At 59.9% G+C, this 57,671-nt stretch carries 36 protein-coding genes and 1 tRNA gene (1 of these 37 running past the window's edge); 6 read left to right on the top strand and 31 right to left on the bottom strand.

The genetic code is table 11. The annotated features are described in order from the left end of the window. From tilS to murJ, 3 genes are all read right to left on the bottom strand, one after another. Window positions 1–137 carry the start of a tRNA lysidine(34) synthetase TilS gene (gene tilS, locus SMC7_RS00185; RefSeq protein ID WP_119088372.1) on the bottom strand. The gene continues 1,261 nt to the left of window position 1, outside the view, so the window shows 137 of its 1,398 coding nt (coding positions 1–137); its start codon is at window positions 135–137; the stop codon falls past the left edge of the window. A gap of 8 nt (window positions 138–145) precedes the next feature. Then, the gene (locus SMC7_RS00180; protein WP_119088371.1) at window positions 146–874 is read right to left on the bottom strand and encodes a tetratricopeptide repeat protein; all 729 of its coding nucleotides are present in this window, start codon (window positions 872–874) and stop codon (window positions 146–148) included. A 252-nt stretch (window positions 875–1,126) separates the two neighbouring features. Then, window positions 1,127–2,689, bottom strand: a complete 1,563-nt coding sequence (murJ, locus tag SMC7_RS00175; protein WP_165845012.1) for a murein biosynthesis integral membrane protein MurJ — start codon at window positions 2,687–2,689, stop codon at window positions 1,127–1,129. Window positions 2,690–3,063: 374 nt separating this feature from the next. Here murJ and SMC7_RS00170 point away from each other — a divergent pair, with 374 nt between their 5' ends. Then, window positions 3,064–4,869, top strand: coding sequence for a M3 family oligoendopeptidase (locus SMC7_RS00170; RefSeq protein ID WP_119088369.1), 1,806 nt, complete (start codon window positions 3,064–3,066; stop codon window positions 4,867–4,869). Window positions 4,870–5,206: 337 nt separating this feature from the next. Here the strand turns inward: SMC7_RS00170 and SMC7_RS00165 are convergent, their stop codons facing one another. Further along, a complete protein-coding gene (locus SMC7_RS00165; protein ID WP_165845011.1) occupies window positions 5,207–7,600 on the bottom strand; it encodes a copper amine oxidase N-terminal domain-containing protein in 2,394 nt (797 codons plus the stop codon). Window positions 7,601–8,688: 1,088 nt separating this feature from the next. Between SMC7_RS00165 and SMC7_RS07570 the strand changes: the two genes are divergently transcribed. Further along, on the top strand, window positions 8,689–9,615 hold the full coding sequence (locus tag SMC7_RS07570) for a recombinase family protein (protein WP_119088418.1): 927 nt from the start codon (window positions 8,689–8,691) through the stop codon (window positions 9,613–9,615). On the opposite strand, the gene SMC7_RS00150 is transcribed toward SMC7_RS07570, so the two are convergent. The 22 genes from SMC7_RS00150 to ftcD all read right to left on the bottom strand — a co-directional run bounded on the left by SMC7_RS00150 (window position 9,572) and on the right by ftcD (window position 37,315). Then, window positions 9,572–9,648: transfer RNA gene (locus SMC7_RS00150), tRNA-Met, on the bottom strand. The two genes, SMC7_RS07570 and SMC7_RS00150, sit on opposite strands and share 44 nt — an antisense overlap. Window positions 9,649–9,718: 70 nt before the next feature. Then, complete coding sequence (locus SMC7_RS00145; RefSeq protein ID WP_119088366.1) at window positions 9,719–10,180, bottom strand: S1 RNA-binding domain-containing protein; 462 nt, start codon at window positions 10,178–10,180, stop codon at window positions 9,719–9,721. Window positions 10,181–10,271: 91 nt separating this feature from the next. Further along, window positions 10,272–10,622: an FtsB family cell division protein gene (locus SMC7_RS00140; RefSeq protein WP_119088365.1), complete on the bottom strand. Its 351-nt coding sequence runs from the start codon at window positions 10,620–10,622 to the stop codon at window positions 10,272–10,274. A 41-nt stretch (window positions 10,623–10,663) separates the two neighbouring features. Then, the gene (locus tag SMC7_RS00135) at window positions 10,664–10,867 is read right to left on the bottom strand and encodes a hypothetical protein (protein WP_119088364.1); all 204 of its coding nucleotides are present in this window, start codon (window positions 10,865–10,867) and stop codon (window positions 10,664–10,666) included. 35 nt (window positions 10,868–10,902) lie between these two features. Continuing rightward, window positions 10,903–11,868: a hypothetical protein gene (locus tag SMC7_RS00130; protein ID WP_119088363.1), complete on the bottom strand. Its 966-nt coding sequence runs from the start codon at window positions 11,866–11,868 to the stop codon at window positions 10,903–10,905. A gap of 327 nt (window positions 11,869–12,195) precedes the next feature. Continuing rightward, window positions 12,196–12,588, bottom strand: a complete 393-nt coding sequence (locus tag SMC7_RS00125) for a bactofilin family protein (protein ID WP_119088362.1) — start codon at window positions 12,586–12,588, stop codon at window positions 12,196–12,198. 17 nt (window positions 12,589–12,605) lie between these two features. Then, window positions 12,606–13,556 (bottom strand): M23 family metallopeptidase, encoded by a 951-nt coding sequence (locus SMC7_RS00120; protein WP_119088361.1) that lies wholly within the window; start codon window positions 13,554–13,556, stop codon window positions 12,606–12,608. A 106-nt stretch (window positions 13,557–13,662) separates the two neighbouring features. After that, window positions 13,663–14,154, bottom strand: a complete 492-nt coding sequence (locus SMC7_RS00115; RefSeq protein ID WP_119088360.1) for a DUF4446 family protein — start codon at window positions 14,152–14,154, stop codon at window positions 13,663–13,665. A 12-nt stretch (window positions 14,155–14,166) separates the two neighbouring features. Beyond that, window positions 14,167–16,260 carry a stalk domain-containing protein gene (locus SMC7_RS00110; protein WP_165845010.1) on the bottom strand — a complete coding sequence of 698 codons (2,094 nt, stop codon included), beginning with the start codon at window positions 16,258–16,260 and terminating at the stop codon, window positions 14,167–14,169. A 14-nt stretch (window positions 16,261–16,274) separates the two neighbouring features. Then, window positions 16,275–19,091, bottom strand: coding sequence for a stalk domain-containing protein (locus SMC7_RS00105; protein ID WP_119088358.1), 2,817 nt, complete (start codon window positions 19,089–19,091; stop codon window positions 16,275–16,277). 27 nt (window positions 19,092–19,118) lie between these two features. Then, complete coding sequence (locus tag SMC7_RS00100) at window positions 19,119–21,947, bottom strand: stalk domain-containing protein (protein WP_119088357.1); 2,829 nt, start codon at window positions 21,945–21,947, stop codon at window positions 19,119–19,121. Between the two features lie 179 nt (window positions 21,948–22,126). Beyond that, window positions 22,127–26,059, bottom strand: a complete 3,933-nt coding sequence (locus SMC7_RS00095; protein WP_165845009.1) for a stalk domain-containing protein — start codon at window positions 26,057–26,059, stop codon at window positions 22,127–22,129. Window positions 26,060–26,302: 243 nt separating this feature from the next. Then, on the bottom strand, window positions 26,303–26,440 hold the full coding sequence (locus SMC7_RS07295) for a hypothetical protein (protein ID WP_165845008.1): 138 nt from the start codon (window positions 26,438–26,440) through the stop codon (window positions 26,303–26,305). 385 nt (window positions 26,441–26,825) lie between these two features. Next, window positions 26,826–28,496 carry a copper amine oxidase N-terminal domain-containing protein gene (locus SMC7_RS00090; protein WP_119088355.1) on the bottom strand — a complete coding sequence of 557 codons (1,671 nt, stop codon included), beginning with the start codon at window positions 28,494–28,496 and terminating at the stop codon, window positions 26,826–26,828. Continuing rightward, window positions 28,493–29,707, bottom strand: coding sequence for a hypothetical protein (locus SMC7_RS00085; RefSeq protein WP_119088354.1), 1,215 nt, complete (start codon window positions 29,705–29,707; stop codon window positions 28,493–28,495). Before SMC7_RS00085 ends, SMC7_RS00090 begins: the two co-directional genes overlap by 4 nt. Next, window positions 29,704–30,753 carry a TlpA family protein disulfide reductase gene (locus SMC7_RS00080; protein ID WP_119088353.1) on the bottom strand — a complete coding sequence of 350 codons (1,050 nt, stop codon included), beginning with the start codon at window positions 30,751–30,753 and terminating at the stop codon, window positions 29,704–29,706. Before SMC7_RS00080 ends, SMC7_RS00085 begins: the two co-directional genes overlap by 4 nt. A gap of 105 nt (window positions 30,754–30,858) precedes the next feature. Next, window positions 30,859–31,833 (bottom strand): transketolase family protein, encoded by a 975-nt coding sequence (locus tag SMC7_RS00075; protein WP_119088352.1) that lies wholly within the window; start codon window positions 31,831–31,833, stop codon window positions 30,859–30,861. A gap of 1 nt (window position 31,834) precedes the next feature. Continuing rightward, on the bottom strand, window positions 31,835–32,665 hold the full coding sequence (locus SMC7_RS00070) for a transketolase (RefSeq protein WP_119088351.1): 831 nt from the start codon (window positions 32,663–32,665) through the stop codon (window positions 31,835–31,837). Between the two features lie 16 nt (window positions 32,666–32,681). Beyond that, entirely contained in the window at window positions 32,682–33,851 is a 1,170-nt protein-coding gene (locus tag SMC7_RS00065) for a pyridoxal phosphate-dependent aminotransferase (RefSeq protein ID WP_165845007.1), read from the bottom strand. Window positions 33,852–33,904: 53 nt separating this feature from the next. Beyond that, window positions 33,905–35,026 (bottom strand): glycine cleavage system aminomethyltransferase GcvT, encoded by a 1,122-nt coding sequence (gcvT, locus tag SMC7_RS00060; RefSeq protein ID WP_119088350.1) that lies wholly within the window; start codon window positions 35,024–35,026, stop codon window positions 33,905–33,907. A 70-nt stretch (window positions 35,027–35,096) separates the two neighbouring features. Further along, on the bottom strand, window positions 35,097–36,395 hold the full coding sequence (gene hutI, locus SMC7_RS00055; RefSeq protein WP_119088349.1) for an imidazolonepropionase: 1,299 nt from the start codon (window positions 36,393–36,395) through the stop codon (window positions 35,097–35,099). 26 nt (window positions 36,396–36,421) lie between these two features. Further along, window positions 36,422–37,315, bottom strand: a complete 894-nt coding sequence (ftcD, locus tag SMC7_RS00050; protein WP_119088348.1) for a glutamate formimidoyltransferase — start codon at window positions 37,313–37,315, stop codon at window positions 36,422–36,424. Between the two features lie 187 nt (window positions 37,316–37,502). On the opposite strand from ftcD, the gene SMC7_RS00045 reads away from it, so the two are divergent. After that, complete coding sequence (locus SMC7_RS00045) at window positions 37,503–40,097, top strand: stalk domain-containing protein (protein ID WP_119088347.1); 2,595 nt, start codon at window positions 37,503–37,505, stop codon at window positions 40,095–40,097. A 134-nt stretch (window positions 40,098–40,231) separates the two neighbouring features. Here SMC7_RS00045 and SMC7_RS00040 read toward each other — a convergent pair whose 3' ends face one another. The 3 genes from SMC7_RS00040 to clpB all read right to left on the bottom strand — a co-directional run bounded on the left by SMC7_RS00040 (window position 40,232) and on the right by clpB (window position 49,389). Beyond that, window positions 40,232–43,690 carry a stalk domain-containing protein gene (locus SMC7_RS00040; protein ID WP_165845006.1) on the bottom strand — a complete coding sequence of 1,153 codons (3,459 nt, stop codon included), beginning with the start codon at window positions 43,688–43,690 and terminating at the stop codon, window positions 40,232–40,234. 170 nt (window positions 43,691–43,860) lie between these two features. Next, window positions 43,861–46,707, bottom strand: a complete 2,847-nt coding sequence (gene uvrA, locus SMC7_RS00035; RefSeq protein WP_119088345.1) for an excinuclease ABC subunit UvrA — start codon at window positions 46,705–46,707, stop codon at window positions 43,861–43,863. A 69-nt stretch (window positions 46,708–46,776) separates the two neighbouring features. Then, complete coding sequence (gene clpB / locus SMC7_RS00030; protein WP_119088344.1) at window positions 46,777–49,389, bottom strand: ATP-dependent chaperone ClpB; 2,613 nt, start codon at window positions 49,387–49,389, stop codon at window positions 46,777–46,779. A gap of 204 nt (window positions 49,390–49,593) precedes the next feature. Here clpB and SMC7_RS00025 point away from each other — a divergent pair, with 204 nt between their 5' ends. From SMC7_RS00025 to SMC7_RS00015, 3 genes are read left to right on the top strand one after another with little or no spacing between them, the layout of a single operon-like run. Then, the gene (locus SMC7_RS00025) at window positions 49,594–50,229 is read left to right on the top strand and encodes an HD-GYP domain-containing protein (RefSeq protein WP_119088343.1); all 636 of its coding nucleotides are present in this window, start codon (window positions 49,594–49,596) and stop codon (window positions 50,227–50,229) included. Continuing rightward, a complete protein-coding gene (locus tag SMC7_RS00020) occupies window positions 50,198–51,211 on the top strand; it encodes a pseudouridine-5'-phosphate glycosidase (RefSeq protein ID WP_119088342.1) in 1,014 nt (337 codons plus the stop codon). Before SMC7_RS00025 ends, SMC7_RS00020 begins: the two co-directional genes overlap by 32 nt. Before the next feature lie 11 nt (window positions 51,212–51,222). Continuing rightward, window positions 51,223–52,128 (top strand): carbohydrate kinase family protein, encoded by a 906-nt coding sequence (locus tag SMC7_RS00015; protein ID WP_119088341.1) that lies wholly within the window; start codon window positions 51,223–51,225, stop codon window positions 52,126–52,128. Here SMC7_RS00015 and SMC7_RS00010 read toward each other — a convergent pair. Then, the gene (locus tag SMC7_RS00010; protein ID WP_165845005.1) at window positions 52,116–53,135 is read right to left on the bottom strand and encodes a DMT family transporter; all 1,020 of its coding nucleotides are present in this window, start codon (window positions 53,133–53,135) and stop codon (window positions 52,116–52,118) included. The two genes, SMC7_RS00015 and SMC7_RS00010, sit on opposite strands and share 13 nt — an antisense overlap. Window positions 53,136–53,333: 198 nt before the next feature. After that, entirely contained in the window at window positions 53,334–57,452 is a 4,119-nt protein-coding gene (locus SMC7_RS00005; protein WP_119088339.1) for a tandem-95 repeat protein, read from the bottom strand. Between the last annotated feature and the right edge of the window lie 219 nt (window positions 57,453–57,671).

The raw sequence follows: 57,671 nt of genomic DNA, 5'->3' as shown, positions 1-57,671 counted from the left end.
CAGTTTTCCCGAAGTGAGCAGAGGAGGCGTAGCAGCGCGACCGAGTCCGACCCGCCCGAAACGGCGACGACCACCCGGGTACCGGGAACCAGCAGCTCAAGGGAGCTGCAGTATGACCAGATGTCGTCCTGGAGCATGAGCCTGATCAGCTGTCAGCAAGCAGTTCGCTGAGCAGCACCTCGACGTCGTGACTTCGCCTGCCCGAACGGGCGAACGCCCGCAAGCATTCGGTGGCCGTGACACGTCTCCCCCAGCCGTTCATGATGCTCACTGAGCGCACAAGGAGTCCAGGATCATCCGGTCGCAGCGCAATCGCCTTCTGCAAGAACATCGTGGCACGTTCCGTCTCGCCAGCCGCACCCAGAGCCATGGCCAAATTGTAGTAGCAGACAGGGGCGGCACCTGGGAGAGCGATGGCACGGGCCAGCGCCGCGATCGCGGCAGACGTCTTGTTCTGGGCAAGAGCATTCGTCCCCTTGTGGTGCCAGTACATGTACTCAGCTGGGGCAAGCTCGGCTGCCTGGGCAAACTCGATCCCGGCCTGCTCGAGGCGACCGGCATGGTGCAGCACCAAGCCGTAACTGTTGTGGAGGGATGCGTCGTTCGGGAGCTTCGCAGTCAGATCGGCAAAGATCTCGATGGCCTCATCGTTCAAGCCACATGCACTCGAGGCAACCGCAAGGTTCTTGCGCGTCACGTCGTCGTCGGGCAGGATCTTCGAGGCTTTGACGAAGACAGCACGTGCTTCTTCCCATCTGCCCTGGCCGTAGAGGTAACTGCCGTACGCGTTCAACGAAGCACAGTGACGGGCATCCTCGTTCTCCCTGGGCTCGTCGATCACCTCTGGTTCAGCAGCTCGTGGTCTTCGTGCCATTTCAACCTCCCTCTCCCTCTCCGCCGTTCCTCTGACGAGAGTGCGTCAGTCTCTGAAGCGCCCGCAGGATCAGATTGCGGTAGCCGACCGCTTCGCTATCACTTAGTAGTGTAGCGAAAAAACATAACTCACAAAGGCCGCCACAATGGCAGTCAGCACGCCGACCTGCAGGCGTCTCGGCAGGAACGCGACCCCTGCGTGCCTGCCACAGGGGCTGGCATGTGCATCCATACGGTGTTCATGACAAACACATCAGCTCTTTCTGGAGACTCGAGACAGAAGCCTGCGGCCAATCCTCAGGTATCCCATGGCCTCGTCTTCCCGAAGCAGCGCCGTGGCGATCATGTACGAAGCGAACCCCACCGCGATGAGTGGCAGGATGTGGACCCGGGCCTGCAGGCCGACAATGACCACAGCCATGACCAGTGTGCCTCCGCCGATCTTCAGGACGTCCCGGAAAATCAGGACATAGTCGACTGCCCCGTACATGCGCCGGTACACAAGGTACATGAGCGTCATGCTCACGAAGGCGGCGACAGACGAGGCGATCGCAAGCCCGAAGGCGCCAAGATGGAACACGAAGCCAAACAGGTAGTTGAGGGCGACGTTCATCCCCAGACCGGCGACACAGACGAACATGGGAGTCATGGTATTGCGCCTTGCGTAGAAGAGCCTGGTCTCGATGTACTGGACCGAGCTGAACAGCAGCAAACCCATGTACCCCTGAAGGACACGCGCCACCAGAGTCGTGTTGGCCTCGGTGAAGGCTCCCCGCTGGTAGATGATGCGGACAATGGACGGAGCAAGCAGCAGCAGGCCGGCCGCCGCGGGCACGATGAAGAACAGGATACGCTGGATGGCGCCACGAGCCAGTCGATACCCTTTCCCGATGTCGCTCGTGGCAAACGCGGAGACGATGTAGGGATAGGACGACTCCGAGATCTGGACCGCCCAGACGCCAAGTGGCAGCCCGAAGATTTTCTGAGCATACGCCAGTGAAGCTATCGACCCTTCCGGGAGGAAAGAAGCCATGGTCCGGTCGATCAGTATCAGCAGCATGTCCGTCGCCGAGCCGATGAACAGAGGGCCAGCTTGTTTGAGCAGCGACTTCACCCGGGGGTCCCAGTGACCGTACCGCGGCAAGATGAACCACTTCTCGCGAATCGCAAAGTACACCCACAGCGCAAGTGCCGATACAAGCTGCGCTCCGGTCTTGAGGATGGGCAGTTCCATCTGGCGTGCCCCAAACAACAGTCCACTGATGACGACGAGGTTCATGAGGAGGTCGCTGAACGACAGAAGGATGAAGTCCTTCTTGACGGCCAGTGCCGTCTTGATGGTCGCCGAAATGACAATAATCACGGACAGAGCGGCCATCCACCGGTACGTGTATTCGGCGTACGCGAGGGCGGCACCCTTGAACCCGCCACTGAACAGCGTCACGAATGTGCGCGGGAAGACGGCGACTGCCGTGAAGAGGACCAGGCCGACAATCGAAAACAGGCCGAACACGGAGCTCAGGAGACCACGGTAGTCGCGTTCACTCTCCAATCGAGCGCGCGTCAGCTCGGGGACGAGTGGAATCGAGATAGGAGACGTGACGAAGCTGACGATGTTCAGGAGGACACTCTCGACGAGCTGGGCAACGTCCACGATGTACGTGGCGCCAAAGATCTTCGCCATAAGGACGTCCCGTACAAACCCCAGCAGCTTCGAGAGGAATGAGCCCGACACTTTCCAGAATGCAGCCTGACGCGGGGTATTCTCGGGCCGCCTCAGGGCGACCCTTGCGATTGTTTCAGCTTCCTTTTCCACAGTCAACACTTCCTTTGGTTGAGGCCTGCGCCCAGTCTGCGTGCGTTGTACCAGTATAGCCGCGTTGTGCCCCACCGCCACCGATACGGGGTCAACTGGTAAATTGGTAACCAGTGGTACATGCGTCGAGTCAGGTTGATCTGGTACCCCCATCCGCGGGGGAGTGTAACACTCTCGGGACGGTTCCAAATCTGTAACACTCTCGAGGGGGCGCGCGGAGAAGCGCCCCTCAGAAGCACCCCTCGCATGGGAGTAAAGTGCTCGGGGGCCTTGGACAAAAGGGCTCGGAGGGATGACCGATTGCCGCAGTTGAGACCCCGGTGTTGTGTGGTATCATAAGGTGTCCGAACAACCATGCTCTTGAGGAGGAATCGATGAAAGCAGCAAAACTGGGGTCAGAAAATGTCATATGGGATCTGAGCGCCCTGTATGCAAGCCTTGACGATCCGCGCATCGCACGCGACATGAAAGCGGTGCGACGGGACGCCGCCGCTCTCGCTGCAGAGTACCGCGGCAGGGTTGCAGCCGGCAAGATTTCCCCCGCCGAGCTCAGGAAGTTCATGGTCGAAGAAGAACGCATCAGCTCCGCGACCGGCCGCCTCGGTGAGTATGCAGAGCTCATGCTCACGACAGACAACCTGGACGAGGGCGCCAAGAGCCTGGTGATGAAAATGCAGGAACTGGGCAGTGACATCTCCAACACACTCGTCTTCTTCCCCATCGAACTGGGTCAGATGGACGAGGCCCTCTTTACGCGCCTGGTCGCCGACAAGGCACTGGACAACTACCGCCACTACCTGCTGTTCCTGCGCAAGCAGAGAGAACATCTCCTCAGTGAGAAAGAAGAGATGCTGCTCAGCAAGCGTGACCTGACGGGCAAGCTAGCCATACAGCGTATCTACCAGGAGCTCACGAGTTCGTTCAAGTTCACAGTCACCGTCAAGGGCGAGCGCAAGGTCATGAACGGTGCGCAGATACGCTCGCTGCGGGAAAGCACCGACTCGCGTCTGCGCGCACGTGCCATGAAACAGTACTTTGGCAAGTACGCCGAGAACACCCTCGTCATTACCAACGTCTTCGACACCTTGCTCAAGGACCACCAGATCGAATGCGAGCTGCGCCACGTCGACGAACCGATGGGCATGCGAAACCTGGAGAACGAACTGGACGCGGAGATCGTCAACACGCTGTCCGACGTCACCAGGGACAACACTGACATCGTCGAGCGCTACTACACCCTCAAGGCGCGCCTGCTGAACAGCAAGAAGCTGTCGCTGGCGGACATCTATGCTCCCATCTGCGCCAAGCCCCACAGATACACGTGGAACGACTCCAAAACCATCGTCCTGGACGCGTACGCCAAGTTCGATCAGCGCGCGCACGACATCATCCAGCAGTTCTTCGACAAGAACTGGATCGACGGCCGCACCCTGCCCAACAAGACGGGTGGAGCCTTCTGCACCTTCAATCTCCCCGGCGCACATCCGTGGGTCATGCTCAACTTCACCGGGACCAGCCGCGACGTGGAGACGATGGCGCACGAACTGGGACACGGCATGCACGGTATCCTGTCCGCCAAGCAGACTGCGGTCAACCGCGACGCCATCCTGCCCCTCGCCGAAGTGGCCTCTGTCTTTGGGGAAATGCTTGTCACCGACTACCTGCTGGGCCGCATGAAGGACCCTGAGGAAAAGATCGCGCTCTACTGCTCCAAGCTGGAGTCGGCCTTTGCCACGACATTCCGTCAAAACATGTTCCACCGCTTCGAGACCCGTACCCACAGCCTCATCGCCGACCATCAGCTGTCCACCGATGAGCTCCGCTCCATCTATCACGAGGAGCTGGTCAACATGTTTGGTGATTCCGTCACCATCCCCGCACACTACGACATGGAATGGGCGATTGTCCAGCACATGTTCTTGTGGCCCTTCTACGTCTACGCCTACAACTTCGCGCAACTCGTCGTCCTGTCGCTGTACCAGAAATACCTGGAGGAGGGCGAGAAGTTCAAGCCCGTCTACTACCGCATCCTTGAGACAGGCAGCGCCATGACTCCCGCCGAGATCCTCGGTCTCGCAGGCATTGACCCGCGCGACAAAACTTTCTGGCAGAAGGGTTTCGACTTCATGCGCACCCGCTGGGTCGAACCTCTCGAAAAGCTCGCGGCCGACCGCAAGTAGTACGACAACCACCCCGGTGTCGATGACGATGACGCCGGGGTGTAACATTCTCGGGACGGTTCCAAACTGTAACACTGTTACACTTCGGGACGGTTCCATTAGTGTAACAGTCTCCAATAACGGCTGAGCTAGCCCTTGCTCCTGGTGCCCGGCCACAAATCGGTGAGTGAGTGTTCCGGCAGCAGATTCCATGCACTCGATGTTGCCGACGGTGTTGGCGGCAAAGCGCAAAAGGCCGATGGCGTACAGAAGGCATTGGCACGGAAATGCAAAAGGCCCCCAGTCTCCCGGGGGCCTTCGTTACTGATTGGCTTCTACAGTCTGAGTAGTCGCGAGACTACGGGAGCATGTAGGAGATGGTGATGGTGCCGACAGTAGCATCCCAGACCACATCGCCGCCGAATGACTCGGAGATGACGCGGAGAGGAACCATCGTGCGACTGTTCTTGATGTACGGAGCAGCCTCCAGAGCGATGGTGTTGCCATTGATGACTACGGTTGCCTTGCCGATCTGAAGGCCAATGGTGGGGTGGCCAAGGGTGATGCCCCGGCTCTCAGGGAGCCACTCAACCGTAGAGCCAAAGGTCTCAGCGATGAAGCGAATCGGAACGAAGGTGCTGCCGTTGACGATTTCAGGAGCAGCATCAATAGAGGTAGCCTTGCCGTCAACGGTCACAATGTTGATACGAATGGTCAGGACGATGACTATCTTGACCGCAGCTGCAGCTGCCGTTGTCGTGAAGGTCAGGACGCTGCCAAAAGTGTCCACGCCTGCAACCGTGTTCGCTGCCCTGACGTAGTAAGGCTGACCAGCCGTAAGGCCGGTGAGTGTAGCAGTGAATGCAGTATTGGCAGTGATAACAGCTGGACTTGCTGTAACTTTGGTCCAGGGGCCGACAGACGTCGTTCCATACTGGAAGAAACTCTCCGTAGGAGCGGGAGTGCCAGTCGTACCATTCAGTGTCGCACCAGTCGATGTCACACTCGTGACAGCTCCGGTGGTCGGGGAAACAGAGCCTGCCGTTGTCGTGAAGGTCAGGACGCTGCCAAAAGTGTCCACGCCTGCAACCGTGTTCGCTGCCCTGAAGTAGTAAAGCTGACCAGCCGTAAGGCCGGTGAGTGTAGCAGTAAATGCAGTATTGGCAGTGGCGACAGCTGGATCCGCTGTAGCTAGAGTCCAGGGGCCGACAGACGTCGTCCCATACTGGAAGAAGCTAGCTGTAGGAGCGGAAGTGCCAGTCGTACCATGCAGTGTCGCACCGGTCGACGTCACACTCGTGACAGCTCCGGTGGTGGGGGAAACAGAGCCTGCCGTACCGATGGTGACGGTGGCCATGCCAAAGAAACCACTAGGGATAAAAAGAGCATAAACGTGGCCAGATTCAGCCGATGAGTATGTCAGAAGACCCTGCGTAGGTGCAGCGTTAGAAACACTAGCAACACCAAGGTCGTCTAACCAGGTTACCTGCGTTGTATAATCCAACGCACTGTACGCTGCACTCACAGCAATAGCACTGAACTGCTGCATTCCAGAAGAAGACACGGCCAGGTTGGCAGTGGCTGGAGTAACCGCAAGGCTGGTGATTGTCCCTGCAGGAATGACATTCACCACAAACTGAGCACTGATACCACTAAGTGTGGCAGCGACCACAGAGGGACCTGTGGCGGCGGCATGCGCTGTCACCAGTCCACCAGCAACGCCCGTGACTGACGAGCCGCTAAACGTCCATACAGGACTGACAACCGCACCAGTCCGATCGACTGCGACCAGCTGAATAGTCTTGCTGTTTTCAACATAGGCTGGTGAAGTCAGTCCACCAAGCGTATGAATCGTCAGGGCAGTAGTGACACCCTCTGCGACGGTCGCAGCAAGAGTGGTCGCATTGCCGGCAACGCCAGGCGTTGTCACTGTGATAGTGGTCACAGAGCCAGTCGCTGTCGCGCCATAGGTAGTGCCGTTAATCAAAGCCGCAAGCGCGGAGGCAATGGTAGCTGTCGTAGACGTGCTGAGAGCCGTATAGGGGTATGCTGTTGCCCCGACGGTAACCGTGACTACATTGCCAGCAGTGACGGTGCCTCCAATGGCAACAGAAGCGGTAGCCGAGACGGCGGGTGTATTAACCATCGTAACCTTCACCTGATCGCCCACATGAAGATTTCCAGTGGGAGAGCTCAACGTGACGGTCTGGCTGCCTGTAGCCTTGAAGTTAGGATCAGCAGTGGTAGCCGCGTAATTAGGCTCAGTCGCATCCAGAAAGATTCCAGTAATTGTGCCAACAGCATGATGAGTAATGGCAATACTCATCGTTGTCGCATCGATAATACTGGCGACTGTAAACAACCCGTTGGTGGCGGCGTCTGTCCTAATGACATCGCCAACGAACACGTTGGCAGTGCTGCTAACGATCACAACTGCTGTCGAGCCATCTGTACCCGCGAATCCAGTATCAGTTGTCGCCGCGAGTGCCGCAGCCGTACGTGTCTGGATACTTACGTTCATCCCAGAAAAGGTTTCCACGGCAGGTGTGTCGATGGTCACCGTGAGAGGTGAGAGAAGAGTTACTGTAGCGAGACCGTGAACACCAGTGACAATATCTGCGCCACCCGTGAACGTCGCACCGGAGGGTGTGGCCGTCAGGGTTGCAGCTGCCTTCGCCGTACGGGTGCCGACGCCTGCGAACAGGCTAAGCACCATGGCAAGGGCTACAAACAAAGATAGGAATTTCTTCATTGTTTGATCTCCTTTCGAGATTGGTTGGATGAAGGTTGTGGAATACGACCGATTGGCACACAGACCGTGCCCCGGAGGAGCCGCTAGAGCGGGCCGTCTCTCGGATGTGTCCGAGCTGCCTCTGCCCGATGAGTCTAGATAGCGCCACAGCGAATGCATTTTCATCACCTCCTACCCATTAGACAAAGATCCCCGATATTGTTCACGGCAGTTGTTCATAGTCTATTCTTACTATGGAGAGACTTCGCTGTAAGTTCCAACGTTCAGGCACATGCAAAGAATAGGTGAGGGGATTGCACCCAGAATGGTCAGAATCGGGAGAACTGTTGAAACAATCGGAATAACATTCTTCACTCTGGAGTATTGGGCATCGTTCGGCAGAAGAACGATGCACCCCAAGAAACAGAACCCCCTCCCGTTCCATTGCTTTCCTCCCCCACTTCACTACGCATCCCATTCTGATCAACGTTTCAGATTGGTTCGACACCCGCGACCTGCACTTGCGGTGCCTTTTGGCGCATGAAATGTGCCAGCCCGATGAGCGTACCGCTCGTTCCCATGCAGGCTACAACATGAGTCACATCGGGAACGTCTCTGAGAATCCCGGGGCTGCTGTCTCGTCGTGCGAGCTGGGGTTGGCAACATTTTCAGACTAATCGACGCTAACTGCAGAAGCATCCTCATGTAGCATCTGTCGCATGATCTGATGACATAGTCCGTGCCTTTGGTCGCATCCGTGAGGATACTGTCTGCACCGTACAGGACAAACTCTCAGCGTTTCCTGGTCCGCTCACGTCACCGGCGTTGTCCTGTCACCCTCGCAGGGAGTCTACATCATCGGGAAGCAGGAACTCAACCGGACGAACAACGACCCCGACTACCTGATCGGGGCTTGGTGATGTCCCATAGTACCGCACGACGGCACACCAACGAATCTCGCCGGGTGATTCCTCCGTTCCATGCCGTCTGACCGGCTGGGAGAATGCAATGTGGTGCGGAACGCACACGGTTCCGTCGTCCCTCAAACGCGGCAACCCGGGGTCAGACAGAACTGGATTCCCGCATGCGCCGGAGTAACGGAGTAGAGGATGGGAATTCTTGCCATGCAGGTGCCCCCGTTTGCGTGCGTACTAGTTCGGCTCCAGGACAAGGATATCTCTCGACACCTGGTTGCCACCGAAGCTCAATGCGACAACGAGAAGCGCATCGACAACTGCACGGAGGGCATGATTGCGACCGTGGAAGCGGGTCGCTACATCTGGCTAGCTTCCCTGCGATATGTGAATGGCAGAGTGAAGGGCATTCGGAGCCTTGAATTGGACGAGTCACGTACTGTTTCGCTGATTCAGAGATCGTTTGGGTTGATCGACGCCGGGCTCACGGTCACCAAAGCACTCCAGCAGATCAGGAGTGAGGGCCTTACGTGTCGTACCGGGCACGAACTGAGCCGCAACACCTTCCGGTCGATGCTGATGAACAAGGTCTATGTCGACTACGTCGTGTCGTTCGCACGAGCCGTACGAGGTGATTTCGATCCGATCGTCTCTGACGACGTCTTCTACCGAGTCCAGTCCAAGCTGCACCGGAAATGGGTTAGAGACGAGAGAAACAGGGTGAAAAGCAGGATCGTGTTTTTGAAGCAGGAGAATGAAACAATCATCCAGAAGAGCATCCATCACGTAATTCCAGACGCGATGGTGAAAGAATGGCTTGAGAAGGCTTCAGCGGAGGAAGAAGTCCTCAAATGCCAGCTTGCTCTGGTGGCAGATTCAGCTCTCGATACACCTGAGGTTCTCAAGCGAGGTTTCGAAATCCTGGGAGACTTGGGATCGTTCTGGGAAGAATCGAACCTGACTACTAGACAGTACTTGCAAGAGTTCGTCTTCCCCAGAGGGGTCACGGCAGGGAAGTCGAAGTTTGGAACCGTCCCGAGAGTGTTACAGTTATGGAACCGTCCCGAGAGTGTTACAGTGGTGGCGGCGGGGGGATTCGAACCCTCGACACTCCGGGTATGAGCCGAATGCTCTAACCAACTGAGCTACGCCGCCACAGGGCGCTGGAAAACTGGAACATAGTAGCAGAGGCGACAGCCTCTGTCAAGTCAGGAAAAGCGAGACGCTATCCGCGCTTGCGCTCTGTCCGCTTCTTTTTGTCGACCTGCCACTCCTGTGAGTCCTGCAGATACCGCTTCATCATCATGTCGAAGGGGCTCAGCAGGGGCTTTTCGCGGAACGGGCGCGCGCTGTACGAGGGACGGGCAGGCGGCGCACCTGGCCCAGAAACCTGGATGGGGGGACTGCCTTCCGTGGCGGGAGCGGCAGGCGTTGCCTCGGCACCACCGGCAGCCTTTGCAGCCTTGATGGAGAGGTTCAGTTTCCCGTCCTTGTTGCGGCCAATGACGCGAACGATGACCTTGTCCCCTTCCTTGAGGAACTGGTTGACGTCCTTGACATAGGTGTCGCTGATTTCTGAGATATGGACCAGACCTACTTCATTGGTGTCTGTCTTGACAAACGCTCCGAACGGAACGATTTTGATGACGATGCCTTCGGTCAGCTTGATGCGGTGCTCTTCAGCCATTAAAGTAATCACTCACCTCTGTGGGGGATAGCTCTGCCGACGTGGCAGGCTCCAATAAAACAGCATACAGTGCCCAAGCCAAAATGCAACCCTAGAACCATCCCTTGACCCATGTAATGAGTTGACTCAGCACGCGAGGGAGAAGTGTGGGCGCAGGAGGAACCGGCTCTAGGACTGTGCGGCTCATAGGGAAGAGGATGACAGTGTCACCCTTGTCGCTCATGAGCATGTCCTCGCGCGCGACCTTCTCGATGTAGGCTTTCGTCGCATGATACTCCATGGCCTTCTGCTGTTCGAGCGTCTGCGCGCTGACCCGTTGCAGTTCGGCAAACGTGCGTGTCGTCTCCCTGTCCGCCTTGCCCAGATAGACGAGCGCGGCGACCGTACTCCAGATGAGATAGCCGATGACGAAACAGGCCACGAGTGCCAGAGCCTTGCGCATATTTAATCTATGTCCACGCTTCCGTTGTCTCAACACAAGTCTCACCCCTCAGGCGCCGAACCCCCGGTGCTCAACTGGTCGATTCTCAACCGTCTCGCCGTTTCGATCGTCGGAATGCCCAGACGATCCCCCAAGTCCCTGAGGTCATGGTACTCATTCGACACGCTCGCGTCAAGCACCTCGTCACATGACGTTCCCTCTTCCAGATCGACAACAAGGGCGCGATTCCAGTATCCTCCGCTCATTTCACGTACCTCCCCAAACGAACTAATGTCTCCACCTATAGAAACACGTCTAGAGACTGCAGGACGAACTCGCGCTCCATTGGGGTCGTGAAGTGGACGGACTGCGACACGCGACGCACCCATCTCCGTCGCCTGGAACCCCAGAAGAACATGGACATCGTCGGGTTGAGAGCATGCAATTCCGCAAGATACTTCTCCTCATCGGAGGGCAGATCCGACAGGAGGAAGAAGAGAACCTCAGCAAGCCGGACCATGTCTTTCATCGTGTCGTCCAGCACCTGCATGATGAACACCGTCGACAGGTCGTACGCAGGATGGGAGACAGTCCGCCGGTAGAGCAGCTCACGGCTGTCCCACTGCAGCGGCATCTCCCCGCCACAAACCTTCTGCCAGAAAGCATTGGCCAACAGTGCGTCGCGTGAGGCCACGACACATCGGTACGTCCCCTGACGTGGCGGGCGGACGAACGGCACGATCTCAAAGGACTCCTGACGCGTCATCCGGCTCAGCGTCTTGGCGACGTCAAGCACATCCTGTCCCAGGACTGACGCCAGCGAATCGATCGTCTGCGCGCGGTCTCTGGTCAGTTGCGCAATCTCATATTCCGGCGCGGCCAGCTGCTGCACGTCCTTGCTGAGCTTGCTGCGCCACCAATATAGGCGTCCGGGATCCAGGAATCGGAGATCGGAACCGGTCAAGCGTTTCTTCCACGCTGCGAACCTGGCATCGACGTCGCTCAGACTCTGGAAAACGCAGTTGGATGCATAGTCCGAGGTGGCGGGGCCCAGCGCGAATGTGCCCTCGATCTCCATCAGCAGCAGGAATACGGCGGTCTCGCCGCTCAGCTGCCCCCGGCTCGCGTAGCGAATACCACTGTGGCCAACGACAACGTCGTACCGGGCAGCCTTCGTCGTGACAGACAGAAGTGCGCTCGGATCCTTGGTGAACAGCACTTCGAGAATCGTACGAGCTGGAAACTCGGCCAGTTTGCCTTCGCCCATCCTCTCCCTCCAGCAGACTCCTCTCAGGTCACCGTCACTCGAGCCAGACCACCTCGCGATTCAAAGTATAGCACGGGAAAATCCGGTGCAAGAGGATCATGGTGTGTCGCCTCTGGTTTGTCATTCCCGCACATGCGATAATCCAGCTTTGCGTGAAGCGATGGGTTCCCGCCTTCGCAGGAACGACAAAGAAGGAAAGACATCGGCAAACAGTCGACTCGGAGCATGTACCACCAAGTGGGCAATTACCAGCTGACCCCATATCGATATGGCAAACCGGCGCCATCAATAAAGCGCCGGTGTGGTCACCCTCTCAGAATGCGCAGTCTATCCCTTGGGCAGTTTCATCTCGCCTACAGGCGCGGCCTCTCGGGGAGTCGTGTCAAACTTGCCGGACACTGATGCACCCTCCTCGACGGAGATGCGCGCACTCGTGACGTCACCCTTGACGGTCGACTTCTCCAGGACCTCAACCTTCTCCGTGCCCTTGACGTTCCCTTCAACACGTCCCATCACGACGACCTGACGCCCTTCGACATTGCCATGGACCTCGCCCTGTTCGGCGATCGTGATCGTCCCATGGCCGGCAACATTGCCATGCAGCTGACCCTCGATACGCAGATCCCCCTGATTCTCGACGTCACCCTTCACTGCGAGGTCGTGGGCAAACACAGATGCCGTCTTGCTCTCTGTGGAAGTCTTGGATGGACCAAATGCCATGTCTGTCTCCTCCGCACCTAGTTGAGATATGTCATCGGGTTGACCGCGTCACCGTTGATCATGACTTCATAATGGCAATGCGCACCAGTAGCGCGACCAGTCGACCCCTCAAAGCCGATGACCTGGCCCTTCTTGACGGTCTGGCCTGCGGACACGGCTGTGCGGCTCATGTGGCCGTACAGAGTCTCGATGCCGTCCCGATGGTACAGCGTCACCGAAATGCCGTAGCTCCCGTTCCACCCGGACTGCTCCACCTTGCCGTCAGCCGTCGCGCGGATCGCTGTGCCATACGGAGCTGCAATGTCGACACCGTCATGGTATTCGCCGCTGCTGCCACCGAACGGGTTGGAGCGCCAGCCATACTCTGACGTAATAAGACCGTAGAGCGGCCAGATGGAAGGAGTCTGCGCAAGTAAGCTGTTGTACTTGGAGGCCGCGTCCTGCAGGACGATAAGGTTCTTCTCACGAGCTTCGGCTTCTTGTTGCACGACAGCAGTCGACGTCGACAGCTGTGTCGCGCCTGCGGCCAGGCCACGGCTGACAGAAAGAGTCGGCGTGGCCGTCGATTTGAGGATGGACGCCAGAGAGACGTTATTCGCGGCGAAGCCAAGTGTCTTGCGGACCTTGGCATCAAGGGTACCCAGATATACGACATACGTCTTGAGTGCATCCAGTTCCGTGTTGCTCTTGCTGATGGCCTCGTTGGCGGCATCAAGTTGAGTCGCCTGCAGGCGAATCACCTGGTCCAGGCCCATGCCGTTGTACTGGGCGACGGTGTTCTTGAGGCGCGTGTTCTGCACGAACACATAGACGAAGCTTGAGACAAAGAGGACGAATGCGGTGATGACACTGTAGATGGCGAAGCGGGAGATCTTGAACTGACGCGCACATCCTTCGTACAGTGGAACGATAACGACTGAGTAGCCGGTGCGCTTGCTCTTGTTCTCGACTGATGCCTTTTTCGCCATCTATCGCCTCACTTCCCCAGAATTGCGCCCCAGCGGGTAAAGTTTGCCCACGGGTGACGCACATAAGTACACAGTATAGGAACGTGGTACAAAATGCAACCCCATGTCAAGCCCGTGCGTGTCTACTCAGCAAATCCTGCTCTTCGCGACTCAGCGCCGTATCATTCTTCCCGTTCTCGATCCGCTTCACGTACACCTTGCTGCCCTGGGTATTAGTGAGTGACGTCAGGATGATTCCTGATTCATTGCGATTGAGCATGAGCAGCGAAAAGCTGAACTTGCCCGCCTGTCCCTGAAACGCGTCATAATGCTCAATGTCCACGGTGTCGAAGAAGCTGTGGCTCGTTTGCTCCAAGCTAGTCAGGGACTCCCGCAGCTCGCGCTCCATCGCCGTATGGTCCTCGAAGGTCCGCAGGATTGCGGCGAGGCGTTCGTGAAACTGCTGTCCCTGTGCCTCCCCAAAGATGCGCCTCAGCAGACGCCGGTTGCCGGCAGCAGTAGCCAGGCCTGCCATGCCGACGCCAAACGCAATAAGAACGGCGGCGGCAATACCGATACGACCGCCGTCCGTCATGTACAGCTGTTGCAGGAATTCCATCAACGTGTTCGGCTAGGATACGTTGAAGTGCAGGACGACCGTCCTCGTGGCCGCGTTCCACTGCACGGTGCCTCCCAACTGCTCCGCGACAAAGCGGAATGGAAGCATAGTACGGTCGTTGACGATGACTGGCGTCACCTTGGTATCCGTGTCGATGGGCGTGGACTTGCCGTTCACATATGCAGTCGGTCCACCGATGGCGAGTACAAGCTCGGTATCGCCCAGCGTAACGGTCGCAGTCCGCGCTGAGGCTGCCCAGGTCACCTTGCCGCCCAATGCCTCGATGATGGCAGCGATCGGAACGAGCGTGCGGCCATTCTGAATGACCGGCACCGTGCTGCGCCCCGGGTCAATCTCCCGTTTGGTACCATTGATGGTCATGTACTTGTTACCGATCGTCAGGACGATCGTTGATTCGTTCGCCGGAACGCGGGTCACCAGAACAGCCACCTTGCGGACATTCCCTGCCGCATCCTGGGCTGTCACGCTGATCGTGTTCGTACCGATTGTCAGCGCGACTTCGTGCGCAAACGATCCGTCAGGCATGGCATTTGGCACGGTCGTGCCGTTGACCTGAAGCACCGCCCCGGACTCGACGTTCCCGCGCACCATGACCTTCTCGGCATGGATCTCCTGCCAGTTGACCGGCGCAGAAACCGTCATCCTCGGCGGTACGGTGTCGACTGTCACACTCACCGTGGCAGAGGTCGTGCGGCCGCTCTCGTCTGTCGCCGTGACACGTAGTTCATTAGCCCCCTCGAAGAGGGTCAACGGCTCAGAGAAGGTCCCCCCCGCAATGATATGTGTCTCCCTGCCCAGTATATCCACGGTCGTAACAGGCGCCGGAGACGGCGCGACCGATCCCGTCAGCGTGAAGGAGGAGGAAGTGACGAGGCGCTGCTCGGTGCCATCGATGGTGAGGACAGGGCCTGTCGTGGCCACACGGAACTCAGCGGTCTTGACCGATTCCTCGTCGATGTCGGCATCCACGTTGCGGGCGCGGTACTTCAGCGTATGCACGCCAGATGGAATCTGGAACGGAACTGTGTAGAGTGTCGTCGGTTCGCTGTCGATGCCGTAGTGCAGTTCAAGCCGTCCCTCGACGTTTGAGGCGGCGGCCAGCGTCACCATGGGCTCACTGACGTACCATCCGTTCTGCCCGTCAGGTGTGCCAGGACCCACGTAGATGGTCGTGGAAACCATGGGCAAATCCTTGATCTGAAACGGCTCGGAAGCGACGTCTCCCGGCTCGGCCGACGTGTGCACGTACAGCACGTAGTTGCCCGCCTTGACAGGGTTTGTCAGTCCGTAGCCTGCTCCGATGGCAATCGTCACCGCAGACCGCGTATCTACGGTAAGTGGCGACAAGATCTCCATCGTGTGCTTGACCGGGTTGGTCAGGATGCGCTCCGAAGCCAGGCCGTTCACCGTGACCGCGCCGTTGACGGGCGCCGCGGGAAACCCGCCTGCTGCGTAGGTTATTGTAATCACGCTGCTGCCCTGGACAAGCTGTCCAGTCACGCCAGTGACAAAAGTGATACTGTAGCCCGATCCAACGTTTGCGATGGTGGACTCCAGGTGAACCGTGGGTGCCATGATCTGGCTGGTGCCAATGGTGTACGGTGCCGATTCTACCGAGGGCTCGTGGTCAGTGGACACACGAATGCGATAGGTCCCGATGTCCGGGTTGCCCACGCGCGGTACCAGTGTGCTGATAACGATACGCACCGCACCGCCGGCAGCGATGGCCTCAGGCACGAACACCTTCAACGTGCCAGCGCTCGGATTGCCAAAGGCCGGCTGCTTTGGGTGGAGATCGTTGACTGTCACTTCGTCAGCGTATACGAGCGGGTTACAAGGGGAACACGGAAGCGTCGTCCCCTGCGGGAACTGCAACAATACCGCATCACCAGCAGCAAGCCCTACACCAGTAACAAACGAGACCGTGTAGCGCGCGGACACCTTGGCCACGTTGGGCACAACTTGCACTTCGACAGTGCTGATGGCTGCACGTGCCTCTGGGGCACTATATCCAGTCAACAACGCACACGCAATCAGAACGCCAATGAGCCGTTTGAACCGTGAGCAACCGATCGTCCGTTTCATCTCTTCCATCCTTTCTATGTTGCGTCCGCAAGGGACACGGTGACTGCCTTCGTTGCCTGGTCCCAGGTGACGTCGGCTCCAAATGCTTCGCTGATGAACCGCAGGGGGACCATGGTGCGTCCGTTCTGGATGCGTGGCGCCTCCAGCAGCTGTGTGATCCTCCCGTCGATGATGGCGAGCTTGGATCCCACGCTCAGCTGGACCCGAGAGCTGCTTTTGACAAGGAAGACGACCTGGAGAGCTGGACTCCATGTCACTTCGGCGCCCAGAGCCTCGCCGATGAACCGCAAGGGGACGAATGTGACACCGTTCACGATAATGGGCGGAGCATCCAGCGAGCGCTGTTCGTTGCCCACCATAGCTGTCGTTGTGTTCGCCGTCAGGCTAATCGTCAGCGTGTCGGTCCATGTAATGCTCCAAGACAGCAGGCCCTCGTTACCTGCAGCGTCGACTGCCCGCACTGTCACCTCGTTGACACCCTTCTGCAGCGCAATGGTGGCAACGTACTCGGGGCTCGCCTGTGTCATCGGCTGTCCATTGACGGTGACCGTGGATGCCTCGTTGACGGTCACGCGTACCTCATACTGCTCAGCATGCACTGTCGACGAGGTCATGGATGGCCCGGCCTTCGTGATGACGGGCGGGACGCTGTCGAGGCGCACCGTGCGAACGAAGTTGGTGACGTTGCCGGCAAGGTCGCGGGTGTAGCACACAAGCGCCTGGCCGTCACCCACAGAAACGGTGACGCTGAACCTGTTGTCCTGGGCGACCGATGCTGGAACGCCGTTGACCTGCACGAGCTCGACTGGCTCAGAGACGGTACCCGTGAGCGTTACCTGAGGGGACCGGACCAGGATGTCGCCCGTGTAGCCGTCGAGGCTCATCGTCGGCCGTGTCAGGTCGACCACAAAGGACCGCATCACCGGTTCGCCCTCAGTGCCGTCGGATGCCACGGCATAGGCTGCAAGAGTGTGTGAGCCCTCAGGAATGCTTACCTGTATGCCTGACTCGTAACGCAGGTAGCTTGTATCATCGATGCGGTAGAAGATGGACGCGTTGTCGCTGACCAACTGGACAACAGGCTTGTTAACAATATACCGTCCGCTGAGCCCGTTCGGCACATCCGGCGTCACGATCATCGTGACGACAGGCATTGCCTTGAACGCAAGTTCATTCGTAGAAGCTGGAGTGCTGTCACGGGTCGTCGCAACGCGAGCGCTCGCGGATATCGGCACTGCCGGCGTTCGGATACCTGCCTGCTCGCTCATCTTGACCGTGACGATCCCGGTAGAAGCAACCCCCGCCGGCATAGTCACCACAACGGCCGTCCCCTGAGCTGCCGCACCAGCTGGCACATCGTTGATCATCACGCTGCCGGCTCCCAGTTGCGCAGGTACGAGAATGGCCTCGTCGAACGTGATCGTGACAACCTCTCCCGCACTCGGGAATGTCGACGGCGAACTGGGAGTAAATGTGACCGTCCACGCAGCATCACGCCCAATGGCACGCGTCGATGACGCAAAAGCGGCCCCAGATGCAGACGGTGCCTGTACTAGTGCCATGGACACTATCGGCGCCGTGTCACTGTCGGTCCAGACCGTCCAGGCATACCCTGTCGGCACCACTGGGTTCACAATTCCGAAGTCGACGGGGAACACCAGATCCACGGCGGCCCTATCCGGCAGGTATGTTGGCACGACGGCATCAATGACTCCCGCCGTAGTGATCGCTGAGGTAGCCGTTCCGTTGACTGTCGCAGACGCCATGCCTGACAAGACTGGAGCTGCATAGCCGATCGGCAGGCGGACGTGAACGAGCTGGCCCTGTGTCAGGCGACCAACGGCCGATAGTCCAAAGTGCAGCTCCAAGCCCGTCCGCGAACCGGCGACCGGGACCGTCAACTGAACCGTCAGCCCGCTCACCTCACGTCCGCGTATCTGCACAGCAGGAGCATCGACAGGAGTGACCTCGGTAGTTGTGTGGACAGTCAGGATGACGGGGCCCGCGACGGCCGGGCTCTTGAAGCCAACCTTGGCGGGGATGCGAACGACAACGAGCGACCCCGCCGGAATGTCGACCGGCACATATACCAAGACGGTGTTTGTGCTGGTATTGTCGCGGAACACTCCGCCCTCACACGACACGCCGTTCAGCGTCACGCCACCCAAGTTGAGCGCTTGCGGAATGCTGAAGCCCGAAGGAAAAGCAATATTGACGCTGTCCTGACCCGTCTTCAGCCGTCCGTTGGAGCCCGTCTGGAAGCTCACCTGGACGTCAGCCGCTGCCCCTGCCACCGCCGGGTCAATCGCAGCATTGACATTCGAGATCGCCGAGGGCGTAATCGCATAGAGGTCGGATTCGACCCAGTTGATCTCGCTGCCGTCGCGGAAGAAACTGACGATGAGCCGGTAACACGAGCGCGGTGACAGTGGGTTCAGGATGCCGGCTTCGCGAGCGATGACGATGGTCAGCGGAGTACCCGCAGACAGGCGTTCCGACAACAGAATGTCCATCTGAATCCAGTTGGTCGTGGCAACCTTCTGAATCTGACCTCCACGGCTCTGGACACCGTTGACGACGACCATCGGTGGGGCGAAACTCCCCGCCGTAAACTCGGTATCGAAGGGGAACTTGATGCGCAGCTGATCGACGCGATCATATGGGTTGGTCGAGACGCGCAGGGTGTATGCGGCTGGGGTGCTCGCGGTAGCGGGCGCAGGGGTCACCGAGCACAGGACACTCACTGCTCGGGCAGACGCCGTACCGGCAAGCACAAACGCGGCAATCAGCACTATACATACCATTTGGCGCAACCAGTAGGGTCTGTTCATCGGGACTCCTTGTCAGCGCATCTCACACTACGATGCCCTCGGATAGACGATAATGATCGTTCGCGTGGCGGCTTCCCACTGTGTGTCGGCTCCCAGCGTGTCAGCGATAAACCGCAGGGGGACCATCGTAACTCCATTCAGGATGACCGGGGCGACATCCAGACTCACCCGCTTTCCATCGACCGCCGCAAACCGCTGGCCCACCTGCAGGCGGACCGTGCGCGTGCCAAGGGGCAGGTCGACAATCTGGAATACGCCATCCCATATGGGAGTAATGCCAAATGTCTCAGCGACGAAGCGCAGGGGCACCAGCGTTGCCCCATTCCTGATGACAGGCGCGCTCTGAAGGGAGACGGCCTGCCCGTTGACTAGCGCGGACTTGGCGCCCACCTGCATCTGGATCAGCTTGGTGCTCAGGACGCTCACGGCAACCGCGCGCGTCGTCGTGTTCCCGGCCGCATCGCTCGCCACGACCGTGATCGTCAGCGGGCCATCAGTGGCACTGGCGATCGAATACTCGAACGATCCGTCCGCCAGCACTGTCGCCACGGCACCCTGAACTGTCAGGTTGGCGCCGACCTCAGTCTTGCCTGCAACGACAATCGGCAAGCGCTGGATCTTCTGGAAGTTGACCGGCTGGGATACAGTCAGAGCCGGCGGCTTCCTGTCGACACTGACCGACACCGTCTTGTGTGCGATGTTGCCCGCAATGTCAGTCGCATCAACGACCACCGTTGCCGACGTCCCCTGAATGGTCACAGGAGCTAAGAACGCACCTGTCGCATCGACGGTGGCGTTCTGGCCGTTGACCTGGACCGTGCTCCCCACATCTGCAGTCCCCTGCACGACAAGAGACGTGCTGTTCAACGTCTCTCCATCCTTGGGTGAAGTCAGAGAGATGATCGGCGCAATCGAATCGACCGCGACAACCAGCGTGCCTATCTCGGAACGATTGCCAAAGCGGTCCGTCGCGTAGAAGCTGAGCGTATGTGTCCCCTCCAGTGCTACGAGCGGCTGCCCGCCGTACACGCTGTCAGGGTTGCTGTCGAAGTGATATGAGATGACTGGCTGCGCGTCAGCGGCACTCTGCGCAGTGAGCGTGATGCTGGGCTTGGTGCGGTAGTAGCCGTGCTGACCGTCTGGCGCCGAGGGGGCCACAATAGCCCGCACGAGGGGCAAGGATGAGACAGTGTATCCTGTGCTGGTCACGGCAATCGTCTCTCGACTCGTACTGACCCGAAGGGTGTACGTGCCACCCGTGACTGGGTTCATGACGCCCGCCGTCTCGGCGACGACAAGGCTGACGGACGTGTTCGCTCCGATCGAAGCAGGAACCGTGGCGCTCAGGATCATACCCGCCGTGGTGACCAGCATGGACGGGGACCCGTTCACAGTGACTGATGAAGTCGCGAGTGAGGCCGGAATCGTCGTCCCGGCGGGGAACTCCACATTGATGCGGTCGATGCCTGCGGCCAAGGCACCGCCCGGGCCTGTCGTCAACGATATGCTGTAGGCGGCCACCTGCCCCGCTGACCCGTTGCTGACCTGGGTACTCACGGAGCCGATTTCAGAAGAACTGACGCTGTACGAGACGGCGACGGGTGTTGCATCGCCGGACGTGTTGATGCCCAGCTGATACGTCCCGACGACTGACGGGTTTCGAATGCCCAGTTCGATGCCAAAGGTGACACGAATAGTCGACCCGCCTGTGATGGCCGTGGGCACGGTGACGGCGACCTTGTTTGCCCCGACAGCCTGCACACCCAGGGCGGCTACGTCGTTGACGCGGATGCTGTTGGCAGGCAATGACGAGGGGATCGTCGTTCCGGAAGGGAACTCGACGGTGATGCGTCCCGTGCCCGCGCTGAGAACACCTGACGTAGACGACGTGAAGGTCAGCTGGTACTGCGCCGCCATGCCCTGGCGAGCGGGACTTACCACTATCGACGGATTGAGGATGGCCGTGCCAACGACGAGGTAACCGTTGGACGACGAGTAGTTGGACTGCTTGCTGGTCGCCACCTGAACAACGTAGGTGCCCGGCAGTTCAGGCTGCAGGATACCGGCAGACTGGGGGATGATGATGGTGCACGGTGCACCGCCGGCTATGAATCGGGACTCGGGGACCCCCAGCCGAAGACGCGTTCCCGACACCTGGATACTTGTGACAGAGGCAAGGTTCAGCAGGATGGAATTCGCGGGGATCGCTGCTGGTACCGTCGTTCCCGCGGGAAACTGCACGTCAACGTAGTCGGTCGGTCCGATAAGCGTACCGTCCGATCCTGTCTGAAAGCTTACCGTGCCGCTCAGCGCTTTGCCGGCATTGGATGTGTCGATGATGACTGACACGCCCGTGACCCCACCCGTGCCGGTCTGTCCACCCGAGCCATTCCCCGCACCGATCGTGACCGACGCAGAACCACTATCGAGAGGGCTCGACACTGACAGCGAGTAAACACTCGGAATCGCGGGGTTGGTGATCAGACCAACCGTGATGATGACCGGTCCACCCGGGGCGAATCCGACTGAAGGGCTAATAATCACTTTCTGCCCGTCGATCCTGAAGCTGTCGACACTCCCGCCATCAATATAAGCATAGGTAACGGCGCTCTGCGTTACGTGACTGACGTCGAAGCCAGAGGCAAACGTCAGAGCCACTTCCTGGTTGGCTGCGAGACCACCCGGGAGAGTGAAACTGAACGTGTACTGAACGTTCGCGGCTCCAGCCGCAGTATTGGATGAGTTGATCGTGATATTCGAGACTGTCCCTGCGCGCACAGGCGCAACGATGACAGTACTATACAAGGCAACGGCCACGAGAAGGCCGACAAGTTTTCGTGCGGTACGGTGATTCACTATTGTACCTCCCAAACGTTCGATTCGAACAAAGACGACACGTTGTGTCAGCAGTCAGTATACAGGCAGGAATGTGATTTTCAACTATGGTGACAGGCTCAAACAACAGGTCCAGAAATGCAAAAGGCCCCTGCTTGCGCAGGGGCCTCGTCGTACGGGTGTTGCTCAGCTACGATCCGTTACGGAGTGTAGGTGATCGTGATGGTACGAGCGGCTGGATCCCAGACAACGTCGCCACCGAAGGACTCGGAGATGACTCTCAGGGGAACCATGGTGCGGCCGTTCTTGATGTACGGAGCAGCAGGCAGGGAGATGATGGAACCATCGATGACTGCCGTGGAGTTCCCAATCTGGAGACCGATGGTATGGTCGCCCAGCGTGATGGTGATGCCCTGGGTCTCGGGCAGCCACTCGACGGTGGCACCAAAAGCCTCAGAGATGAAGCGGATCGGGACGAACGTGCGGCTGGCGACGATTTCAGGGGCGGCGTCGATGGACGTAGCCTTGCCGTTGACAGACACGATGTCCGCGCCGATGGTCAGGACGAGGACTGTACTGGTGTTGACGGCTGGCGTGTAGGTGACCTTGGCGGTCGTCGTACCCTTGTTGCCGGCTGCGTCATAAGCGACGACGGTGATGGTGTTCTCGCCCTCGACGAGCTTGAGAGCAACCATGAAGGAACCGTCGGGAAGGACATCAACCTTGTTGAAGCCGACAAAGAGTTGAGTCACGCCGACATTGTCGGTGACCTTGCCGGTGAGGTTGAGCGTTGAGGAGGAAACCGTGGAACCGTCAAGACCGGTGGCGAGGGTCACCACAGGAGCGGTGGTGTCCACGACAGGAGCCTGGTACTTGGCACTGATGGTCTTGCTGGCACCGAACCCAGCCCAGCCGCACGGAAGAACGAAGCAGGTCGGAGGATTCATGGAAATGCCGACTGAATAGTCTCCGCTGTACGGAGGAACAAACGCCCAGTCAGCTTCGCCGTTCTTGTCAGTGGTAGCGCTGCCGGCAGTGTAGGAGTAACCGGATGCGCCCGCGCCGATAAGGTTGGTGGTACCGAAGATCGTGACCGTGACGCCAGGGGCGCCATGAGCATGAGCATCCTTGACCGTGAAGACGAGGTGCGTGGCCGAGGCGGGAATCGTGAACGGAATCTCGGTGGGCGACACGGTGACGGTCGGCTCAACGAGCGAGAAGGTGTCAATGGTAACCATGTTGGAGCAGGTACCATACGACATGTAAAGCATGAACTGAGGCGTGTCCTCGATGTGCGGGTTGTCACGGCCGTAGACGCTGATGGGCGAGGGGGTCGTGCAGCCGGAAGGAGTGCTGCCGCAAACCTTGGAGGTAGGCAGACCGCAAGCATTCTTGACGGCTACTACCGCGAGGTTCCAGTTCGGGTCAGTGGTGAAGTCGTGATGTCCGTCAGCGCGCGGGTCGGTCGGGACGACGTAGATGTCCTCGACGAGCCCTTCGGTGATGATGTGGTCGTTGTCGATGATGGAGCCGTCGGCAAGACCGATCTTGACGTCGAAGGCGGGCAGGACGACTTTCTCCGTGACGGTGACGATCTGCTTGATGTCACAGCCAGTGGAGGTCTTGTAGCTCGTACCGGTGATGACCAGATCGCCGGCTTTCCACATCGGGCAGCTGAAGATGAACCGATACCCGGTGTCGATCTTGGTGGCCGTGAAGGAAATGCCATAGGCGGTAATGTCGGAGCCACCAAGCGTGATCGTCCAGTCAATGGCGGACCAGCTGGAGCTGGGGGTGTCGACGGTGAAGCTCGGGCTGGTGATCTCGACGAGAGCAGGGACGCCGGCGAGGATGTCGGTGGGGTCGATGCCGGCTTCGATGATGGTAGCCGTGGAGCTCAGGGTAGTGACAGTCGGGTTGATGCTGATGTCGTTCAGCGTCTCGCTAATGAACGGGTAGCTGACGAACATGTTGCCACAGGCGTCAAACGACCGGTCAAGGCCGAAGACTTCGACGACGAGCTGGTAGCCGCATGGAGCATCCTGATCGTTGCCATAGTTGAAGGTAACGCCCTTGAAGGTCAGCTTCTCGCAGTTGTCGATAACGATAGCGCCCGGGGTCGTCACTTGGAGCTGGACAGTACCATCGTCCGGCGGATTGATGTTCAGGCCGGTGGTATCATACTTGTCGGGGCTCCATGTCGCGTCAGGAGTGTACTTGAGCGCAGAGCCGGCGATGCCGTTGTACCAGAGGTCGGTGACGTCCGTCGTGCCGCCACCATAGGTGTCGAGCGTGAAGGCGTCGTCGAGCTTGGCCGCAGCAACCTGGCCCGAGCACTGCTTGACCATGTAGATGTGAACGAGCTTCGTATTGCAGCCGCAGGACAGGCCGGCGGGAGCATTGGCGCCGCTCACGTTGACCACGAGGTCGGCCTTGCTGCCCACGGTGATGTTGGTGGGGTCGATCTGTGCGCCGTTCTCCAGCGTGACGCTGGTGAGCGTGCAGGACTTGACCTCGCAAATGTCGAACGTCTTCTCATACGTGTGGCAGCAGGCGTTCGTAGCCATGTCGGCTGAAGCGATGTAACCCTCACCATACCATCCGCCGGCGGGGCATGTGTGGTCGATACGCTCCCAGATGGTGGCAGTCACGGAGACGGTGATCTTGCCGGACTGCTCGATGATGTACTGCGCGGCCTTGAGCTTGGTGGCCGTGTACTCAGGAGTGTAGGTTCCAATCTGGCGGACGGGGCCGTTGGGAGCCCAGATGTCAGAAGAGTCGATGTTGGTATTGTAGATGTACCAGTTGTCCGTGTCAGCAACCTGCCACATGCCGGCGGCGATTTCCAGGCCGTTGCCGATGGTGCAGGGCAGCTTGTCGTAGACATAGCGGCCGGTTTCACAGTCAAGGACTGGTGTATGGCTGGCCGTCGCGTTCACGTCCACGAAGGGGTTGAATGGGCCGAGGTCGCGCAGGTTGATGACGACCATGTTGGAGGTCTCAGGGGACCCATAGATGGTCTTGGTGAACGTAAACCGGGCGTCGACCGCGGTGGCCGAAGTGTGGAGAATGAACCGATAGAAGCCAGGGGCAACCTCAAGGAAGCTGGTGACGACGTTTGTTCCAGTGTTGTCCACACCGGTCGGAAGGGCGCCGGTAACGTACGCGCCGTTCTGGTCGACGAGCTGCAGGGTGAGCGGCTGGTTGGCGAGGTTCTTGTACAGCAGCACGGGGCTGTAGTACGTTGAGGCCGTCAGCGAGATGTCAGGCGCGTTCGTCAGGTAGTCATAGATCATCGCGTCGTTGTCAGGATCCATAGCGGTGTCGTTTGTGACGTCAGGAGCTATGGCCGCAGGGACGACATATGGATTGGTCGGATAGGAGTCGCGAACAAAAAGAGCGAAGTCGCCGATCTGGGTCGTTCCGTCGACCGGGAAGGTCAACGAGAACTGGCCAGAGGAGTTCTTGGCTACCGTGTAGTAGGCAGCGATCGTGCTATTCGGATACGTGATGCCGACGATAACGGGAGACAGAACCGTCTGGCCGTTGCCGCGGGTGATCCAACCCTCGATGGTGTTGAACTGGGCGCAGCTCTTGATGGTGCTGGTCTTCCAGGTCAGGTTGTACTGAATGAAAACAGGGGCAAGGAGGGTAATGACTTCGGCATCCCCGCCGGTCTCTGTTACTCTCAGAACGTAGGGGCCGTCGAACGAGACGTTGCCCGTGCCGATCTGCACTGGATACGTCTTCAGGGCTTCAGCGGCACCAGCCAACTGAACTGTGGTCTGGAACGCCGTAACGGAGTCAACGATAGTAGCATAGGCTGCTCCGTTCCAGGCAAGCAGGTCAAGCTGGTACTGCCCTCCCACTGTCGTCGTGTCGAACACGACGTTGGCGTGGATGGTGTCGCCCATCTTGTAGACATACGTGCCTGCCAGCATGTCAGCTGAGACAAGTGGCGACGGGAAACTCGTGAAGTACGACTGGATGTTGGTCGAGGTCGTAATCTTGGCTACGTCCTTCGTTGCGTCGATCGTCAGACCGACAGCGGCGGACGCGCGCGGCGCAAAGGTCCCCGCGAAGAGCGAGAAGACCATTGCGAGCGCTACGAAAATAGACAGGAACTTCTTCATTGTCTCTCCTTTAGAGTGTGAGATGTCGTGTGAAGGAAGTTGTTGGTTGTGTACGACCATTTGGCGCGTGTGCGCGCCGCGGGAGTCCCGCCATCGTGCGACCGGTTTGAGTGAAACAGTAAACGGGCATATCCCTTCCCCGACTGGGTTGCCCTGGAACGCTTCACGACCGGAACGCCGCGACATGCCACGTCGTGTGGCAGTCATCTGCGAATAGACTGCTCAGGAGCCCGCGTTGTGTAGCTAAGAAGCTGCCACATCCTGTGGTGTCTCATCCTTTGATCCATGCGCGACTTCGGTGGTCCAGCTGACGAATCCCAGAACGCTCTCCTGGAAGGAAACGGCGCGCTCCAGCTTGACGACGCTCGGTGGACGCTTCATGAATCACGAGCGCCTGGTACAGACTGCAAGCTTCCTATCGACCCAGACTGGGACGGCAGGTCGTGTGGAACAACGATAGTAGAAGTAGATCTTGCGTGCGATTCAGTTGTCAAGGCGCTGGTGGTGCCACTTCTGGCTCACCGTCGGCTGCCCTTGCGGGCTGCCGGAAGAAGAGAAGACACAACGAAGACAGACTTCTTCCGTCTTGGTGGATGCACAATGTATGCCAAGTGATGACGGACGAGCGACGAAGGATTTTCAACAGTGCGTTCCAACGACTGCGAGAATCATCCAGGAGGAAGGTCGGACCCCTGACCGGGCCGTCCGACCCCACGCTAGTGTGCCGTATGTACACACAGGTGTACCCACACGGCACACTGGCCAGCTATGGCATGTACTCGATGCTCACCGCGCGCGTGTCCGCATGCCAGGTAACAGCCGCGCCCAACGCCTCGGAGATGACCCGCAGAGGGACGAAGGTTCGACCAGCGACAATCGCAGGGGCGACATCCAGGGTCATTGCCTTGCCGTTCACCGTTGCTTTCTTCGAACTGATGGTCATGATCATAAGCAGGGGCTTGTGGTTCAGCGACCCCTTCGTCTCGACAAACACGCGGCGCGATGGTGCGTCCCACGTGACCGTGGCGCCAAACGCCTCACCGATGAACCTCATCGGCACCATAGTACGGCCGCTGGCCTTGTCGATGTAGGGCGCAGCATCCAGCGTAACCGCCCCGTCACCCACCGTTGCCGTCGCCTTCCCGACCGTCAGCCCGATATGCACCGAGGCGGCATCGGCAACGCTAAAACGTAGTGTCAGCGCCTGGTCACCGCCGTTCGTCACGACTTTGAGCAAGCTCTGGTACGGCCCCTTGCCCAAGCTGTCGCCTTCGATGCGGACGATCACGGTCGCGTTGCCCTTGCCTGTCTGAGGCGTCACCGTGACATAGCCGGGAACGTTCTCGATGCGCCAGTCCAGGGCGCCTACACTCAAGTTGGTGATAGCGAACGTCACCGAGCGTGCCTGGTTGACCGGGATGCTGCCAAGGTCCAGCGCTGACGGCGCTAGCGCTGCGACAGGCGTGCTGAGGTCGGCACGTACAAGAGCGCCCGTGGACCCACCTATCAGCAGAGTCGTCGTAGTACAGGTCATGACTAATGCCGACGTGACGCCGGCACCCTGGGCAACGTCGCGCCATCCCTTGGCCGTGGCGTCCCAGCGAAGCACTCCACGCTGGGCAGTACCAGCTAGAACAGCACCCAATGGCAGAGCCGCCAGCGACGTCACTGTGCCGGGACTGGGCAGGCTCGTCCAGTGAGCCCCCGCGTCCGTGGTCATCGCGATAAACGTTCCTCCTGCTGCGAACAACGTCCTGGTGGTGGCACCCCAGGCAAGCGACGACACATTCTTGATAGGACAGAGCGTCTTGGTATACGAGGTCCCGTTGTCGGCGGACACAAACACACCTGCGTCCTGGGTGGCGACGGCGATGCGATCGCCGTCCAGACGCACGACGTCAGTCACGAGAAACGACGTAATTCCCTTGCCTACCGTCTCCCACGTCACACCACGGTCCGTCGAGTAATGCAGGCCCGTACAAAGCGACGGGATGAACAGCGCATCAGGATCGCGGGGGTCCGGCACGATACGCGCAACGCGCGTGCAATCCAGGGTCGTGACGCGGTCAAACGACATCCCTTCGCCTTTCACGAGCCACAGGCCCTCACCATCGGTGCCGACGAGCCACTGGTCTGGATCGAGAACGGCGATGCTGGTGATTCTCATCAGGTCCAGCTGGGCAGGCAGTTTGCGGAAGACCGTCGACGTGCCCGACATGCTGTAGATGCCGGCGTTTTGCGTCGCCACGACGATCGTCGGCGTCGCCCCGCCCAGCGTGCCGATGGCGGTCACGGCAGCAGGAAAGGTCTTGAGCGTGACGAACCCGGCGCTGGACTGCGCGCTCGCTGCAGGCGCAGCAATACCGGCCGCAATCATGGTGCAGGTGGTCAGAAAAACAACAAGGCGCAGGATACCACAGGAGTAGCTTCTTCTCATCGTATCACCCCAAACAATGTCAGTGCCCGCACGATGAGGAACGCCGCGAGGGCAACAAAGAGGACGGCCGTAGCCGCCTTGACCGGCGCCGCATTCCTCTTGAGCCACGTGACCAGATGGTCACTGGTGACGCCAAGATATGCAATGACGGTGATGAGGACAAGCGGCAGAATGAACAACAAGTTGTAGATGACCAGGAACAGCGCGGCTCTCTGCTTGAGGACGTTCTGGCTGAAGATGAGCACGATGGTCGGCAGGTACGTCTGCCCGGTACACATGAACTCGAACAGCGAGACAGGGAACGCGACAAGGAAGGCGCTGATGGCAACGAACCCGGTGCGTGCCTGACTGCGGATGAGTCTGTGGATCATCCCCTTGTTCCGTTCCGGCAGTTGCAGCGTCATGTCGCCCAGGTCGCCATGCCGGGCGCGCCATGCGTCGCGCACCGACAGCACGGCAATCACAGCGGCGAAGATGCCGATGACGAGGTAGAACCATTTGCTGAGGGCGAAGAACCACGGCACACGGGAGACGACCTGGTACAGCCCCATGCCCGCGGCAAGATATGCCAGGAAGACGCCTGCCGCAAACGCCATCCCAACGAACAGGATGTCGCGCCTGGATTTGGACCGCATGATGAGGTAGCTGATGAAGAAGATGAGGGTTGCGAACGCACAGGGGTTGATGCCATCCAGGAGTCCTGCGCCGATGACGGTCAGGACACTGAACGTCTTGAACAGATCCGTGGGCTCGCTGCCACCACCTTTCTCAGCCGCTGCTTCAGCATCCAGCAAGTGCTGACGAAGTGCAGGCGTGGACGACTTCAGCGCCTGTTCCAGTCCAGTCTTGATGGCGGGCTCCCTGAGGAACACCTTGTCGCCAACAAAGATCGTCGGCGCGATCCCCCGCTGCGCGTCAGGCACGCCATAGGAGGTATCGAGCGCTGAGCGTACCTTGGCGCCCGCGGCATCCAGTGAATCCACCTCCTTGTACACGTAGAAGTCATATTTCGCAGAGAGCGTGTCCAGATACTGCTCGACTGCCTGGCACTCGCTGCACCCTTCGGTGTAGTAGTAGATGACTGGGGTACTGTCCACGTGCAGGGGTGTGGCAGGCACGGCAGCATGCGCAAAGGGTGCTCCCCACACGCCGCATACCAGCACCACGAGCATGGCACCGGTCAGACCCTTCAGGAAGCGGGACCGATTCATTGGGCACCTGCGAGCTGTTCCAGGTACTGGTACACCATGCTGCCCTCGTCGGAACTGCCGCTGTAGCGAATGATGTGCTGCTCGTCCAGGATCACAGCATACGGTGCCAGCGTCTGATGGACAGACCGGGCCAGATCCAGGTTGGGATCAGAGATGAGGATGGTACCCGCCGGAGCATCTTTCGCAAACCGCTGAACCGGCTCCAACTGGGGGTCACCAAAAATGAAGACAACCGGCGTGACGTCGAACTTGCGCACGACAAGCGTGTTCAACAGGGTCATGGTCGCTTCGAAACACGAGCCACAGGTTGGCTGAGTGAAGGCTACCAGCACCTTCTTGCCGTTCAGCTGGCCCAGGTTGAAGGCATCTCCCTGCCACGTTGTCGCCGCAAAGTACGGAAACGGGAAATCGAGACGCAGCCCCGGGGAGTTGACCTGGGCCATGAAGCGGTCGAAGCCCTCTTTCCCCATATCACGCAGGTACGCAGACGTCGCAAGGTCCTTGACCAGCGCCGACACTGGAGCGGTCAGTGCCCCTCCACCCGCCGGGGCAAACCCATCGGCCGCGGTCAGAACCTGAAAGAAGGACATCCCCTTGAACCCCTCCAGAAACGAAGCCAAGGTGCCGGGGGCGCCAACCAGGATCCGAGGGTCAAGGATGCGCACTTCCTGGATAGTCGTGCTTTCATCAACTACTATGCCGACCGACACCGAGGACGGCGCAAGCAAGACGCGTGCCAGACCGGATGACTGAACCGGATTGGGGATGCGTGCAGTGTACAGGGTCGATACAGACCCCTGTTCCTCTGTCGACGCGCTCCATACCACGTACGGTTCCTGTCCCTCGGTGGCGCTTGGAAGGCTATCGGCCTGTGAGACAGTGCTGCCGGGGGCCAGCGAGGTCAGGCATGATGTCGGGCTGACCTTGCCACGCGTCACCACTGCCGATCCACCCCACACGACTGCTGCGACGATGACGGCTCCCAACACCCACACTAGGGGCGAGCGATGCTTCAATTCACGCTGTTTCCCTTGCATATCTCCCATATGGACTCCTTGCACGAATGGTTTTCGGTTATCAGGACAGTGTACCGGCCTCCACAGAAGCGTCAAACGCCTGCGGAGGCCGGAATGTTCACAGCTGGACTCGCGCTATCGCTTGCGACGCGCAAGCACTGCCTTCACGGCTTGTTCAATGTTGGCCGCCCTGCAGCCGAAGGCCGTGAGCAGTTCGTCAGGCGTGCCGGATTCGCCGAAGCGGTCCTTGATGCCCACGAATTCCATAGGCACCGGGCAATCCTGGACCAGCACCTCGGCCACGGCGGAACCGAACCCTCCCATGACCTGGTGCTCCTCTGCGGTGACGACAGCACCCGTCTCACGAGCAGCCTTCACGAGCAATTCCCGGTCGATGGGTTTGATGGTATGGATGTTCAGGACGCGGGCATGGATGCCCTGCTTCTTCAGTTCCTCGTGCGCCAGCAGCGCCTCGTACACCATGTAGCCGGTCGCGGTGATGGTGACGTCATCGCCGTCCTCAAACGTGATGCCCTTGCCGATTTCGAACGGCGTAGCATCGTCGGTGAGGATAGGCACCGACTCACGGCCAAGCCGGATGAACACCGGGCCCTGCATGGCGGCAACCGCCAGCGTGGCCTTGCGGGCTTCATTCACGTCACACGGGTTGATGACGGTCATATGCGGCAGCATCCTCATAGTGCCCAGATCTTCCAGGGCCTGGTGCGTGGCGCCGTCAGGGCCGACGCTGATGCCGCCGTGTGCGCCGACGATCTTCACGTTCAGCTCGCCATAGGCGACGGTGACCCGTATCTGGTCGAGCGCCCGATCAACCATGAACGTGCCGTAGGTCGACGTGAACGGGACCTTGCCCATCAGCGACAACCCAGCGGCAATGCCGACCATGTTCGCCTCGGCGATGCCGCAGTCGATGAACCGGTCGGGGAACTCTTTCTTGAAACGTTCACTCGTGGTCGACTTGGCGAGGTCGGCGTCGAGCACGAACACGCGCGGGTCTGTCGTACCCAGGATCAGCAGGCCATCGGAGTAGCCGAAGCGAGTCGCCTTGCCTTCGAGGGTGCCGCAAACGTCCTTGTGTGCAGTCGCCATGTCACTCACACTCCTGTGCGTCCAGCTCGCGGATGGCCTGAGTCAGCTCATCCTGGGACGGCGCCTTGCCATGCCAGCCGACAACGTTCTCCATGAACGAGACGCCCTTGCCCTTGATGGTATGCGCAACGATGGCGGTAGGCTGTCCCTTGACCGTTTTCGCCTCGTCCAGCGCGTTCACGCACTGCTCCATATCGTTGCCGTCGATGCTGATGACGTGCCAGTTGAACGCGCGCAGTTTGGCGGCAACGTCGTCGATGCACATGATGTCGGAACATTTGCCGTCGATCTGCAAGCCGTTGTTGTCGATGATGGCACACAGGTTGTCCAGCTTGAAGTGTGCACCTGCCATCAGTGCCTCCCAGATCTGGCCCTCCTGGATCTCTCCGTCACCAGTGAGACACCAGGAACGGACCGGCAGATGGTCGTACCGGGCAGCATAGGCTGCACCCACGGCGATGGAGAGCCCCTGGCCAAGCGAGCCGCCCGACGTCTCCACGCCCGGAGGACTATCCTTCTTGGGGTGTCCCTGGAGACGTGAGCCGAACTTGCGCAATGTTGTGAGCTCTTCCTTTGGGAAGAAACCCTTGTAGGCAAGTAGGGTGTACAGCAGGGGCACGATGTGCCCCTTGGACCAGAAGATGCGGTCACGGTCGGGGTCGGTAGGGCTGTTCAGGTTGGCGGCCCGGAAGTAGAGGGCCGTCATAATGTCGGCAGCCGACAGCGAACCACCCGGATGCCCTGAACCGGCCGCCGTGATGGAGCGCAGCGTGTCCTTGCGGATCTCGGTCGCAAGGTGCTTCAGTTCCTGGATCGTCAGCATTGGATCCATGATTGGTTGCTCGCTCCTACTTCAGTTCAGCCAAGGCCGTGCGAATCCGCCCGAGCGCCAGGGCAATGTTCTCGCGTGACGTGGCGTAGGAAAAGCGGAGATAGCCTTCGCCAAACGAGCCGAAGCTACGCCCCGCCAGGCAAGCTACGCCGGCGTTGTACAGCAAGTGGTCGGCGATCTCCTGGGATGAGCGGCCAAAGCTCTTGACGTTGGGGAAGACATAAAAGGCGCCGTGCGGTTTGCGGCAGGTGACACCGGGGATGGCGTCGAGTCCCTCGACAATGATCTCGCGGCGAGCCAGGAACTCCTGTCGCATCGTCTCCACATCATCCTGCGGGCCGGTCAACGCTTCGATGCCGGCAATCTGTGTGAACGTGGCGGTGCAGGACGCCGTATTGGCGATGATCTTGGACATCCACTCGATGAGCTCGCGCGGCCCGGCTGCATAGCCAAGGCGCCACCCGGTCATGGCGTAGGTCTTGGACATGCCGTCCACGATGATCGTGCGTTCCTTCATCCCGGGGAGCGACGCGATGGAAAAGTGCTCACCTTCGAAGACCAGACGCGAGTAGATCTCGTCCGACAGAACATAGAAGTCATACTTCTTGGCCATCTCGGCGACCAGCTCCAGGTCCTCGCGCGCGATGATGCCACCGGTGGGGTTGGCTGGAGAGTTGATGACGACAAGCTTGGTGCGCGGCGAGACCAGCTTGACGAAGGTGTCGCGGTCAAAGCCGAAGTCCTTCTCCTCGAGGATGGGGAGAGGCACAGACTTGGCGCCGGAAATGTTGATGATCGACTCGTAGATGGGATACGAGGGATTGGGGTAGATGGCCTCATCGCCGTCCTCGAGCAGGGTCATGCACGCCGAGTAGAGGACATCCTTGGCGCCGGGGCTGACCAGCACCTCTTCAGCCGTGACTGGGACGCCACGGGTCCTGCTGATGTACTCCGCGATCGCCTTGCGGAAGTCCATACGTCCCATGGTGGACGAGTAGTGCGTGTAGTTCTCCTCGATCGCCCGGATGCCGGCCTGCTTGATGTTCTCGGGGGTATTGAAGTCGGGTTCGCCGATCTGCATATAGATCATGCTCTTGCCCTGGCGTTCCAGTTCCTGCGCCTTGGCCATGACGAGGAAGGCTCCCTCGCCGCCGGCCCTCTGCACGCGTTTCGTTACGTTCAGCATGTCCTGTACCTCCCTCCAGATAATTCAGCGCTCACGCGCGATGGTGCGCCTGTCTACCTGTCGTGTTTGTGTCCGGCGTTGGGCTGCATGAACGGCCGCTTGACCACGATGCCTGCCTCGGCCTTTCCGCGAATCGAGATATACACCGTATCGCCAACCTTCACCGCGTCCTTTGCGACCATGCACAAGGCATAGGAGCCACCCAGGGTCGGACAGTAGTTGCCACTGGTCACGTAGCCGATCTTGACGGGCGCTGCCGCATCACCTGCCAGGCAATCGAACCCGTTGCGCGGGATGGCCCTGCTGTTCATCTTCACGCCAATCCACTTGCGTGGGACACCCTTCTCTTTCATGGCCAACAGTGCGGACTTGCCCACAAAGTCGTGGTCCCAGCTGATCACGAAGTTCTGTCCGGATTCGAGCGGCGCTATGGTGTTGTCAAGGTCATGGCCATACAACCAGTAGCACACCTCGAAGCGCAACGTATCACGCGCACCCAGTCCGTTGGGGACGAGGCCGAACGGCCTGCCGGCTTCCAGGATGGTGTTCCACAGATATGATGCCTCTGCAGGACCGAAGTAGATCTCGTACCCGTCCTCGCCCGTGTAGCCGGTACGCGACACGATGCACTTGCGTCCAGCAACAGTGGTCTCCAGGAACTGGAAGTACTTCAGGTTCACGATGTCCGCAGGGGTCATGCCTTTCAGGATGTCCTCGGCCTTCGGCCCCTGGAGGGCTATTTCGGCATACGTGGCCGTCGCTCCGGTGATGGTAATGTCGCCCTGTTTGTGGTCCAGGATCCATGCGAGGTCTTTGTCGTAGTTGCCGGCGTTGACGACCAGCAGGAACTTCGTCGCACTGTACTTGTAGATAAAGAAGTCATCGACGACCGTCCCTTCCGGATACAGAAACTCGGCGTACTTGATCTCGTACGGCTCGAGCAGGGCTGCATTCCACGTGGAGATGTAGCTCACGAATTGCTCGGCATCCGGTCCCTCGACCTCGATCTCGCCCATGTGCGAGACGTCAAACAGTCCCGCGGCCGTGCGGCAGGCCTTGTGCTCTTCGATGATGCTCGTGTATTGAATCGGCATCTCATAGCCCGCAAACTCGACCATCGTTGCACCGAGCTTCACATGCTCGTCGTACAGCGGCGTACGCAACACGTTTGCCATGTTCTTCTCCTCTGCTTCGATTCAATGGGGTGCAGGCGCCCTCTGACGGGTCTGTCCCGGATGGTACGCGCTAACTCTCCTGGAAATACTTCTTCTTGAAGACCTTGGGAGCCTTGATGACGCCTCCCCCAGCTACGACGTACCGGACGAAGTTCTCCCCGAAACGATAGGGGATCTCCTTGTAGGTATCGATGTCGAGGACGAGCAGGTCAGCGTCCTTGCCCTCGCGCAGCGAACCGGTCTGCGTGCCGCGACCCACGGCGGCGGCGCCGTTGATGGTCGCCGCGACGATGACTTCCTCGGCGGTCATCTTCATGTGCAGGCATCCCAGCGCCATGATGAGCAGCATGTTGGGACACATGCAGGTCCCCGGATTGTAGTCCGTTGCAAGAGCGACTGGAACGCCATGCTCGATGAACGCGCGTGCATCCGCGAACTTCGTCCGTCCCAGCGAAAGGACGGCGCCCGGCATGAGTGTCGCGACAACACCCTCCTTCGCCATGGCTTTCATCCCCTTCTCGCTGGTCCAGATGAGGTGATCGGCACTGACACATCCCATCTCGGCTGCCAGTTCGGCGCAGTGGTCATCCGCCATCTCGTCGGCATGGAGCTTGCGTGGCATGTCATGGTCACGGGCGGCCGTCAGGATGCCGCGAGCCTCTTCGATCGTGAATGCTCCCTCGTCTACATACACGTCGACGAAGATCGCCAAATGGTTCTCGTGCACCATGGGAATCATGTCCCTCGCGACGAGTTCCACGTACTTGTGACGCCTGGCGACGTATTCGGGAGGGACGACATGCGCCCCCAGCAAGGTCGGGACGATGAGGATGTCCGTTTCCAGCGCGACTTCCTTGATGACGCGCAGGAGTTTGATCTCCTCCTCGGTGTTCAGGCCATAACCGCTCTTGATCTCCGCCGTGGTCGACCCATAGCGCGACAGCTTGAAGATGTTCCGCTTGAGCGAGTCCCGCAGCTTCTCTTCGCTGGCCATGCGCGTTGCCCGGACGGTCTTCACGATGCCACCGCCCACTGCCTGAATCTCGGCATAGGACTTGCCCTGCTGACGCATGAGGAACTCATCCTCGCGCGTGCCGGCAAAGATGGCGTGGGTGTGGGAGTCGACGAACCCTGGACACACGACCTTGTTCTCGGCGTCGATGATCATCGTCTGCGGACCCACGACGTAGGAACCACCGTCCTTGGTCCCCACGTAGAGGATCTTCCTGTCCTTGACGGCGACCTCGCCACGCTTGATGATACCCAGGTCCCCAACGGTGGGTGCAACGACCGGATCGTCCACCCCCTTCATCGTAAGCAGCTCACCAATATTCCGGATGACTAGGTCTGCAATGACCGGCTGTGCCATGACGTTCTCCTCCCGTGTTTTCGACACTACTCGTAGATTCGTGTTTCGACCAGAGCGTCCCTGCTCAGCCCCGGCAACTGAAGATAATAGGATGCCACGTCCATGAACGCCTGTGCCGGAGCCAGGCCGATAAGTTCGCTCTCGACGATGCCGACGCCGTAGCGCGCGGCCTCCATCTTGACCAGCTCGAACACGCGGCACAGTGGTGTCGTGGCGAAGTTGAGGATGTTCATCGACACCTGCGCCCTCTGCTTGTCTTCGAGGAAGATGCCCCTGGCCTGCACGTTCATGAGACCGCCCGACGACTCGCGCATGCTCTTGGCAATACGGTTGGCGATGGTGACATCGCTGGTGTCCAAGTCGATGTTGTACGCAATCAGAAAGTTGCGCGCGCCCACGGCGACACATCCCGCAGTCGGATGACGTTCCGCGGGGCCAAAGTCCGGCTGCCATGCTGGGTCCTTGATCTTCTCGGCGAAGCCCTCGAACTCCCCTTCACGGATGGTGGGCAGCTTGCGGCGCTGTGGTACCCTGGCAGACTCGGCATACAGGTACACGGGCACGTTCAGCTCCTGACCGATACGCTTGCCAACCTGCTCCGCAATCTCGCAGCATTCCGCCATCGTCACGCCACCGACAGGAATGAACGGGATAACGTCCACGGCGCCCATACGAGGGTGTTCGCCGTGATGCTGCGTCAGATCGATGCTTGCGATTGCCGCCTTGGCCACGTCGAATGCTGCTTCGGCGACAGCCTGGGGCTCACCTGCGTACGTAATGACGGTCCGGTTGTGATTGGGGTCGGACGACAGGTCCAGCAGTTTCGCTCCCGATCGTTCGATGACGCCCGCGATGGCGCCCACCTTGTCAGCGTTCCGGCCTTCGCTGATGTTGGGAACACACTCTATAACCTTTCTCACGCCGCCTCCTGAAGTACACCCGATGAACGATTGATAGTATAGCCCCACCTGCGCCCGTGCGCAAGGAAGACACGCCTCACAGCCGACAGACAGCGGCTCTCGCGCTCTGCACCGCCCAGTTGCACGACACACGGTCCCGTAGTAGAATACTTGTAGTACATCTCGTAAACCGGTATGGGGGTAGACTATGAAGGGAAGCATCCGTGTTCTGCTGACAGTCATTATGACGCTCGGCCTGGCCTTCTGTCCCGCAAGCCGCATACGGCCTGCGGCTGCCGAGACGACGGTCATCACGTTGACAATCGGTAACCCCAATATCACCGTGAATGGCACGCCGCGCCCCATCGACTCCAGCGGCACGACTCCGGTGATTGTCGCTGGTCGTACACTCCTGCCGATTCGAGCAGTCGTCGAGGCAATCGGCGGCACCATCGAATGGGACGCCACGACACGGACGGTCACCATTGTCGCTGGTGCGGTGACCATGGGCCTGACAATCGGCAACCGCATGGCAACAGTCAATGGCACCATACTTCCCATCGATTCCACCAACGCCACTGTCGTCCCACTGATCGTAGGCGGACGCACCATGCTGCCGGTCCGGTTTGTCGGTGAGCAGTTGGGAGGTACGGTCGAATGGAGTGCGACAACCAGGACCGCAACACTCACGTTCGTCGCCCCCGCTCCACTGACGGCCCCCAGCCTGCTGGAGCCAACAGAGGGTGCACTCTTCACCTCGACGACGGTTGCGTTCCGGTGGACCCCCGTCGAGGGCGCGACGTCCTATAGCCTCTCGGTAAGCACGGGAGGTGCAGAGGTGTACCGCGGTACGAGCACATCGAACTCATTCACCCCGTCCAGCAGTGTCTTGACGGCCGGACAGTACTCGTGGGCCGTCACAGCCGTGCGAGGAGCGATGACCGGCCCTGCCTCGTTGCCACGTCGGTTCACGGTCCAGCTGCCAATGTCCGCCGCCGACCTCGTCAAGAAGGCGACGCCATCGGTCGCTGAGATTATGGTCGAGTATGCCGACGGCAGTCTCGGCGTAGCAGCAGCATTCTTCATCGACCCTTCGGGCATGTTCGTTACCACCTACGAGGTCATCAAGGGCGCCGTCAGCGGATCGCTCGTCCTTGCAGACGGCAGCAAATTGACGTCAGTGCGTGTCGTGGGATACGCCCCGTCTGCCGACATCGCGATTCTCACGACGCCTGCCGGCAAACCCCTTCCTGCGCTTAGTCTGGCAACTGGCTCGACTGCTCAAGTCAACCAGGAAGCGGTCATGGTCGGCCCCGTCGTCACTGGCATACCCCAGTTTACGGTCGCAGGTGTCGTGAATGGTCTCACTTCCACTGGCTTCACGGTCCGTGGTGATGCCGACAGCGCGGTCGAGGGCAGTCCAGTACTCGACGAGTTTGGCGACGTCATCGGGATGGTGACCACTGACATCCAACCTGCCACCGGAGCCTTCCCCGCCGCCTCGGCCGCTACGATTCGCGGCGTGTCGCGCACGGGCGACTGGACCATCCGTGAAGTCACAGAGCGTGAAGGTACGGGCCTGCAGGCTCTTGATGCCCCACTCCTCGCGGCACCTGCCGGCGAGGCAGTCATTGGATCGCTGACTCCGCAATTCCACTGGAATACAGTGCCGGGCGCTAACCGGTATCAGTTCTGGGTCGGCGAGGGGCGCAATGCGTCGGGAACAGGCCTGGTGAGCACGGTTATCACCTACACCGACCCCGCCATCCTCCCTGGCGTGCTGAAACCTGGAACGACCTACACGTGGGCCGTCAGGGCCGGCAACGACAACGGCTGGGGTCCCTGGTCTCCAGACCGCATATTCGCGACCAGCAGCTCCATTGTTCAGCCACCGGCGCCAGCTATCCTGGAACCCCTTGATCTCTTCGTGGTCAAGTCGGTCGAACCCATTCTCTTCTGGAGTCCTGTCGCCAACGCAAGCCGGTACTACGTCTGGATCGGCCAGTCGGAGGAAGATAGGCTCTACGAGACATCCACGACGAACACCTCGGTCACGATTCCCTCAGGGACACTCACATCCGGGAAAACCTACTTGTGGAGCGTGCGTGTCGAGAACAGCTCGGGCGTGAGCAGTCTATGGGCCCAGCCACATCCGAAGTTTACCGTTGCCATTCCGGCGGGTATCGGCGTCCCCGCCCTCGTGAGCCCGGCACCAAAGGCACTACTGCCATTTCTGAACCCGACGCTCACATGGCAAGCTGTTCCTGGGGCCACCCGCTACGACGTCTGGATCGACAAGGGCACGACTGACAGCAAGGTCTACGAAGTGACTGTCATGGGGACGACTGCCACGATACCCGCCGGCAGCCTCGAACCTGGCGTCGCCTACTGGTGGACCGTCATTGCTGGAACACCTGACGGCTGGAGCAAGACGGGCGACACCTGGAACTGGTCCATCGGCCGTACCTTCACGATCAATCTGTCCGCAGTCATCGACGTGCTTCCACCCATGCTCATTGCCCCTGCGGACGGCGCTGCCGTCACAACCCTCACACCGACACTGCAATGGACCTCCGTGCAGGGAGCGACGTGGTACCGCATCTACATCGGCAAGGGAACCAGTGAGTCGAGTCTCGTCCAGGTCCTGAACAGAGTCCTCGACCCGAAAGCTGGCGACATGCAGCAGTTCACGCTCCCCGCCGGCACGCTGGAGGCAGGCTCCACCTACTATTGGCGTGTGCTTGCGGGTGCAGGCGAGGATATCGCCACTCCATCATTCATGCACTTCACAACAGCACCCTAGCGCGCTCTCGCTGCAAGCAGGTTTGCAGTCAGAAGCCCCTCGCCGTAGCAGGCGAGGGGCTTCTTCGTACATACGAGAGCCGCCCCCGGGGATGGGCCGGGGGCGGACGTTGTGCACTACGTAAATTGGAAGAGCTACGGCCAGTAGGTCAGGGAGATGGTCCTGGAGATGGGTTCCCAGGCAAGGTCGAGGCCCAGGTTCTCGGCGACAGCCCGCAGTGGAAGGAAGGTACGACCCTTGACGATCATGGGGGCGACGTCCAGGGCAACAGGCTTGCCGTCTACGAGAGCAGTCTTGCTGCCGATGGTCAGAGCAACCGTCCGACTGCCCAGCATGACCGTGGCAGTCTTCGTGGAAGCATTCCACTCCACGGAACCACCAAGTGCTTCGATGAGAGCACGGATGGGAAGCAGCGTGCGACTGTCCTTGATGAATGGAGCGGCGTCCATCTTCTGGGTCATGCCGTTCACCTGCATGTCTGCGCTGCCGATGGTGAGGACGACGTAGAGGGAGGAAGGAGCTGTCGTGGAAGAGGTGCCATAGGTTACTGTAAAGGTCTGGGAACTGGTGTTGCCCGCCTTGTCTGTCGCTTCGACAAGAATACTGTTGGCACCCCGTACGAGTGCCAGCTTCTCACTGAAGGAACCGTCCAGGAAGGGAACGACGGGGATCCCGTTGATCGTAAGAGACTTGAGGCCGGAGCCTGCATCCACTGCGGACCCAGTGATGGAAAGCACTGAGGAGGAAATAGGAAAGGGAAGGGCATCGACCGAGAGAGCCGGCATCATGCTATCCAGGTAGATAGTGAGCTTCTGGTTTGCCCAGTTGCCCGCTCCGTCGGTTGCGATGATCTCGACGTCGTTTCGGCCCTCGGTCAACGAAAGCATATACGTGATGAGGCCGATGCCCACTGGGTCGACGACGACTGTGCCATTGACCTTGATCGTCCACTTGGCATATCCGCCATCATCTTCAAGCGTGAACTGAAGTGGAAATGGCGACGTACAGACGGTGAACGTCTGCACTGGTCCATCGATCCATAACATGACCCCTCTCTCAGTCCCGAATTTCGGCAGGGTGATGGTCGGGGGCAGCACGTCAGCCTGTCGCGAGAACGTCGCGGTGATAGCGTGTGGAGCAGTAACACTCGTCAACGTGAGCGTGAAGCCGAGTTTGTTCGACGCCTCGACGATCTGTGCCCCGTCGAGGACGATGGCTTCGATGAGGTATCCCGCCTCAGGCTTGATGATGTAGGTTTGTGCAGTGTTGTACGGCAGCATCCCCGTTCCAGGGGTTACGGTCCCATGGGGTCCAGCATTCACTGTGACCATGGAGCCATACGCCAGAGTGTACCGCCCGATAAGCTGCGTTTTGCTGCTACCTGCCGTATCCCGGGCTTGGACGAAGACATCAAACGAGCCGCCAGAGACAGAACCCGTGCCGTCAATGTTCACCGCAGCAGTCCCGGTCCAGTCACCGACGACGTTGTCCCCACCACCAAGGGGCGACTTGATGATTCTGTACGCTGCGATGTTGTTCGTGGTCGAAACGATGTTGAACGTAAGCGGGGCCATGCCTTCATAGACGATGGTGCCAAGCACGGGAGTGATGGTGATGGTATTGCCCTCCTTGTAGACCGTGACGGTCTGGCTAAAACGTGCAGACCACTCGCCCTCGCCCTTCCGGACTCGGAGCTTGATGGTATACAGACCGCCTGGCATGCCGGCGAAGTCGAATATCAGCACTGCCGGCTTCGTGGAGTCGGTGTACGTCTTCGCAAGACCCACCTGCTCGACCAGTGTTGCGTTGTACACCTTCCATTCCCAGTCGGTCAGCGCTTCGCCCGCCGGATGGTAAGAGGTGTCGGTGGCGGTCACGGCCGTACCCGTACGGAGACTGATGACAGCCGTATCGGGCATCAGTTCGTTGGTGTCCAGCGAGAACTGCGCGATCGGCGGGGCATTGGTGTCATTGGCCGCATAGCCGATGGCATAGTCGCTCCACTGGAGCGTGACCGAATCCTGTATCCTCAACGACACAAAATTGTAGGTGCCGGCCCCAAACGTGAAACTCTTCGAGCTCGTCGAGCCAGGCTCGTCGACCCATGTACCGGTGGCGACGTCCATATGCTTCCATTGGTAGAGACTGATGAGATTGCCCAGCGACGTGTGAGTGTCGGGCGTCAGGAACGTGACGATCCCACCACCCGGGAACTGCGTGTTGATGATCGGCTTGTCGATGCCGGCCATCAGGGAACGTTGCCCACAGATGTAAGCTGCCAGGGCGGTCGTGCCCTGGTCCAGTGTGAACAGCGCGGCATCGCTCCGGTTGATGAACGTGCCCTTGCCGCTGTTGCGTGCGATGAACCCGTTGGCCTGGTCCATGACGGAGGTGTATCCGCCGATGCTGATCGTATTGTTGATGCCCCATCCGACGTAGTGGGCGTTGTTCTGCATCACGTAATAGAGAATAGTGCTCAGGCTCGAGGTTACGCCAAAATCCGGGACCCCGTCGTTGTCCAAGTTTGCGATGATGCGCAGTGACCCCGGGTAGTTCCAGTTCGTGCTCTTGACGAGGTCCGTGAAGCTGACTGATGTGTCTTCAGACATGCTGATGTTGCTGAAGGTGAACCGCGTGTCCTGCGAGCAGCTATGTGAAAGGTACGATGCAAAGGGGCCGAATCCGAAGTCGTTGAAGACGGCGGGCAGTGTGTAGTTGTCGATCATCTTCGTCTGTACCGTGCTATAGGTGCTGCTGGTGAACTGGTAGAAGGAGACGGTCGTCGGTGATGCCACGAGCTTCAGGTACCTCAGCGTACCACTGGACGTTCCCGGCTTGGCAGTCTGCTGCAGAAGCGTGACGCCACTGTAGGACCCACCGGACAACCCGCCAATCTCGACGTTGTCCAGCCGGTACAGGCGGACGTTGAACTGTGTCAACAGAACCAGGTACCCTGTCAACCTTCGGTCCGAGGGGCCGACGTACGTGTACTTTGTATTGAACAGGAACCCGGCGCCCTCACCACTATGATACGACGTGTTCGCCTCATCGATAGTGAACTGGAAGATCTTGTTGTTAGCGGTCCCATTTGGGGCGAACAGGAAGTCCTTGTAGGCCGGCGCCCCATATCCGTAGAAGTCGATTTGACTACCAGAGCCAGAGCTAATGATGTGATAGTCGTGACACAGGTTTGAGTAATTCTCGTTGTAGTACGTCACCAGACTCGTCGAGGTGCTCTCGGCCAAGCTGACGTTGTTCGTGTGGTCGAACCGGTACCAGTTGAAGCTGCCTGAGACGGCCGCTGACTGCACGGCGTTGACGTGTACCTTGTCTGTCGGAATGCCGCACGTCGCGTTGAGCTTGGCTTTGAGCAAGTCGGCGAACCCGGTTAAGTCCAGGTTGTTGCTGACAGGATCGGCCGCAATGGTAACCTCGATTTCGGGAACCGGCGTCACACTCATGGCAGACGGCAATCCGCCCGGTTGGATCCACAAGCCTGCAAACATGGTGAGTGCGACCAGAGCCGCCAAGCTTCTTCGCATTGATCGACATACCGTTTGCGCGCCTTCTTTGGAACCCCATCGATTCGTCATGTTTTCTCCCATCACCTAGGATGAACCACTGCCTCCAATTATATGGGCTCGCCGCCGTTGTCAAGGGCTGCGCATCGACTCGATCAGGTGGACATGACAGTGCAGAGACCGGCGGGAGCACCATGGGACAATCTGGGGCGGTGCCACACAGCCAAGTGCACTGATCTCTGCTACGACTCAGCAGTCCGTGTCGACACCTTGTCCTTGAGGAACTGCCCCGTCAGAGAATCAGGGTTGCGGGCGATCTGCTCCGGCGTGCCCGTGGCGATGATGCGGCCACCCTTGTCGCCGCCCTCGGGGCCCAAGTCGATGACCCAGTCGGCGTTCTTGATGACGTCCAGGTTGTGCTCGATGACGATGACCGTGTTGCCTTTGTTGGTCAGCTCCTGGAGGACACCCACGAGCTTCTCGACGTCAGCGAAGTGCAGGCCGGTCGTCGGCTCGTCGAGGATGTACAGGGTCCTTCCTGCCGTCCGCTTGCCCAGTTCGGCTGCCAGCTTGATGCGCTGGGCCTCACCGCCCGACAGGGTCACGGCACTCTGCCCAAGACGGATGTAGCCAAGCCCGACGGCGTCCAGCAGCTTCAGCATGTGCTTGAGACGTGCGTGCGCCTCGAAAAAGTGCAGGGCCTCCTCGACCGACATCTCCAGCACGTCAGCGATGGATTTGCCCTTGTAGCGGACCTCGAGCGTCTCGGAGTTGAAGCGCGCCCCGTGGCACACTTCGCAGGGAACATAGACGTCGGGCAGAAACTGCATCTCGACCTTGGTGAACCCGTTGCCTTCGCAGGCCTCGCAGCGGCCGCCCTTCACGTTGAAACTGAACCGGCCGGGCTGGTACCCGCGCACCTTCGCCTCCGGCATGCGAGCGTAGACCTCGCGGATGGGCGTGAACAACCCTGTATACGTAGCGGGGTTGCTGCGCGGCGTGCGCCCAATAGGCGCCTGGTCGACCACGATGACGCGGTCGATGTATGCGACACCCGTCAGCTTCTCGTAGTGGCCGGGCTGATCCTTGGCATGGTACAGCTCGCGCGCCAGCCCCTTGTACAGGCAGTCGTTGATCAGCGTGGACTTGCCCGAGCCGGAGACGCCGGTGATGCAGGTGAACATGTGCAGGGGGATGTCCGCGTCGATGTTCTTGAGGTTGTGCTCCGTCGCGCCCGTGATAAGCAGGTGTTCGCCGTTGGGTGTGCGCCTGGTTGCCGGCAGAGGGACGGACAGCTTGCCCGTCAGGTACTGCCCCGTCAGCGACGTCGGCTCGGCGATGATGTCTGCTAGGCTACCTGCAGCCACGATGCGTCCGCCGTGTTCGCCGGCCCCCGGGCCCACGTCGACCAGGTAGTCCGCCGTACGGATGGTCTCCTCGTCGTGTTCCACGATAACCAGCGTGTTGCCCAGGTCGCGCAGTTCCCGCAGGGTACTCAGGAGGCGCTCGTTGTCCCGCGGATGCAGGCCGATGGACGGTTCGTCCAGCACGTAGAGGACGCCCACCAGCTTGCTACCCACCTGCGTCGCGAGGCGCAGTCGCTGCGCTTCACCGCCGGCGAGTGTCGCCGACGCGCGCGACAGCGTCAGGTACCCGAGGCCGACGTCCAGGATGAACTTCAGCCGTTCGTTGATCTCGCGCAGGACCTGCTTGGCAATCGTGCGCTGCGTCTCCGTCATGGTTCCCGGCAACTGCGCAACATACTGCGACGCCTGGTCGACCGACATGTCGGTGACCTCACTGATATTGAGACCAGCCAGCTTGACAGCCAGCGCCTCGGGCTTCAGGCGCCTGCCGTGACAGGTCGGGCAGTCCTTCTGCACCATGAAGCGCTCGTACTCCTCTTTCATTGCTTCCGAGGTCGTCTCTTCATACCGGCGTGCCAGGAGGTTGATGAGCCCTTCCCAGTGGAACTTGTAGACGTGGTCGAGCCCTGCGCCGTCCTCCCAGTGGACCGGGATGCGTTCCTTGTCGCCATGCAGGACAATGTCCATAGCGCCCGGAGGCAGGTCCCGCACCTTCCGGTCCGGGTCATATCCGCGGAAGCGGAGCGCTTGCACGACGAAGTCCTTGCTGAAGGTGGACGCGGCAAGGAAGCCGGGGATCTGGATGGCCCCCTCAGGCAGCGACTTGTCGCGGTCGACGATCATGTCGATGTCCGGCTCCAGTTGGAAGCCGAGACCCGTGCACGTCGGGCACGCGCCGTAGGGCGAGTTGAACGAGAACAGGCGCGGCTCAATCTCCTGGATGCTGTAGCCGCAGATGGGACATGCGAAAGTGCTCGAGAAGAAGTCGAGCTTGCCCGTCGCCAAGTCCAGAACCTTGAGCACGCTGTCCCCTTCCTTGAGCGCCAGTTCCACCGAGTCGAACAGGCGCGTGCGTTCGTCCGCGGTGACCAGCAGCTTATCGACGATGAGCTCGATCGTGTGCTTACGCTTCTTGTCGATGCCCGGGACCGGGTCGTCGACGCTGTACTCGGTGCCATCGACACGGTAATTCTCGAACCCCTTGCGCTGGACGTCTTCGATGAGCTTGCGGTACTCGCCCTTACGCCCCTCCACCGCAGGCGCCAGCAGAGCAACGGTGCGCCCAGTGTAGCCCGCCAGCACGTGCTCGACGATCTCCTGGGGCGACTGCTTCGTGATGGGGATATCGTGGTTGGGACAGTACGGAACGCCGGCGCGTGCAAACAGCAGGCGCAGGTAATCATAGATCTCGGTCAGCGTGCCGACCGTGGACCGGGGGTTCTTGCTGGCTGACCGCTGGTCGATGGCGATGGCGGGCGACAGCCCTTCGATGAGGTCGACGTCCGGCTTCTGCATCAGGCCGATGAATTGCCGGGCATAGGCGGAGAGAGATTCGACATACCGGCGCTGCCCCTCGGCGTACAGGGTGTCGAACGCCAGCGACGACTTGCCCGAGCCGGAGACACCGGTGATGACGATGATCTTGTTGCGCGGGAGACGCACGCTCACGTCTTTCAGGTTATGGACGCGCGCACCCTTGATGAAAATGCTTTCTTCAGCCATTCATCGACCTCTCACTTCGAATTGTGAATTCCCTTGGTGCGAGGCACCAAGGGCATTCACATTTGTGGGCTAGTGCTTGCGGAAGACGACACGGTCCGCTTCGTAGTCGGCCAGGACCTTGTCGCCAGGCTTGACCTCGCCAGACAACAGAGCGTCGGCCAGACGGTCTTCCAGGACCTTCTGGACCGTGCGCTTGAGCGGACGGGCGCCATAGGTCGGGTCGTAGCCGATGGTCACGAGATGCCTGCGCAAGTTGTCGGACACCATCAGTTCGATGTCACGCTCGCGCACCTTGGCCACAGTCCGTTCGATGACCAAGTTCAGGATCTCCGCCAGTTCGGTCTGTCCCAGCGGGTTGAAGACAACCACCTCGTCCACGCGGTTGAGGAACTCCGGACGGAACACCGTCTTCATGTGCTCCAGCACCACGGTGGTGACGCGCGAGTATGCCTCTTCGTACGCGACCGTCCCAGGCGTTGCCTCGATGCGGCTGATGATGTCGCTGCCGATGTTGCTGGTCATGATGATGACCGTGTTGCGGAAGTTGACCGTACGGCCCTTGCCATCTGTCAGGCGCCCGTCGTCCAGGACCTGCAGCAGGATGTCGAACACGTCGGGATTGGCCTTCTCGATCTCGTCCAGCAGGACGACCGAGTACGGATGCCGGCGCACGGCCTCTGTCAACTGTCCGCCCTCTTCATAGCCGACGTACCCGGGAGGCGCGCCAACGAGGCGGCTGACACTGAATTTCTCCATATATTCGCTCATGTCGATGCGGACCATGCGGTTCTCGTCGTCGAACAGCACCTCGGCCAGCGCTTTGGACAGCTCGGTCTTGCCGACGCCCGTGGGGCCCAGGAAGATAAAGCTGCCGATCGGGCGACTGGGGTCCGACATGCCTGCGCGCGACCGCTTGATGGCCGAGGCGACGGCATGGATTGCCTGCTCCTGGCCGATGACGCGCTTTGCAAGACGTTCCTCCAGGTTGACCAGCCTGGTCACCTCGGTCTCCATCATACGGGACACTGGGATGCCGGTCCAGCGGCTGACGACCTGCGCGATCTCCTCTTCGGTCACCGACTGCTTGAGTTCGACGCCGCCCTTGTCCTGTGACTCGAGCTGGTCGTGCTGTGCCTCCACCTTCTTCTCCAGTTCAGGAATCGCGCCGTACTTGAGCTGCGCCGCGGTCTCGAGGTCTCCCTCGCGCGTCGCCTTTGTGAATGCGACTTTCTTCTCCTCGAGCTCCTTGCCAAGCCTTGCCGCTTCCTCGATGACGTCCTTCTGCTTGCGCCAGGACAGCTTCAGCCGGTCCGCCTTCTCCTTCAGTTGCGCGATCTCCGCCTGGACATCGCCCAGGCGCTTCTTGGACTTGTCATCGGTCTCGGCAACCAGCGACTTGCGTTCCATCTCCAGGATGATCAGTCTGCGGTCCAGTTCGTCGATCTCGACAGGCATGCTCTCGAGCTGCATCTTGACCATCGACGCCGCCTCGTCCATGAGGTCGATGGCCTTGTCGGGCAGGAAGCGGTCGGTGATGTAGCGTGCCGACAGCTTGGCCGCCATGACCAGGGCCCCATCCGCAATGCGCACACCGTGGTGCGTCTCATACCGTTCCTTGAGGCCGCGCAGGATGGCGATCGTATCCTCGACCGACGGCTCACCAACCAGGACCGGTTGGAACCGGCGCTGCAACGCAGCATCCTTTTCGATGATCTTGCGGTACTCGTCGATCGTCGTGGCGCCGATCGTCCGCAGTTCACCCCTCGCAAGCGCCGGTTTCAGCATGTTGGAAGCGTCCATGGCTCCCTCGGCCGCGCCGGCCCCGACGACCGTGTGCAGTTCGTCGATGAACATGATGATTTTGCCATTACTGGCTGTGACGGCCTTGAGCACGGACTTGAGCCGGTCTTCGAACTCGCCGCGAAACTTGGCGCCCGCGATCATCGCGCCCAGGTCGAGCGCAAAGATGGTCTTGTCCTTGAGCTCCTCAGGAACGTCCCGCGCCACGATACGCTGCGCAAGACCTTCGACGACGGCCGTCTTGCCGACGCCGGCATCGCCGATGAGCACCGGGTTGTTCTTGGTCCGACGCATGAGGATCTGCATGACGCGCCGGATCTCCTCGTCACGGCCGATGACCGGGTCCAGCTTACCCTGGCGCGCCTGCTCCGTCAGGTCCCGACCGTATTTCTTGAGTGCGTCGTATTTATCTTCGGGTTCCTGGTCCGTCACGCGTTCCGTGCCACGCACCTTCACCAGCGCACTCAGGATGGCTTGCTTCGTGACGCCGGCCTGCTTCAGCAATGGTCCGCATGAGCGGCTGTTCTCGGCCAGCGCGATGAGCAGGTGCTCGACGCTGATGTATTCGTCCTTGAGCGCCGTCATCTCCTCCTCAGCCTTGCGGATGACCGTGTTCAGGTCCTCTGAGATAACGAGCTGGCCGACAGGGACGCTGCCCGAAACCTTGGGAAGCCGTTCGATTTCCTGTTCGACGTGCGACGACAGCGCTTCGACCGAAACGTTGAGATATGGGAAGAGGGAAGCCGCAAGGCCCTCCTTCTGATCAAGAATGGCCCGGAGAAGATGTAACGAATCGGTGGTTTGGTTGCCGTGGCCTTCGCTGAACCGCGCCGCCTGCTGCAATGCTTCAGCTGACTTCGTCGTAAACTTGTCGAGTGTCATATCGTCCGCCCTTGGGGCGTCACCACCTCCCGTATGCAGAGCACGTTTGTGCCGATCTGAGACCGTCACAGTATACGGTGGGCTTGAAAAAATGCCAAGCACCCATATGATGAAGAAGCATTGCCGTGCCAAGAGCACGGAGCTCGTCCAGGACTGACATACGGGAGGGTCGACCTTGTTCGTTCTCCTGACGGTAGCACGGAAATGAGCCCTGAACTCCTGCTCGAACAGACACTCAGCGGGGGCATGAGAGAAGGCGTTGTGGGAGCGCTGCTGGAGGTGCTCGAGCGTACCGATAACTTTACGCTCACGCATTCCTATCGTGTTGCCCAACTTGCCGTCCCCATGGGGGTCGCCCTTCACCTGTCCGAGGACAACCTCGAAACCCTCCGCGTCGCGGCGTTGCTTCATGATCTGGGCAAAGCCTTCATTCCCGCACAGATCCTGCTCAAACAGGACTTCCTCACCGAAGAGGAATTTGCCATCATGCGCAAGCACGCCGAGTACGGTTCTGCCGTCATCGGGCGGGTCCCCGGCTTCTCTGACGTCTGTGACATCATCGAGTCCCATCATGAACGATACGACGGTGCAGGCTATCCTCATGGAACGGCCGGCACGGCCATCCCGTTGGGTGGACGCATCCTCGCGGTGGCTGACTCGTTCGATGCCATGGTGACTGCGCGCGTGTATCGGCATGGCGCACAGCCCGACATGGCTGCCGCGGAAGTGGCGCGGTGCGCCGGATCGCAGTTCGACCCGGTTGTCGTGGAAGCCTTTCTGGCCACAACACACTTCAGTGGAGCCCATCATGGCGAGAAGAGCACAGCGCAGCGAACATGATCAGCTGACCGGGCACAAGACCGGCAGCAGCGTCACCAAGGGGTTCGCCGAGGGAGCCAGGCGCGGCGAGACCTATCTGGAAGAGTTCGTCATCGCCGAGGAAGTCCAGGAGGCTCTCCGCAAGGGAACGCCCGTCGTCGCCCTCGAGTCTGCCATCATCACCCATGGCATGCCGTACCCGATCAACCTCGAACTGGCACAGGAGCTCGAGGGCATCGTCCGCAAGGGCGGAGGAATCCCGGCCACGACTGCCCTGGTTTCGGGCAAGATCCGCGTGGGCCTCTCCAGGTCTGAACTCGAGATGCTCGCTCGGGCCAAGTGGGTCAAGAAGATCGGACCCCGCGACATCCCCGTCGCCGTTGCCATGGGATTCAGCGGAGGCACGACCGTCGCTGCGTCGTTGCACATCGCCGACGCGGCAGGCATTCGCGTCTTTGTCACCGGTGGCATCGGCGGCGTGCACCGCGGCGTGAGCGAGGTCCTCGACATCTCACAGGACCTGCCCGTGATCGGGCGAGCTCGCTGCATCACCGTGTGTGCAGGTGCCAAGTCCATCCTGGATCTGAGGAATACGCTGGAGTACCTCGAGACGATGTCCATCCTCGTCCTGGGCTACCAGACCGACACCCTGCCCGCCTTCTACGTACGCGATTCCGGCATCCCGCTCGAGCACCGCGTCGAGAGCGCATCGGACATCGCAGCCATCGTGGAGGCACGCGACCGTCTGAAGCTCGACACCGGGATCCTCGTCACCAACCCGATCGCCGAGAGTGACCAGGTCGACCCGGCAAAGCACGAGAAGGTCCTTCAGGCAGCGCTCAAGAAGGCTGCGGAAGAGGGCGTCGAGGGCAAGGCGATGACGCCATACATCCTGGCCTACATGCAGAAGAACCTGCCCGGCGTCATTGAGGCCAACATCGCCCTGATCAAGAGCAACGTCGCGCTGGGGACACAGATCGCCACCCTGCTGAAGCTCCGCTGATCGCTGGTCCCATGTTCTTTGTCACGGGTGACCTCAACATCGACACCACGACAGTAGCGCCTGCCCTGTCGCCTTCCGGAAAGGAAGCGCAGGCGGACATTATGTTGTCCTGCGGGGGGCAGGGAGGCAATGTCGCCTTCTTCCTGCGATGCCAGGGCCGGCCGGTACAACTGTTCGGTACCTTGGGGACCGATGTCGCAGGAGACCTGTATGCTGTGCGCCTGGCGCGCCTCGGCATCGCATACGCGGGAGACCGCGTCGACACTCCGACAGGCATGGTCAGCGTCGTCCAGGAGGCTGGCTCCTATCACATGTACCGTCAGCGAGGCGCCAACGCAGCGGTGGATCCAGCCGCATTCGTACGCTTCGTACGCAGCGCGCGCAAGACCGCTGGAGACTTCCTGTTCGTCTCAGGGTACAGCCTGCTTGATGAGGGTTGCCGAACAGCACTCGGGGCGGTGCTGACAAGTTCGGCCCCCACACGACCGGTCGTCGTCATGGATCCCGCCAGCATCGACGCCATGAACTCCATGGGCCGCGACGCAGTCCTTGCAGCGGCACGATGCTGCGACTACCTGTTGCCCAACGAAGAGGAAGCCTGCTGGCTCACACAGGAGACAGATGCGATGGAGGCAGCCAGAGCACTCCACCGATCGATTGGGGCAACCATCGTTGTCAAGCTCGGCGCACGAGGTGCCCTCCTCTGCAGTGACCAGAGCATCATCACGGCACCTGGCGTTGCCCTTACGCCCGTCGACGTGACTGGGGCGGGAGACTCCTTCGCGGCCGCCTTTTTGTCTGCGCTTGCCTCGAAGTCAGACCCCGCGATTGCGCTGACAGCCGCCGTGCGCTTCAGCGCCGCCAAGGTGCAGCTGGCAGGAACACAACCTCTGGAGCTCCTGGGTTACAGTGGCTGACCCTCAGCGCCCCCAGGTCCTTCCGCAGCAGAGCGGCGGCTGACAACGATCCCCACTGCCAGCCCGGCCAGAATGATGGCGCCTCCCACAAGCTCGGCCGGACCCGGCCGATCACCCAGCACCAGGAACGCCAGCAGGCTGCCCAGAATTGGCTCCCACAACAGCATGAGCGCCACGAACTGCGGCTGAAACGACTTGAGCGAAGCATTGATGAGGCCGTGGCCGACGGTTTGTCCCAGGACGGCGGTCACCGCGAGCCACAGAAACGACGTGCCCGACAGCGCCAGGAGCGGCCTTCCAGCTACAACGCACACGACCCCCGTCAGGACAGCGGCCCAACCGAACGTGCCCACATTGTAGGAAACAGGGTCCATCTCCCGGGACGCCCTGCGCCCGACGATAAGATACAGCGACGACGCCAGCGCCCCACCGAGCGCCAGCAGGTTTCCGAGGTTGGCGCCCGTGCCGGACCGCAGCCCAATGAACACACCGCCCGCGGTCACGACCCCGACAGCCACCCACAGCAGAGGGCTGGTACGTCCCCGAAACAGGACGAGGTCCAGGACAGCCACAAACAACGGGGTCATGGTGACGAATACCAGCGAGGACAACACGGAGGTCATCGACAGCGACGTCACCCACAGAGCGAAATGCACAGCCAGGAACGCGCCCGCCAGCATTGTAACGCTTCGGGACACAACCACCCCTCGTCTTGAACAGAAAGGCTTGGGGGGTTCCGTTTCTGTAACAGTGTTACACTTCGGGACAGGTCCATTCCTGGCGAGCGTGTTGCGCCTGCGCCACACTTGGAGCGGAAGCAGGAGGAGCGTCGACAGCGCTAAGCGCCAGAACGCCGTCACAAGAGGATCGGTTCCCGCCAGCTTCATATACGTCGACGTGCCAGAGACGCCCAGCACGGCCAGGATCAGCCCTGCCCAGGCCCGGATGTCGGGTCGACCCCCACTCTTCTGCCGCGCTGCTGCTCTCATGCCGTACAGTATAGTCACACTCCACTCTGACGAGAGCATCGGAGACTGTAACACTCTCGGGACGGTTCCGTTTCTGTAACAGGGGACAGACGTGTTTGTTGTAACACTTCCACCAACAGGGAACACAGACATTTCGTAGCAAGCTGACAGCATCTGTGCATGCAAAGGGCCCGCCAGTAATGGCGGGCCCAAGTCATTCAGGAGACGAGAAGGATGTCAGGGTTCCCAGGTGATGGTGATCGTCCGCGTGGGAGGATACCAGCCGATCTCCAGACCAAGCTGCTCGGCGATGAACCGCACGGGCAGGAAGGTCCTGCCCCCAAGGATGATGGGGACGACCTTGCTGTTGGCAGGATCGATGAGGATGCTCTTGCCACTCACGGTGGCCGTGTTCTTGCCGATGGTCAGCACCATGGTGACCCCACGCGCTTTGACTGTGACCTGACGGGTCTTGGCATTCCAGGCAATGGAGCCGCCCAGTTCGTGCACAAGTGCCCGCAGAGGCAGGAGGGTCCTGCTCTCCTTGATGACCGGTGCCGTATCAAGAGCAACCGTCCTGCCGCTCACATCCATCTTTGTCCTGCCGATGGTAAGCGTGATGACAGTAGCAGCGGGCAGGGGCTGGGCGGTCGTGGCATACGTCACCGTGTAGGTGGCTGTTGCCGTGTGTCCGGCCTTGTCCTCGGCTTCGATGAGGATTCTGTTGATTCCCCTCGTGAGGGTAAGCGTCTCCTGGAAAGAACCATCCAGGTAAGGTATCACTGCTGTTCCGTTGATGCTCACCCACTTCAGACCCGCAACGGCATCCCCGACGCTGCCGGCGATCGTCAACCGGGAGGTCGTGACAGAGGAGGGAAGCGCAGGTTCAACGGTCAGCACCGGGCCCATGGTGTCCAGGTAGATGGCCAGCTTCACGCTGGCGGTATTGCCTGAAGCATCGGAAGCACTGATTTCGACGTCATTGCGACCTTCTGAGAGCGGCACGGGATAGGTGATGACGCCGGCCCCGACGGGGTCGACAATGACCACGCCGTTCACCTTGATCGTCCATTTCGCAGATCCGCTGTTGTCTTCCAGTGTGAACTGGAGCGAGAACGGAGAGCTGTTCACGACAAAGGTCTGAACGGGTGCACCGGACCAGCTGGTCACACCGGGCCAGGAGAAGAAGTCAGGAAGATCGATGGTCGGAAGGACCATATCGAGGGACCTGGCAGAGAGGAACGCACTGTCCACGGTCGTGCTCATGGTCGCAGGGAGTCCTACGCCATTGTCCGTACAGGTAACACGGACCGCGAGATACATCCCTCCGTCGATGGGAGAAACCACATAGGTCGAAGCTGTCGCGCCGGGGATGAGCACGAGGCCCGTCCCTGCAGCGTCGCGTGCCCGCAGCCACTGGTACGTGTAGGAAAGCACCGAAGTGCCGGAAACGTCCGTGTCGATCGCATCGTTCCAGCTGCCGACCACGGAGCGCACCTCGTAGTTCACGAACAGGCTGCCGGCGATGCCGGGGTGCACTGTGCTAACAGGAGCGTCGTTGCGGGGGTTCACGGTGACCGTCACAGTGATGGTGGCGGTACCCGTCAGACCGTCATCGACCTGAAGGGTGAAGGAGTCCACGCCGTTCCAGTTGGATGCAGGATGGTAGAACGACGGAACTATCGACATCCCAACTGATGGGGCAGGAAGTGTCAGCGTACCGTGTGCAGGAGACGCGAGGATGTGCCATGTCAGTGTGTCGACAGCATCCGAGTCTGTTGCATGGAGCGTGAACGTGAAGGCAACCGGCGACTTATCCTCGTCGCAGGCTGTAGATACTGAGGCCCCTTCGGTGATGACCGGTGCAGCGTTGAGGATGGTTACCGATACGGGTGTCGACAGCTCCGACGTCGTCTGGTGCAGAGGGAGTCCGACGCCGTCGTCGGTGCACGTGACTTTGGACCGGACCGGTTGAAGGTTGTCGGCAAGGGTCAATATATATGTCGGACCGACGGCACCGGGGATGTCGGCAAATATCGTCCCCCCGTCCGTGCTACGCTGCCATTGATAAGCATAGGACAGGGCCGACGTGCCGGAAACGCTCGTGTCCATGAGATCATTCCAGACACCATCCGTCGTGGCTAGGGTGCGGCCAACATGCGGAATTCCTGAAATGACAGGGACCGCCGTATTCACTGGCGGGTCATTCACGGGAGTGACGGTGATGTTGAAGGTCTGTGCAGCGGTCGTGAGAGCGGCACCGCCCCTCGTGGCGTCGTCCGTGAGCGTGAGCGACACCGTCGCCACGCCGTTCATGTTGGCAGCCGGGGTATACGTCAGGATACCGGTAGCAGGATCGACGGCCGGCTGAACGCTGAAGAGTCCGTTATTGTTGTTGGTGGCGATGAACGTCAGAACCTGCGGAATCTCGTTGGCTGGACCGACACTGATGGCCGTCGCCCACGGGTTCACCGTCTGCGCACCGCAATCCTCGAGGACTGTCTGGTCGGCGCCCTTGGTGAAGGAGGGCATGTCGTTGACGGGAGTGACGGTGATGGTGAACGTCTGGGGAGGCGAGGTGTTGACGCCACCGTTCGCGGTTCCGCCGTTGTCGCCGAGGGTCACGGTCACGGTCGTAGGGCCGTTCGCATCGGCGGCCAGCGTGTACGTCAGCGTGCCAGTACCAGAGTTGATGGCTGGCTGGACACTGAACAGTGCATTGTTGTCATTGGTGACGTTGAACGCCAGGGTCTGGCTGGATTCGTCTGCAGGACCGGCGCTCATGGCGCTTGCCCACCCGACGACCGTGTGTAGGCCAGTATCCTCGAAGGCTGTCTGGTCTCCGCCCTTCGTGAAGCTGGGAGCGTCATTGACGGCGGTGATCGTAACGTTTACGGTGATGTCATCGGTGCCGCCATACGTGTCGCTGACACGCACAACGAACGAGTCCGAGCCGTTATAGTTGGCGGCGACAGCATATCCGATGCTCTTGCTTGCGCCGGTGCCACTTGCCGTGGCCGTGCCGTGGGAAGCAGCTGACGAGATACTCCACGTGAGGGTGTCGCCGTCGACGTCCGTCGCGTGAAGCGTGAGGCTGAACGCCGTGGGGCTTCCGTCCTCGCTCATGGTGACTGACGTCGATGCGCCTTCGGTGATGATAGGGAGGCTGTTTGCAACCTGAGACGACCACGCGGAGTATGCGAACGTGCTCTGAGACGAAGGAAGGCCCTCGCCAGTATCGGTGCAGTTCACAGAGATCCGAATATACTTGTGTGCACTTCCGGTGCCGATAACGTATGTCGAGGAGTTTGCTCCCGGGATGACTGTCAGGTTCGCACCAGCGGTAGAATCTGCTCGCTGCCACACATACTCATAGCTCAACGTGCCAGGCACCATGTCCAGATTGTCGTTCCAGGTGCCAGAGGTGGCCGTCAATGTATCACCGACGTTCATGGTGCCAGAGACGGTAGGAAGCGCTGTATTCACGGGAGCATCGTTAACGGCATTCACCGTGACGGTGACAGTAGCAGTCAGGACTTCTACCGGGGCTGCAGGATCACCAGCCATGCCACCGTACTCGACAACATAGCCTGCAACAGTAGCAGTGGACGAAAGATCGTTCCACAGTCCTGTACTGCCGCCAAGGAACTGACCATAGTCTTCGTCACCGCCGCTGTTATTGGGCTCGCCGCCATTCCAATTGTTGTAGCGGCTACCGACGGCGGTATAGCCTCCCGTAGAGTTGCCGTACCCACCACCGCCTGTCTCGGTGCAGAACTGCGTACTTGCTTCCGGGCCTGTGACCCAGCACCACGTTCCTTCGGATGAAACATCGCTAGCTCCCATCCAGGCAGTAGTGCCGTTCAGCTTGGTATTCACGAAGTTCTGTTCTCCGTCCGATGTTATCGTCACAAGGTATCCCTGCAGTCCGTATAAATGCTTGCCTGCAGCAGCTGTCTGTGCGGCGCTCCACGTTATTCCACCGGGCACTGAGACGAACTCGTAGTAGTGACTGGTTCCAGAGTAATATGGGTTAGCGCTCTGGAGGACAGTATACGTGAACGAGTCCGTCCCATTCCAGTTGGCATTGGGGGTGTAGGTGATGCTCCCTCCCCCAGACACGATGTTCGCAGTGCCATGCCCAGGAGTCCCGGTTGAGTCAACTCTGAGTCCGGTACCACTATCGTTCGTGAGAACGGTGCAGTTGACGGCAATATCCTCATTGGTGGTATATGCATCATTGGCTGCCGTCACTGCACTGACCGGCGCCGCTAGTGAAGCGCTGCACAGCAGCATGGCCAGAAGTGCAACGATCGCTTTGCCAAACAACCGCTTCACTACTCTTCCTGATGTCATCTCTCCCCCTGAATGTGCAAGCTAAGTGAAGAATGGCCCACAATCCCCACATGTCAAGAGCAGTCGAGGTATTTCAGGTGAGGTGTTGGATTGCGCAGGACTGGGTTCCCGCGTGCCCCCCAGATATGGAAAAACCCCCGTGAGGGGGAAACGCCCCTCGCATTGAGAAAAAGTGCTCGGGGGGGATATGGAAACAACATGACCCTGGCAGCGACCTAC

This window comes from Candidatus Cryosericum terrychapinii, assembly GCF_003570925.1.
Taxonomy (GTDB): Bacteria; Caldisericota; Caldisericia; order Cryosericales; family Cryosericaceae; genus Cryosericum; species Cryosericum terrychapinii.
Note: the sequence above shows the minus strand (reverse complement) of the source record. Positions and strands in the feature narration are given on the sequence as shown.

Coding starts and splice junctions, on each gene's coding strand:
- SMC7_RS00180 (WP_119088371.1), bottom strand. CDS start 874: ATGGCACGAAGACCACGAGCTGCTGAACCAGAGGTGATCGACGAGCCC.
- SMC7_RS00170 (WP_119088369.1), top strand. CDS start 3,064: ATGAAAGCAGCAAAACTGGGGTCAGAAAATGTCATATGGGATCTGAGC.
- SMC7_RS00165 (WP_165845011.1), bottom strand. CDS start 7,600: ATGAAGAAATTCCTATCTTTGTTTGTAGCCCTTGCCATGGTGCTTAGC.
- SMC7_RS07570 (WP_119088418.1), top strand. CDS start 8,689: ATGGGAATTCTTGCCATGCAGGTGCCCCCGTTTGCGTGCGTACTAGTT.
- SMC7_RS00145 (WP_119088366.1), bottom strand. CDS start 10,180: ATGGCTGAAGAGCACCGCATCAAGCTGACCGAAGGCATCGTCATCAAA.
- SMC7_RS00140 (WP_119088365.1), bottom strand. CDS start 10,622: ATGCGCAAGGCTCTGGCACTCGTGGCCTGTTTCGTCATCGGCTATCTC.
- SMC7_RS00135 (WP_119088364.1), bottom strand. CDS start 10,867: ATGAGCGGAGGATACTGGAATCGCGCCCTTGTTGTCGATCTGGAAGAG.
- SMC7_RS00130 (WP_119088363.1), bottom strand. CDS start 11,868: ATGGGCGAAGGCAAACTGGCCGAGTTTCCAGCTCGTACGATTCTCGAA.
- SMC7_RS00125 (WP_119088362.1), bottom strand. CDS start 12,588: ATGGCATTTGGTCCATCCAAGACTTCCACAGAGAGCAAGACGGCATCT.
- SMC7_RS00120 (WP_119088361.1), bottom strand. CDS start 13,556: ATGGCGAAAAAGGCATCAGTCGAGAACAAGAGCAAGCGCACCGGCTAC.
- SMC7_RS00115 (WP_119088360.1), bottom strand. CDS start 14,154: ATGGAATTCCTGCAACAGCTGTACATGACGGACGGCGGTCGTATCGGT.
- SMC7_RS00110 (WP_165845010.1), bottom strand. CDS start 16,260: ATGAAACGGACGATCGGTTGCTCACGGTTCAAACGGCTCATTGGCGTT.
- SMC7_RS00105 (WP_119088358.1), bottom strand. CDS start 19,091: ATGAACAGACCCTACTGGTTGCGCCAAATGGTATGTATAGTGCTGATT.
- SMC7_RS00095 (WP_165845009.1), bottom strand. CDS start 26,059: ATGAAGAAGTTCCTGTCTATTTTCGTAGCGCTCGCAATGGTCTTCTCG.
- SMC7_RS07295 (WP_165845008.1), bottom strand. CDS start 26,440: ATGAAGCGTCCACCGAGCGTCGTCAAGCTGGAGCGCGCCGTTTCCTTC.
- SMC7_RS00090 (WP_119088355.1), bottom strand. CDS start 28,496: ATGAGAAGAAGCTACTCCTGTGGTATCCTGCGCCTTGTTGTTTTTCTG.
- SMC7_RS00085 (WP_119088354.1), bottom strand. CDS start 29,707: ATGAATCGGTCCCGCTTCCTGAAGGGTCTGACCGGTGCCATGCTCGTG.
- SMC7_RS00080 (WP_119088353.1), bottom strand. CDS start 30,753: ATGGGAGATATGCAAGGGAAACAGCGTGAATTGAAGCATCGCTCGCCC.
- SMC7_RS00075 (WP_119088352.1), bottom strand. CDS start 31,833: ATGGCGACTGCACACAAGGACGTTTGCGGCACCCTCGAAGGCAAGGCG.
- SMC7_RS00070 (WP_119088351.1), bottom strand. CDS start 32,665: ATGGATCCAATGCTGACGATCCAGGAACTGAAGCACCTTGCGACCGAG.
- SMC7_RS00065 (WP_165845007.1), bottom strand. CDS start 33,851: ATGCTGAACGTAACGAAACGCGTGCAGAGGGCCGGCGGCGAGGGAGCC.
- gcvT (WP_119088350.1), bottom strand. CDS start 35,026: ATGGCAAACGTGTTGCGTACGCCGCTGTACGACGAGCATGTGAAGCTC.
- hutI (WP_119088349.1), bottom strand. CDS start 36,395: ATGGCACAGCCGGTCATTGCAGACCTAGTCATCCGGAATATTGGTGAG.
- SMC7_RS00045 (WP_119088347.1), top strand. CDS start 37,503: ATGAAGGGAAGCATCCGTGTTCTGCTGACAGTCATTATGACGCTCGGC.
- SMC7_RS00040 (WP_165845006.1), bottom strand. CDS start 43,690: ATGACGAATCGATGGGGTTCCAAAGAAGGCGCGCAAACGGTATGTCGA.
- uvrA (WP_119088345.1), bottom strand. CDS start 46,707: ATGGCTGAAGAAAGCATTTTCATCAAGGGTGCGCGCGTCCATAACCTG.
- clpB (WP_119088344.1), bottom strand. CDS start 49,389: ATGACACTCGACAAGTTTACGACGAAGTCAGCTGAAGCATTGCAGCAG.
- SMC7_RS00025 (WP_119088343.1), top strand. CDS start 49,594: ATGAGCCCTGAACTCCTGCTCGAACAGACACTCAGCGGGGGCATGAGA.
- SMC7_RS00020 (WP_119088342.1), top strand. CDS start 50,198: ATGGCGAGAAGAGCACAGCGCAGCGAACATGATCAGCTGACCGGGCAC.
- SMC7_RS00015 (WP_119088341.1), top strand. CDS start 51,223: ATGTTCTTTGTCACGGGTGACCTCAACATCGACACCACGACAGTAGCG.
- SMC7_RS00005 (WP_119088339.1), bottom strand. CDS start 57,452: ATGACATCAGGAAGAGTAGTGAAGCGGTTGTTTGGCAAAGCGATCGTT.